51 protein-coding genes, 3 pseudogenes and 1 riboswitch (1 of these 55 cut by a window edge) are annotated in these 55,276 nt (G+C 67.6%); of the genes and pseudogenes, 20 read left to right on the forward strand and 34 right to left on the reverse strand.

The genetic code is table 11. From position 1 onward, the window contains the following. A pseudogene (locus A8M77_RS36090) lies at positions 1-704 on the reverse strand (hypothetical protein); the annotation flags it as partial. A 349-nt stretch (positions 705-1,053) separates the two neighbouring features. On the opposite strand from A8M77_RS36090, the gene A8M77_RS15760 reads away from it, so the two are divergent. After that, on the forward strand, positions 1,054-2,439 hold the full coding sequence (locus A8M77_RS15760) for an aminopeptidase P N-terminal domain-containing protein (RefSeq protein WP_086922458.1): 1,386 nt from the start codon (positions 1,054-1,056) through the stop codon (positions 2,437-2,439). Between the two features lie 54 nt (positions 2,440-2,493). Here the strand turns inward: A8M77_RS15760 and A8M77_RS15765 are convergent, their stop codons facing one another. The 7 genes from A8M77_RS15765 to A8M77_RS15795 all read right to left on the reverse strand — a co-directional run bounded on the left by A8M77_RS15765 (position 2,494) and on the right by A8M77_RS15795 (position 9,517). Then, positions 2,494-3,090, reverse strand: a complete 597-nt coding sequence (locus A8M77_RS15765) for a zeta toxin family protein (RefSeq protein ID WP_086922459.1) — start codon at positions 3,088-3,090, stop codon at positions 2,494-2,496. After that, a complete protein-coding gene (locus tag A8M77_RS15770) occupies positions 3,090-3,458 on the reverse strand; it encodes a TA system antitoxin ParD family protein (protein WP_086922460.1) in 369 nt (122 codons plus the stop codon). The genes A8M77_RS15765 and A8M77_RS15770 overlap by 1 nt, the downstream gene beginning before the upstream one ends. Positions 3,459-3,505: 47 nt before the next feature. Further along, a complete protein-coding gene (locus A8M77_RS15775) occupies positions 3,506-5,086 on the reverse strand; it encodes an FAD-dependent oxidoreductase (protein ID WP_086922461.1) in 1,581 nt (526 codons plus the stop codon). A gap of 3 nt (positions 5,087-5,089) precedes the next feature. Further along, positions 5,090-6,646, reverse strand: coding sequence for a polyamine aminopropyltransferase (locus A8M77_RS15780; protein WP_086922462.1), 1,557 nt, complete (start codon positions 6,644-6,646; stop codon positions 5,090-5,092). A 16-nt stretch (positions 6,647-6,662) separates the two neighbouring features. Then, entirely contained in the window at positions 6,663-6,884 is a 222-nt protein-coding gene (locus A8M77_RS15785; RefSeq protein ID WP_086922463.1) for a DUF350 domain-containing protein, read from the reverse strand. Between the two features lie 21 nt (positions 6,885-6,905). After that, positions 6,906-8,387 carry a DUF4178 domain-containing protein gene (locus A8M77_RS15790; RefSeq protein WP_086922571.1) on the reverse strand — a complete coding sequence of 494 codons (1,482 nt, stop codon included), beginning with the start codon at positions 8,385-8,387 and terminating at the stop codon, positions 6,906-6,908. Between the two features lie 77 nt (positions 8,388-8,464). Next, complete coding sequence (locus A8M77_RS15795) at positions 8,465-9,517, reverse strand: SPFH domain-containing protein (protein ID WP_086922464.1); 1,053 nt, start codon at positions 9,515-9,517, stop codon at positions 8,465-8,467. Positions 9,518-9,680: 163 nt separating this feature from the next. On the opposite strand from A8M77_RS15795, the gene A8M77_RS15800 reads away from it, so the two are divergent. From A8M77_RS15800 to A8M77_RS15810, 3 genes are all read left to right on the forward strand, one after another. Beyond that, positions 9,681-12,020, forward strand: coding sequence for an NADP-dependent malic enzyme (locus tag A8M77_RS15800; protein WP_086922465.1), 2,340 nt, complete (start codon positions 9,681-9,683; stop codon positions 12,018-12,020). A gap of 181 nt (positions 12,021-12,201) precedes the next feature. Continuing rightward, the gene (locus tag A8M77_RS15805) at positions 12,202-12,615 is read left to right on the forward strand and encodes a ribonuclease domain-containing protein (protein WP_086922466.1); all 414 of its coding nucleotides are present in this window, start codon (positions 12,202-12,204) and stop codon (positions 12,613-12,615) included. 47 nt (positions 12,616-12,662) lie between these two features. Then, a complete protein-coding gene (locus A8M77_RS15810; protein WP_238136844.1) occupies positions 12,663-13,097 on the forward strand; it encodes a barstar family protein in 435 nt (144 codons plus the stop codon). 239 nt (positions 13,098-13,336) lie between these two features. On the opposite strand, the gene rsmA is transcribed toward A8M77_RS15810, so the two are convergent. From rsmA to A8M77_RS15825, 3 genes are read right to left on the reverse strand one after another with little or no spacing between them, the layout of a single operon-like run. Then, positions 13,337-14,110 (reverse strand): 16S rRNA (adenine(1518)-N(6)/adenine(1519)-N(6))-dimethyltransferase RsmA, encoded by a 774-nt coding sequence (gene rsmA / locus A8M77_RS15815; RefSeq protein ID WP_086922468.1) that lies wholly within the window; start codon positions 14,108-14,110, stop codon positions 13,337-13,339. Positions 14,111-14,141: 31 nt separating this feature from the next. Next, positions 14,142-15,551, reverse strand: a complete 1,410-nt coding sequence (locus tag A8M77_RS15820; RefSeq protein ID WP_086922469.1) for a peptidylprolyl isomerase — start codon at positions 15,549-15,551, stop codon at positions 14,142-14,144. A gap of 11 nt (positions 15,552-15,562) precedes the next feature. After that, the gene (locus A8M77_RS15825; RefSeq protein WP_086922470.1) at positions 15,563-18,043 is read right to left on the reverse strand and encodes an LPS-assembly protein LptD; all 2,481 of its coding nucleotides are present in this window, start codon (positions 18,041-18,043) and stop codon (positions 15,563-15,565) included. Positions 18,044-18,135: 92 nt separating this feature from the next. On the opposite strand from A8M77_RS15825, the gene A8M77_RS15830 reads away from it, so the two are divergent. From A8M77_RS15830 to A8M77_RS15850, 5 genes are read left to right on the forward strand one after another with little or no spacing between them, the layout of a single operon-like run. Further along, positions 18,136-19,230, forward strand: a complete 1,095-nt coding sequence (locus A8M77_RS15830) for an aminoglycoside phosphotransferase family protein (RefSeq protein WP_086922471.1) — start codon at positions 18,136-18,138, stop codon at positions 19,228-19,230. Then, positions 19,227-19,961: a 16S rRNA (uracil(1498)-N(3))-methyltransferase gene (locus A8M77_RS15835; protein WP_086922472.1), complete on the forward strand. Its 735-nt coding sequence runs from the start codon at positions 19,227-19,229 to the stop codon at positions 19,959-19,961. Before A8M77_RS15830 ends, A8M77_RS15835 begins: the two co-directional genes overlap by 4 nt. A 46-nt stretch (positions 19,962-20,007) precedes the next feature. After that, positions 20,008-21,369, forward strand: a complete 1,362-nt coding sequence (locus A8M77_RS15840) for a M20/M25/M40 family metallo-hydrolase (RefSeq protein WP_086922473.1) — start codon at positions 20,008-20,010, stop codon at positions 21,367-21,369. After that, positions 21,264-21,866, forward strand: a complete 603-nt coding sequence (locus A8M77_RS15845) for a YidB family protein (RefSeq protein WP_272947439.1) — start codon at positions 21,264-21,266, stop codon at positions 21,864-21,866. Before A8M77_RS15840 ends, A8M77_RS15845 begins: the two co-directional genes overlap by 106 nt. A gap of 9 nt (positions 21,867-21,875) precedes the next feature. Further along, positions 21,876-23,048, forward strand: coding sequence for an MFS transporter (locus A8M77_RS15850; protein WP_086922475.1), 1,173 nt, complete (start codon positions 21,876-21,878; stop codon positions 23,046-23,048). Here A8M77_RS15850 and A8M77_RS15855 read toward each other — a convergent pair. Together A8M77_RS15855 and A8M77_RS15860 are read right to left on the reverse strand one after the other, a co-directional pair. After that, positions 23,045-23,887, reverse strand: a complete 843-nt coding sequence (locus tag A8M77_RS15855; protein ID WP_238136838.1) for an alpha/beta hydrolase — start codon at positions 23,885-23,887, stop codon at positions 23,045-23,047. The two genes, A8M77_RS15850 and A8M77_RS15855, sit on opposite strands and share 4 nt — an antisense overlap. Before the next feature lie 2 nt (positions 23,888-23,889). Then, entirely contained in the window at positions 23,890-25,383 is a 1,494-nt protein-coding gene (locus A8M77_RS15860) for a M20 family metallopeptidase (RefSeq protein WP_086922476.1), read from the reverse strand. A 124-nt stretch (positions 25,384-25,507) separates the two neighbouring features. Between A8M77_RS15860 and A8M77_RS15865 the strand changes: the two genes are divergently transcribed. Beyond that, the gene (locus A8M77_RS15865) at positions 25,508-26,320 is read left to right on the forward strand and encodes a DUF72 domain-containing protein (protein ID WP_086922477.1); all 813 of its coding nucleotides are present in this window, start codon (positions 25,508-25,510) and stop codon (positions 26,318-26,320) included. Positions 26,321-26,338: 18 nt separating this feature from the next. On the opposite strand, the gene A8M77_RS15870 is transcribed toward A8M77_RS15865, so the two are convergent. From A8M77_RS15870 to A8M77_RS15890, 5 genes are all read right to left on the reverse strand, one after another. Further along, positions 26,339-26,869: a bactofilin family protein gene (locus tag A8M77_RS15870; protein WP_086922478.1), complete on the reverse strand. Its 531-nt coding sequence runs from the start codon at positions 26,867-26,869 to the stop codon at positions 26,339-26,341. A 118-nt stretch (positions 26,870-26,987) separates the two neighbouring features. Next, the gene (locus A8M77_RS15875; protein WP_086922479.1) at positions 26,988-27,575 is read right to left on the reverse strand and encodes an IMPACT family protein; all 588 of its coding nucleotides are present in this window, start codon (positions 27,573-27,575) and stop codon (positions 26,988-26,990) included. A 28-nt stretch (positions 27,576-27,603) separates the two neighbouring features. After that, positions 27,604-28,191: a methionine biosynthesis protein MetW gene (metW, locus tag A8M77_RS15880; RefSeq protein ID WP_086922480.1), complete on the reverse strand. Its 588-nt coding sequence runs from the start codon at positions 28,189-28,191 to the stop codon at positions 27,604-27,606. Continuing rightward, positions 28,188-29,342 (reverse strand): homoserine O-succinyltransferase MetX, encoded by a 1,155-nt coding sequence (gene metX / locus A8M77_RS15885; RefSeq protein ID WP_086922481.1) that lies wholly within the window; start codon positions 29,340-29,342, stop codon positions 28,188-28,190. Before metX ends, metW begins: the two co-directional genes overlap by 4 nt. Positions 29,343-29,459: 117 nt before the next feature. After that, positions 29,460-30,026 carry a TMEM165/GDT1 family protein gene (locus A8M77_RS15890; protein ID WP_086922482.1) on the reverse strand — a complete coding sequence of 189 codons (567 nt, stop codon included), beginning with the start codon at positions 30,024-30,026 and terminating at the stop codon, positions 29,460-29,462. Between the two features lie 9 nt (positions 30,027-30,035). Then, positions 30,036-30,218: riboswitch (yybP-ykoY riboswitch) on the reverse strand. Between the two features lie 249 nt (positions 30,219-30,467). On the opposite strand from A8M77_RS15890, the gene A8M77_RS15895 reads away from it, so the two are divergent. Beyond that, positions 30,468-30,980 carry an RNA recognition motif domain-containing protein gene (locus tag A8M77_RS15895; protein WP_086922483.1) on the forward strand — a complete coding sequence of 171 codons (513 nt, stop codon included), beginning with the start codon at positions 30,468-30,470 and terminating at the stop codon, positions 30,978-30,980. Positions 30,981-31,051: 71 nt separating this feature from the next. Here A8M77_RS15895 and A8M77_RS15900 read toward each other — a convergent pair whose 3' ends face one another. Genes A8M77_RS15900 through A8M77_RS15915 form a run of 4 tightly spaced genes read right to left on the reverse strand, consistent with a single transcriptional unit; the run spans position 31,052 to position 34,009 of the window. Continuing rightward, a complete protein-coding gene (locus tag A8M77_RS15900) occupies positions 31,052-31,825 on the reverse strand; it encodes an SDR family oxidoreductase (RefSeq protein WP_086922484.1) in 774 nt (257 codons plus the stop codon). After that, positions 31,822-32,463 carry an LPS export ABC transporter periplasmic protein LptC gene (gene lptC / locus A8M77_RS15905; RefSeq protein ID WP_086922485.1) on the reverse strand — a complete coding sequence of 214 codons (642 nt, stop codon included), beginning with the start codon at positions 32,461-32,463 and terminating at the stop codon, positions 31,822-31,824. The genes A8M77_RS15900 and lptC overlap by 4 nt, the downstream gene beginning before the upstream one ends. Continuing rightward, positions 32,460-33,008 carry a KdsC family phosphatase gene (locus A8M77_RS15910; RefSeq protein ID WP_086922486.1) on the reverse strand — a complete coding sequence of 183 codons (549 nt, stop codon included), beginning with the start codon at positions 33,006-33,008 and terminating at the stop codon, positions 32,460-32,462. Before A8M77_RS15910 ends, lptC begins: the two co-directional genes overlap by 4 nt. Further along, positions 33,008-34,009: a KpsF/GutQ family sugar-phosphate isomerase gene (locus tag A8M77_RS15915; protein ID WP_086922487.1), complete on the reverse strand. Its 1,002-nt coding sequence runs from the start codon at positions 34,007-34,009 to the stop codon at positions 33,008-33,010. Before A8M77_RS15915 ends, A8M77_RS15910 begins: the two co-directional genes overlap by 1 nt. Before the next feature lie 66 nt (positions 34,010-34,075). On the opposite strand from A8M77_RS15915, the gene A8M77_RS15920 reads away from it, so the two are divergent. Next, entirely contained in the window at positions 34,076-36,061 is a 1,986-nt protein-coding gene (locus A8M77_RS15920) for a monovalent cation:proton antiporter family protein (protein ID WP_086922488.1), read from the forward strand. A gap of 17 nt (positions 36,062-36,078) precedes the next feature. Here the strand turns inward: A8M77_RS15920 and A8M77_RS35265 are convergent, their stop codons facing one another. From A8M77_RS35265 to rpmH, 8 genes and pseudogenes are all read right to left on the reverse strand, one after another. Continuing rightward, positions 36,079-36,783, reverse strand: coding sequence for a hypothetical protein (locus A8M77_RS35265; protein ID WP_238136839.1), 705 nt, complete (start codon positions 36,781-36,783; stop codon positions 36,079-36,081). A 225-nt stretch (positions 36,784-37,008) separates the two neighbouring features. Continuing rightward, a pseudogene (locus tag A8M77_RS37435) lies at positions 37,009-37,080 on the reverse strand (zinc-ribbon domain-containing protein); the annotation flags it as partial. Positions 37,081-37,164: 84 nt separating this feature from the next. After that, entirely contained in the window at positions 37,165-37,626 is a 462-nt protein-coding gene (locus tag A8M77_RS15930; protein WP_086922573.1) for a Crp/Fnr family transcriptional regulator, read from the reverse strand. Positions 37,627-37,725: 99 nt separating this feature from the next. Beyond that, positions 37,726-39,135 (reverse strand): tRNA uridine-5-carboxymethylaminomethyl(34) synthesis GTPase MnmE, encoded by a 1,410-nt coding sequence (gene mnmE / locus A8M77_RS15935; protein ID WP_086922490.1) that lies wholly within the window; start codon positions 39,133-39,135, stop codon positions 37,726-37,728. A gap of 74 nt (positions 39,136-39,209) precedes the next feature. Further along, on the reverse strand, positions 39,210-40,883 hold the full coding sequence (yidC, locus tag A8M77_RS15940) for a membrane protein insertase YidC (protein WP_086922491.1): 1,674 nt from the start codon (positions 40,881-40,883) through the stop codon (positions 39,210-39,212). Beyond that, a complete protein-coding gene (yidD, locus tag A8M77_RS15945) occupies positions 40,880-41,167 on the reverse strand; it encodes a membrane protein insertion efficiency factor YidD (protein ID WP_086922492.1) in 288 nt (95 codons plus the stop codon). The genes yidC and yidD overlap by 4 nt, the downstream gene beginning before the upstream one ends. Beyond that, positions 41,164-41,553, reverse strand: a complete 390-nt coding sequence (locus A8M77_RS15950; RefSeq protein WP_086922493.1) for a ribonuclease P protein component — start codon at positions 41,551-41,553, stop codon at positions 41,164-41,166. Before A8M77_RS15950 ends, yidD begins: the two co-directional genes overlap by 4 nt. Before the next feature lie 82 nt (positions 41,554-41,635). After that, entirely contained in the window at positions 41,636-41,770 is a 135-nt protein-coding gene (gene rpmH, locus A8M77_RS15955) for a 50S ribosomal protein L34 (protein ID WP_086922494.1), read from the reverse strand. Between the two features lie 279 nt (positions 41,771-42,049). Between rpmH and dnaA the strand changes: the two genes are divergently transcribed. From dnaA to A8M77_RS15995, 8 genes are all read left to right on the forward strand, one after another. Next, positions 42,050-43,429, forward strand: a complete 1,380-nt coding sequence (gene dnaA / locus A8M77_RS15960) for a chromosomal replication initiator protein DnaA (RefSeq protein WP_086922495.1) — start codon at positions 42,050-42,052, stop codon at positions 43,427-43,429. A gap of 265 nt (positions 43,430-43,694) precedes the next feature. Further along, a complete protein-coding gene (gene dnaN, locus A8M77_RS15965; protein WP_086922496.1) occupies positions 43,695-44,801 on the forward strand; it encodes a DNA polymerase III subunit beta in 1,107 nt (368 codons plus the stop codon). A gap of 104 nt (positions 44,802-44,905) precedes the next feature. Next, positions 44,906-47,527, forward strand: coding sequence for a DNA topoisomerase (ATP-hydrolyzing) subunit B (gyrB, locus tag A8M77_RS15970; protein WP_086922497.1), 2,622 nt, complete (start codon positions 44,906-44,908; stop codon positions 47,525-47,527). Between the two features lie 170 nt (positions 47,528-47,697). Continuing rightward, positions 47,698-48,189 carry a hypothetical protein gene (locus tag A8M77_RS15975; RefSeq protein ID WP_086922498.1) on the forward strand — a complete coding sequence of 164 codons (492 nt, stop codon included), beginning with the start codon at positions 47,698-47,700 and terminating at the stop codon, positions 48,187-48,189. 114 nt (positions 48,190-48,303) lie between these two features. Then, complete coding sequence (locus A8M77_RS15980) at positions 48,304-48,771, forward strand: hypothetical protein (RefSeq protein WP_086922499.1); 468 nt, start codon at positions 48,304-48,306, stop codon at positions 48,769-48,771. After that, entirely contained in the window at positions 48,752-49,084 is a 333-nt protein-coding gene (locus A8M77_RS15985; RefSeq protein ID WP_238136840.1) for a hypothetical protein, read from the forward strand. The genes A8M77_RS15980 and A8M77_RS15985 overlap by 20 nt, the downstream gene beginning before the upstream one ends. An 85-nt stretch (positions 49,085-49,169) precedes the next feature. Further along, entirely contained in the window at positions 49,170-50,357 is a 1,188-nt protein-coding gene (locus A8M77_RS15990) for a metallophosphoesterase (protein ID WP_086922501.1), read from the forward strand. A gap of 405 nt (positions 50,358-50,762) precedes the next feature. Next, on the forward strand, positions 50,763-51,338 hold the full coding sequence (locus A8M77_RS15995) for an acyloxyacyl hydrolase (RefSeq protein ID WP_086922502.1): 576 nt from the start codon (positions 50,763-50,765) through the stop codon (positions 51,336-51,338). Positions 51,339-51,492: 154 nt separating this feature from the next. On the opposite strand, the pseudogene A8M77_RS16000 reads toward A8M77_RS15995, so the two are convergent. From A8M77_RS16000 to clsB, 4 genes and pseudogenes are all read right to left on the reverse strand, one after another. Further along, positions 51,493-52,833: pseudogene (locus A8M77_RS16000) on the reverse strand (UdgX family uracil-DNA binding protein); the annotation flags it as partial. 42 nt (positions 52,834-52,875) lie between these two features. After that, a complete protein-coding gene (locus A8M77_RS16005; RefSeq protein WP_086922503.1) occupies positions 52,876-54,156 on the reverse strand; it encodes a putative DNA modification/repair radical SAM protein in 1,281 nt (426 codons plus the stop codon). 37 nt (positions 54,157-54,193) lie between these two features. Next, a complete protein-coding gene (locus A8M77_RS16010) occupies positions 54,194-55,255 on the reverse strand; it encodes a lysylphosphatidylglycerol synthase domain-containing protein (RefSeq protein ID WP_086922504.1) in 1,062 nt (353 codons plus the stop codon). Then, on the reverse strand, positions 55,252-55,276 hold the 3' end of the coding sequence (gene clsB, locus A8M77_RS16015; protein WP_086922505.1) for a cardiolipin synthase ClsB. The gene runs 1,205 nt beyond the window's last position; the window shows 25 of its 1,230 coding nt (coding positions 1,206-1,230); the start codon falls outside the window, past its right edge; the stop codon is at positions 55,252-55,254. The genes A8M77_RS16010 and clsB overlap by 4 nt, the downstream gene beginning before the upstream one ends.

A 55,276-nucleotide genomic window follows, 5' to 3' on the forward strand; every position in this document is an offset into this window, starting at 1 on the left:
CCGTTGGAATTGAAGGGGTCGCAGTTGTTGCACAGGCCCGCCAGCGAAATCACCGCCACCTGGCCCTTCAGCGCCGTCGTGTCCCACACCGTGACCAGCGCATATTCGCTGGTGTTGGTGATCGCGATGCCGGTGGGCACCTTGTTGGCCGGCAGCTTGACCGTCGCCCGGTTGTTGGCCGTGTTGGAGCCGGCGGTGCCGATCAGGCCGTTCGAGAAGGCCACCAGGGACGTCGCGCAAAAGCCGGTGCGGCCGCCGCAACGCGCCACCGCCACGGGGTCGCCGGTGGTGAGGCCGGCCGCCTTGTAGGTGGTGACGTTGTAGTTGTTGCGTCCGGCGCTGCCGTCCCACGCCGCCGCGTTCTGCCAGGGCAGCTGCGGCGCCTGCGAGAAGGTGTTGTGGTCGACGGCGGAGATCTGCAGGTCCCCCACGCCCATGCGCGCATTGGTGTCGTCGGCGACGAAGCCGATGTGGGCATGGTTGGTCGAGTACAGGCCGGCATCGGCCAGGAGCGGGCCACCCACTTGCCAGGTGCCGGCGTGGTAGCTCATGGTCTGGTCGGCGCGCTTGTACAGGCTCGGAATGCCGTTGTTGTCGACGGCAGCCGGCTTGCCATAGCGGTATTCGATGCCGGCCGCCTTGCCGAGCTGGGCCGCAATGGCACGATAGGAATCGCCCGCCGGATTCCCGGAACTGTCGATCACGTCAGGCGTCGGGGTCGTCGGCGCCTGGGTCCCGGAGCCTGTGCCAGAGCCCGTGCCAGTACCGCTTCCGGTTCCAGTTCCGGCGCCCGTGCCAGCGACACCCAGCGCGGCGAATCCGCCACCGCCACCGCCGCCGCCACCTCCTCCGCATCCCGCAATGAGGGCGCTTGCAACCACCGTCAGCAGAAGCGCGCCTTTATATGAAAAATTCAACAAAAACACCTCCAATTTGACAAGATGCGCATTTGTACGAGGTGCTCTCCTACAGGGCAACCCTTCTTGCAAATGTTTTCCTGGTGTGTTTCCACTCTCTTAGAGACCGGTTACAAAGGTATTGCATGGACACGTTATGACCGCAAATCATCAAGCCCCCCGCCGCAAACAACTTTCATCTCATTTGGGCGCCGACGCGATCGCCATCATTCCGACCGCGCCGGAACGGCCCCGCAACCGGGACAGCGACTTCCTGTACCGGCACGACAGCTACTTCTATTACCTGACCGGCTTCACCGAGCCCAACGCCTGGCTGGTGCTGACAAGCGAGGGGCATGCCACGCTGTTCTGCGCCCCCAAGGACCGGGAGCGGGAAATCTGGGACGGCTACCGGCTGGGCCCGGAGGTGGCGCCGGGGGCGCTCGGGGTGGACGAGGCCTTCTCGATCGAGGAACTCGACGCGCGCATGCCGAAGCTGCTGGAGAACCGGAAGACGGTCTGGTACCCCTTTGCCACGCACAAGGGGCTGGAATCGCGCGTCGACGGCTGGCTTTCGGCGGTGCGCGCGCGCGTGCGCTACGGTGCGCTGTGTCCCGAGGAGCAGCGCGACCTGTGCGGGCCGCTGGACGAGATGCGGCTGATCAAGGACGCGCACGAGCAAGACACCATGCGCCGGGCCGCCGGGATCAGCGCCCGCGCCCATGTCCGGGCGATGCAGTTGTCGGCCCGCATGCTGCGCGAGGGCCGGGACGTGCGCGAGTACCACCTCGACGCCGAGCTGCTGCACGAGTTCCGCCTGGGCGGCTCCCAGTACCCGGCCTACAACTCGATCGTGGCGGCGGGCGCCAATGCCTGCGTGCTGCACTACCGCGCCGACGTGGCGCCGGTGCGCAGCGGCGAGCTGGTGCTGATCGATGCCGGCTGCGAACTGGACGGCTACGCCAGCGACATCACCCGCACCTTTCCGGCCAACGGCGTCTTCACCGGCCCGCAGCGTGCCTTGTATGAGCTGGTGCTGGCAAGCCAAGATGCGGCGGTGGCTGCGACGCGAGCAGGCGCTCGCTTCAACGACCCGCACGAGGCCACGGTGAAGGTGCTGTCGCAGGGGATGCTCGACCTGGGCCTGCTGGACGCCGACAAGGTGGGGACAGTCGACGACGTGATCGAGAAGCGCGCCTACTTCGCTTTCTATATGCATCGCACCGGCCACTGGCTGGGGATGGACGTGCACGACTGCGGCAGCTATGTGGAGCCGAGCGAGGCTGGCGAGGTCAGCGAGCGCCGCGACCCGCTGTCCAATGAGCTGATCAAGAACCGCCCCAGCCGGATCCTGAGGCCCGGCATGGTCCTGACCATCGAGCCGGGCATCTACGTGCGGCCGGGCGAGGGCGTGCCGGAGCAGTTCCACGACATCGGCATTCGCATCGAGGACGACGCGATCGTCACCGAAACGGGCTGCGAGCTGATCTCGCGCGGCGTGCCGGTCAAGCCGGACGAGATCGAGGCGCTGATGCGGGCCTGAGCCGCGCAGCCTGGCTGCCGGCGAAAGTCGGGCGCTCGGGCGGCCCTGCCGTCCTCAGTCGACGCCCGCCGGCCCCAGCACCTTGCGCGCCCAGGCCGGTAGCCACGCCCCATGCGGCTGGATCCGGCCCGCGACCACCGAGGCCACCAGGTGCGGCCCGCCGACCTCGACGTCCGCGGCGTCGAACAGCATCGCGAGCGACACCGCGTGCACGGCCAGGCGCAGGTTCTCGATGGTGCGCGGGTAGCGGGCCAGGATCTTGTCTGCAGGCACGCCGTGTCCGCCCTCGTGCACGCGTTGCTGCACTCTTTCCAGCAGACGGCGCGGCTCGTCGAGGCAGACTGCGTAGAGCGCGACCTCGAAACCCAGCGCCCGCGCGTCGGCGATCAGCTGCAGCTTGGACGGGTGCGAGAAGACCGTTTCGCTGACGAAGGCATGGCCGGCCTTCAGGTGCGCTTCGCGCTGCGCGTCAGCCCAGGCCCGCGCCGCCTCGGATCGGCGCACGGCGTGACGGATATGGCCGAGCTGCTCACGCTCGTACAGATCGGCGTTGATGAAGGGCAATTGAGGGTAGCGCGGCTGGATCAGGTAGCGGTACAGCGTCGACTTGCCGGCGCCGTTGGGACCGGCGATCAGGTGGAGGACCGGCATCAGGCCGCGCGGCGGCTGCGCGGACGGGGTTGCGCCTTGTCGCGGTTCTCGGCCACCGCCATCTTCGCGCGCTCAGCCAGCGCCCCCGACTGGGCCAGCGCCAGCACATGGCCGTGCAAGGCATCGAGCTCCGGCGAGAGCGCCGGTGGCGGCGCGCCGGCGACGGTGTAGCGCCCACCTTCCTCGCGCGCGATCAGCGCCTGGCTGTCCTGCGTGGACAAGCCGGCCTGTTCCAGCGCGCGGCCCAGCGTGGCCCAGTATTCGATCTGGCTCGCCACCGAGCGGCGCATGGGCTGGGCCGCGTCGCGCGCCTTGTCGACCAGTGCAGCGGGGAGCTTGACGGAAGCGAAGGGGGTGGGCGTGGACATGGATTCACTCCTGATTGGCGCATTTTGCGCCACTGTGCAAAACCCCGTCAACGCTGCGGCGTTCCTGCCAGGTGGCCGCGCGTGAAGGCTTCCTCGAAGACCGAATAGCCCGACCAGTCGCTGTGCGCAAAGGCCAGGCGCCCGGCGCTGACGCCTGCGCGAGTACCGAGCCGAGCGAGCACGCCGGGGGCGGGAATGGCCATCGCATGGCCGTAGCGTGTGATCTCGATGCGGGTGGCGAGCCCCGGCAGGTCGGGATGGGGCACCGACAGCTCCGCCAGCACTTCGTCGCGCCAGGTGCTCCAGGGGCGATCGAGCAGCCGGCGCCGGCCGTCGGGCCCGTCGTAGGCGCTGGGGCCAAGCGGGCGGTACCAGCTCAGCACCGTGGCGCGCGGGGTGGGGTCCAGCGCCTGGTGCCGCGCATCGACGTAGCCGAGCCCGCGCGTGCCGTAGACCACGTTGTCCCAGCTCGGCGCCGCGCCGGCGCGGTCGGCGAGCGGCTCGCGCACGTGCACGTTCGCCACCAGCCAGGGCGCATGGCTCAGCGACGCGGCCGCCTCGCGCAGGAATGCAGGCGGGTTCTCCACGACGCGGGCGGCCATGAACGCCGGCAGCGCGACGATGCAGCGCTCGGCCTGCCAGCGCACGCGCGCCCGGGCGGCGACATCGAACGCATCGACCTCGACGCCGGCCCGGGTCTCGGCGATGCGCAGCACGGCATGGCCCGTCCTGAGGCGCTCGCCCAGCGGCGCGGCCAGGCGCTGCGTGAGCCAGCCGTTGCCCTCGGGCCAGGTCAGGACCGCATCGCGCTCGGCGTTGTCGTCGCCGGGCGCGTGGAAGCCGTGCCGGCTCGCGAAGTAGTGGATGCCGGCCCAGGCCGAGACCTGGGCCAGGCCGGCGCCGTAGTCGTCGCGGCAGCAGTAGTCGAGGTACCAGCGCAGCTGCGGGTCGTCCAGGCCTTCGCGGTCGAGCCAGGCGCCGAAGGGCAGGGCATCCAGCATCAGCAGCGGAGGGGCGAGCGCGGCGCGCAGCGTCGGCATGGTGAAGCGTGCCTCGCGGCGCAGGGCCTCCACCTTCTGCGAGAAGCGCTGGTACTGGGCCAGCGTACGCGGGGACACCCCCTGCACCGGCAACAGGCCGTCCTGCCAGGCCCCCTGGAAGAAGAGGCGTTCCTGCGGGCTGTGGCACAGGTGGCGCTCCTCGTACTCCCAGCGGCCCGCCACGCGGCGGCGCAGACCGAGCTCTTCCAGCAGGTCCTGCACCTCGTGCGCGTCGTCGCCCGGCACCGGCAGATAGTGGGCGCCCAATGGGCAGGCGATGCCGGCCACCTGGCCGCCGCGGCTGTTGCCGCCGGCCTGGTCCTCGAGTTCGAGCAGCACGACATCCTCGATGCCCGCCAGCCTCAGCGCGCGGGCGGCGGCCAAACCGGCCACGCCGCCGCCCGCGATGACGACGCGCGTGCGACGGACGACGGCGGGCGCGCCCGCGTCGCGCCAAGCCTGGTCGCGCAGCGCATGGCCGCGCTCGACGTCGACACCGGCGAAGCCACCCTGGATGGGGTCTTTCGATCCGCAGCCCGGCAACGCGAGGGCGCCGGCCACGGCGCCGAGGAATTCACGGCGCTCCATCGCTCAGTGCCCGGTGACCTTGCCCCATTCCTGCTCGTAGGTCGTGACCAGCACCTGGTTCGACAGCCTGTTGACCTCGGCAGGAACGCGCGCCATGTCGCGCGGGAATTCGAAAAGCTGGGGCATGGCGGACGCGGTCAGGAAACGCAGCCCCTCGGGCAGGGCCCCGGGCAGCCGATAGGGCCTGCGGCTCGCGATGACGAAGCCCCATTCGCCGAAGCTGGGGACGTGCGCGTGGTAGGGCGCCGCCCGCAGGCCCACCGATTCGACCGTCTCGACCACGGTCCAGAAGCTCCTGCGCGCGATCAGCGGCGAGGTGGTCTGGATCACCGCGTAGCCGCCGGCCGCGAGCCGCTTGTCGAGCAGCGCGTAGAAGGAGTTGGTGTAGAGCTTGCCGATCGCGAAATTCGTGGGGTCGGGGAAGTCGACCACGATCACGTCGTACATGTCGCCCGGCTGCTGCAGCCACTGAAACGCGTCGGTGTTGACGACATGCACCTTCGGCGACTTGAGCGCCCCGCCGTTGAGCGCGGCCAGCGTCTCGTGCTCGCTGAACAAGCGCGTCATGTTCGGATCGAGCTCGACCAGCGTGACGCTCTCCACCGAGGCGTACTTGAGGACTTCCCGCACTGCCATGCCGTCGCCGCCGCCGAGCACGGCCACCTTCCTCGGCGCGCCCTGCGCCGCCATCGCCGGATGGACCAGCGCCTCGTGATAGCGGTACTCGTCGCGCTCGGCGAACTGCAGGTTGCCATTGAGGAAGAGCCGGTGCCCGGCGCCGCCGCGCGTGACCACGATGCGCTGGTAGGGCGAGCTTTCGCTGAAGACGATGCGGTCCTGGTAGAACTTGTCTTCGGCCAGGGTGGTGATGTGCTCGGCGAAGACGAAGGCGCCGGCGAGCGCGCCGAGCGTCAGAAGGCAGGCCAGAGCATGCGCGCCCAGTCCGCGCAGCTCATGCCGGAACAGCCACAGGGCCCACAGCGCAACCGCGGCGTTCATGAACCCGAACAGCAGGCCGGTGCGGATCATGCCGAGCTGCGGCACCAGCAGCAGCGGGAAGGCGATCGACACGGCGAGCGCGCCGAGGTAGTCGAAGGTCAACACCTGCGAAACCAGATCCTTGAGCACCACGTCCCGCCGCAGGATCCGCATCACCAGCGGGATCTCCAGGCCGACCAGCGTGCCTACGACCAGCACCAGCCCGTAGAGCAGCAGCCGGAAAGCCCCGGGGACGTAGGCGTTGGCAATGAAGAGCAGCGCCGGCAGCGCGCCGCCCACCAGGGCCACCAGCAGCTCGATCCGCAGGAAGTGCGCAGGAAGTTGGCGCTCGAAGTAGCGCGAGAGCCAGGAGCCCACGCCCATCGCGAACAGGTAGGTTCCGATGATGGTGCTGAACTGCAGCACCGAGTCGCCCAGCAGGTAGGAGCTGAGCGCCGCCGCGCTCAGTTCGTAGACCAGCCCGCAGGCCGCGATCACGAACACGCTGGCCAGCAGCGCGATTTCGACAGGCTGCGGGCCACGCGTTGTCGCAGGCGCCGGGCTCAAGGCTGCCTCGCTCATCGAGCGCCGTTGAGGATCAATGAATCGCGGCGGCGACGATGATGCAGATGCCCAGGCTCATCGCAGCCACCACCAGGCCGAGCGCGACGTTCTGCTTCTCGACGATCTCCTGCCAGAGGTCGTAGGGCGTGAGCTTGTCGATGATCAGGAAGGTGATCCAGAACACCAGCACGCCGATGATCGCGTAGAGGATCGAGCCCAGGAAGGCCGCGGGCCTTAGCCATTCAATTCCCAACATGAGGACCTCCGGATAAAAACGTCACTTGTGGCCGCCGCCACTGGAATAGCCGCCATAGGACCCGCTGGAGCCGCGCGAGCTGCCGCCCGAGCTGCTGGTGCAGGTGCTGAGGATGATCAGCAGGATGATGATCACCACCACGATCAGGATGATGGTGCCGCAGCCGAGCTTGCCGGCCGCGCTCACCGGCATCGCGTCGCTGCGCTTGAACATGTCCTTCTTGCCGTCGAGCTTGAAGGCAGCCGCCACGGCGGCACTGTCGATCTTGCTGCCCGAGGACCACGTGAGTTCGCGGGCCGAGCGCTCCATCGAGAGCAGGGCGCTGCCGCTGGCGAAATCGCGGTTGAAGGTTTTCTGCCCGCGCTCGACCTGCCAGTAGAACTCGCCGGCCACGTAGCTGGTCTCGGCGTTGTAGGCGTACTGCTGCTGGTAAGTCTTGCCCAGGTACCTGGCCGAGCTTCCGTTCTCCGCCATGGTGGGCGCGCCGGTGGTCGGCTTGACGAGGCTCCAGCCGTCCTCGGCATCCACCAGGAAGCTGAAGCCGCGCTTCTTGTTGTAGAGCAGGTACTCGTTCCAGCCGAAATGCTCGTCGTCGCCCGGCGCCACGCCCATGCGGTGCTGGAAGCCCACCACCTGCCATTGGGCGCCTTGCAGCTGGCCGGTGGTGCCGATCGGGATCAGCGGCTGCACCGGCTCGTCCTGCTCGGCGTGGCGCAGCTCGCCGCCGATGCCCTGCGTCAGGTCGATGATGGTGTTGCAGGAACGGCAGGTGACGCTCTTGCTCTCGGCGAAGTTGACCGTGACCGGTGCGCCGCAGTTCGGGCAGTTGAAGCTGCGGCCCTTTTCTTCCTTGGCCGACTCGTCGCGCAGGCCGGTGAGCTGCAGGTCCTCCAGCTGCACGGCTCGGCCGAGGTAGGCGCCGGCCGGGTGCGTGTCGTAGTCCAGGCTGAGCACCAGCCCCGCGTCGCTGCGCAGCTCGACCACCGCGAAGGGCGCGCCGAGCTCGGGCAGGCGCGGCAGCTCGCCCTGTGCCGAGACCAGGCGGACCTGTTCGTTGGAAGCGACCGTGTAGCTCTGACCATTGAAGGCGGTGGTGGCGCCGACGCGCAGTTCCGCGGGATGCGGCACCTCGCGCTGCAGGGCGTAGGGCAGCGAGAAGACGAAGGCGCCGTTGTCCTCGCTCAGGATGCCGGTGCGCTCGCCGTCGAGCGCGGCGATCCATTCGGTCCAGCGGCCACCGTCGTAGCTGTACTGCAGGCGGCCGACCAGCGTGAAGGGCTGGTCCTGGATGCGCCCGCTGGCGAAGAGCTGCAGCGGGCTGAAGTCGTCGAACAGCTCCGCCATCTTGCCGGTGCGCGCGAGCGTCTCGCCCTGGCGCACGACGGTGCTCTGGCAGTACGCGCAGACGGCATGGGTGGACTGCGCGGAACGGAATTCGACCGGCGCGCCACAGCCGGGACAGGGGGCGCGGTAGTAGCGCTGCTGGGAAGAGTCGGTGGCCACGAACGGCGACGGCAAAGGTCCGCTCGCTGCGAGCTTGTCGACCGGGGGTCGACAAGCTCAGCCGGAGCGGATGGCGCTCAGACCAGCTTCTTCAGCAGTTCCGCCTTCTTGGCGTCGAATTCTTCCTGCGTCAGGATGCCCTTGGCCTTGAGCTCGCCGAGCTTCTCGAGCGTGGTCATCACGTCGGCCGGGTTGACCACGGCGACGGCCGGCGCCTGCTGCGCGGCAGCGGCTGCCGCGGCGGGGTTGTTCGGGTTGAGCCCTTGCTGGAGGTTCTGCGCCAGCACCTGGCCGAGCGCGACGCCGGCGCCCAGGCCCATCGCATCGCCGGCGATGCCGCTGCCCTGGCCGGCGCCCTCGGCGAACTTCGGAATCGCCTGCGCCGTCTGGTACTGCATGAACTTGCCCATGTCGTTGCCGACCATGCCCATGCCGATCTTCTGGTCGAGGATCTTTTGCAGTTCCTCCGGCAGCGAGACGTTCTGGACCGTGATGGTCTCGAGCTGGACGCCGATCTTGGCGAACTCGGGCACCAGCTGCGCCGCGAGCGCCTGCGCGAACTGGATCTGGTTGGCCGCGAGGTCCAGGAAGGGCACGCCGCTCGAAGCGATGGCGTTGCTGATGTTCTGCAGCACCAGGCCGCGCAGCTGGCCGTCGAGGTCGGCCACGGTGTAGATATCGCGCGTGCCCGAGATCTCGGTGTGGAACAGCTTGGCGTCGCCGATGCGGAAGCTGTAGTTGCCGAAGGCGCGCAGGCGCACGGCGCCGAAGTCCTTGTCGCGGATGGTGATCGGCTGGGGCGTGCCCCACTTCTGATCGACCTGCTGGCGCGTGCTGAAGAAGTAGACGTCACTCTTGAACGGAGACTCGAAGAGCTTGTCCCAGTTCTTGAGGTAAGTGAGCACCGGCAGCGTCTGCGTGGTGAGCTTGTACATGCCGGGGCCGAACACGTCGGCCACCTGGCCCTCGTTGACGAAGACCGCGACCTGCGACTCGCGGACCGTGAGCGAGGCGCCGTTCTGGATTTCCATCTCGGCCATCGGGAAGCGCCAGGCCAGGGTGCCATCCCCTGTCTCGGTCCACTGGATGATGTCGATGAACTGTTTCTTGATGAAATCCATCAGCGCCATGGTCGCTCCTCGTCCTGTTCTTGGATCCGAGCATATTGCCACATCGGCTTGACGCCCCGGGCCTTTTTGGCCGCACGGGCCGGTGCGGCAAGGCCGACACCATCGAATCCCGAGGTCTACAATCGGCGCCCCCTACAAGAAGCGTTGCACGGAGCCAAGGCACATGTCCGATCTGACTTCCCCGATCCCCACGCCCGAAGACAAGCGCGCCGAACTGCGCCGGGCTGCCCTCGAGTACCACGAGCTTCCTGTTCCGGGCAAGGTCGCGATCGCGGCCACCAAGCAGATGTTGAACCAGCGCGACCTGGCGCTGGCCTATTCGCCCGGCGTGGCGGCGCCCTGCGAAGAGATCGTCAAGGACCCGGTCAATGCCTTCAAGTACACCGCGCGCGGCAACCTGGTGGCCGTGATCAGCAACGGCACCGCGGTGCTGGGCCTGGGCGACATCGGGCCGCTGGCTTCCAAGCCGGTGATGGAAGGCAAGGGCGTGCTGTTCAAGAAGTTCGCCGGGGTCGACGTGTTCGACATCGAGATCGACGAAAAGGACCCGCAGAAGCTGGTCGAGGTGATCGCCGCGCTGGAACCCACCTTCGGCGCCATCAACCTCGAGGACATCAAGGCGCCGGACTGCTTCTACGTGGAGCGCGAGCTGCGCAAGCGCATGAAGATCCCGGTCTTCCACGACGATCAGCACGGCACGGCCATCACGGTGGCGGCCGCCATGCTCAACGGCCTGAAGGTGGTGGGCAAGGACATTTCGCAGGTCAAGCTGGTCACCTCCGGCGCCGGCGCCGCGGCGCTGGCCTGCCTCAACCTGCTGCTCAAGGTCGGCCTGAAGCGCGAGAACGTGTTCGTGACCGACCTGGCCGGCGTGGTCTACGAAGGCCGCACCGAACTGATGGACGACGACAAGCGCCAGTTCATGCAGAAGACCGAGGCGCGCTCGCTGGGCGAGGTGATCGAAGGTGCCGATGTGTTCCTGGGGCTCTCGGCCGGCGGCGTGCTCAAGCCCGCGATGGTGGCCAAGATGGCGGCCAAGCCGGTGATCTTCGCGCTGGCCAATCCGAACCCCGAGATCACGCCGGAGGACGCGAAGGCGGTGCGCGACGACGTGGTCATGGCCACGGGCCGCACGGACTATCCGAACCAGGTCAACAACGTCCTGTGCTTTCCTTATATCTTCCGCGGCGCGCTGGACTGCGGCGCGACCACCATCACCGACGAGATGGAGGTCGCTGCGGTGCATGCGATCGCCGAACTCGCGCAGGCCGAGCAGAGCGAGCGTGTGGCAGCGGCCTATGTGGGCGAGAAGCTCAGCTTCGGCCCCGACTATCTGATTCCGAAGCCCTTTGATCCGCGGCTCATGATGAAGATCGCACCGGCGGTCGCCAAGGCGGCCGCCGAAGGCGGCGTTGCGCTGCGACCGATCGCCGATTTCGATGCGTACCGCGACAAGCTGCAGAGCTTCGTCTACGCCTCGGGCACCACGATGAAGCCGATCTTCGACGCCGCCAGGCGGGCGCCGAAGAAGCGGGTGGCCTATAGCGAAGGCGAGGAAGAGCGCGTGCTGCGCGCGGCGCAGATCGTGGTCGACGAAGGCATCGCGCGGCCCACGCTGATCGGCAGGCCGGCGATCATTGCCCAGCGCATCGAGAAGTTCGGCCTGCGGCTGAAGGAAGAGCTCGATTACGACGTCGTCAACACCGAGTTCGACCATCGCTACCGCGACTTCTGGCAGACCTACCACCGGATGACCGAGCGCAAGGGCATCACGGTCCAGGTCGCCAAGATCGAGATGCGCCGGCGCCTCACGCTGATCGGCGCGATGCTGCTGCACAAGGGTGACGTCGATGGGCTGATCTGCGGCACCTGGGGCACTACGGCGCTGCACCTGCGCTACATCGACCAGGTGATCGGCAAGCACGCCGGCGGATGCGCCAGCACACCGCAGGATGTGCCGATCTATGCCTGCATGAACGGCCTGTTGCTGCCTGATCGGCAGGTGTTCCTGGTCGACACCCACGTGAACTACGACCCAACGCCCGAGGAACTGACCGAGATCACCACCATGGCGGCCGAGGAAATGATGCGCTTCGGCATCAAGCCCAAGGCGGCGCTGCTGTCGCATTCGAACTTCGGCACCAGCGACCATCCCAGCGCGATCAAGATGCGCCAGACGCTCTGCTTGCTGCGCGAGCAGGCTCCCTGGCTGGAGGTCGATGGAGAAATGCACGGCGACGTTGCTTTGGATGGCAAGCAGCGCGCCGCCGTCATGCCGCACAGCGCCCTGGCCGGTAACGCCAATCTGCTGGTATTCCCGAACATCGACGCCGCCAACATTTCCTACAACCTGCTGAAGACGGCGGCGGGCGGCAACATCGCGATCGGCCCGGTGCTGCTCGGGGCGGCCAAACCGGTGCACATCCTCACGGCCAGCGCCACGGTGCGCCGCATCGTGAATATGACGGCCCTCACGGTGGCTGACGCCAACGCCGAGCGATAGGCCCAGGGACGACAGTGGTCGCCAACTTCTATCCTGCCATCCAGGCCCTGGTGCCTGCTCAAAGATTGGGCAGGCGCTTGCTATTTGGGCGCCCCTAGGGCACACTTGCGGCCTTGAATTTGCGGGTTAACCCGGAGGTTGACCCCCGATTCGGCCCTCGCTCTTTTCCTTCTGGTGCCCCATGGCGGCTTACGCCTCGATCACATCCCCGGTCTCCAAGTTTGCGCTCACTGGCTTGTTGCTGGTGGCACTTTCTGCCGGAGCCCAGGCCCGTGAATGGTTTGGCACCCGTATCGGGCAACCGGCGGAGGAAACGGTGGCGTTGGCGGAATTGCCTGTGCAGGGCCAGCGCACTTATGGGGCCATTTTGAACGGTGGCCCTTTCCGGTATGAAAAGGACGGATCGGTGTTCGGCAATCGCGAACGTCAGTTGCCGCGAGAGCGCCGGGGCCATTATCGAGAGTACACGGTCGAGACGCCCGGCTCGCGCGACCGGGGCGCACGGCGCATCGTCTGCGGAGGCGAGCGCACGACGCCCTCGGCCTGCTGGTACACGGCAGACCACTATGCGAGTTTCAGGCGGATCGTGCCATGAGCGATGAATTGGATTGGATCGGCGCACCCAGGCGCCCTGAGTTAAAGATGACCACGACAACCATGGAAAGACCAGCGGAGATGACCCCCACGCTTCGGGGCGTACGACCCAATATCGTGCAGTCGATTCGCGCGTTTCGCGTGAACGATCTGCAGGAGGCGGCGCACGCGGCCGGGCAGCACTTCCTCTACGCCAACCTGGGCAACGCCCAGACCAAGCAGGACGTGCTGGACCTGATCGCCCAGCAGTTCACCTTCCCGCAGCACTTCGGCAAGAACTTCGACGCGCTGTACGACTGCATGACCGATCCCTTGCATAAATCGGGCCCGCAGCCTGGTTTCGTGATCGTGCTGGAGCAGATTCCGGCCAACGCCAAGTTCGACAAGGAAGCGCGCGAGCAGTTGCTCGACATCTTCCGGGATGCCGCCGACTACTGGGGCGACCGGAAGATACCGTTCCGGTGCTTCTATTCTTTTCTGTAGCCCGTTCTGCATCCACCAGCCAAGCAGAACGGGCGAACGAGGCTAACAGCAACGAATCGGTTCCGGGCATCGAACTCCAGAACAGCGACCCCGCGGCGGAAAAGATGCCAACGGACAAGCTGACGGATGTGTCGCCCCTGGCGTTGCGCATGAGCAGTCCCTTCAACGCGGGCTACTGGCTCGCCGCGGCGTAACCCGGTTTTTCACAACCAGAAAGCCCGTCTTCGACGGGCTTTTTTCTATGGGCGAAGCGCCTGCGCCAAGGCCACGTACTCGGCCACGGGCACTTCCTCCGCGCGCCGTTGCGTGTCGAAGTCGCCGGGGAAGCCTTGCTGCTCCAGCCACTTTCCCAGGCTGTGGCGCAGCAGCTTGCGACGCTGGCTGAACGCAACCTGGACGATCTCGCCAAGCCGTGCCGGGTCGACCCGCGGCGGATCGGCCAGCGGCACCATGCGCACCACGGCGCTGTCCACCCGCGGCGGCGGATCGAAGCTTTCAGGCGGAACGAACAGGACGCTTTCCATCGCGTAGCGCCACTGCAGCATGACGCTCAGGCGCCCGTACGCCGAGCTGGCCGGCATCGCGATCATCCGGTCGATGACTTCCTTCTGCAACATGAAGTGCTGGTCGGCGACCCGATGCGCGAAGTCCAGCAGGTGGAACAGGATGGGCGTTGAGATGTTGTAGGGCAGATTGCCCACCACCCGCAGCGCCGTGGCGGGCGGCGCCACCAACCGGGTCGCCAGGGCGGCGAAATCCACCTTCAGCACGTCGGATTCGATCACTTCGAGCTGACCGTGCGCACGCAGCCGCTGCGCCAGGTCGCGGTCCAGCTCGATCACCGTCAGACGGCCCAGGCGCTCGACCAGGGGCTGGGTCAGCGCCGCGAGCCCCGGGCCGATCTCGACCATCGCATCGCCTGGCCGCGGCGCGATCTCGCGCACGATCGCATCGATGATGCCGGCGTCGGACAGAAAATGCTGGCCGAAGCGCTTGCGGGCAACGTGCTTCACCGGTGGCCGCCGCAGCGCCTCGTCATCGACATCAGGATTGAGGCGCCTCGCGATACTCGACGTAAGCGCGCGTGCGCAACTCCTGCGCCCAGGTTTCGTAGGCCTCTTCGAGCTTCTTCTCTCGCAGCACCCCGCGTGCGGCTTCACGCTGCTCGGCCTGGCTGAGCTTGGCGTCGCGCCGTGCCACCACCTGGATCAGGTGGACGCCGAACCGGGACACGACCGGATCGCTGACCTGTCCAGGCGCCAGCCGGCTCATCGCTTCCTCGAACTCGGGAACGAACTGGCCGGGGCGCGACCAGCCGAGGTCGCCGCCTTCCTTCCCACTCGCATCCTGCGAGTTGTCGCGCGCCAGGCTGGCGAAGTCGGCCGTGCCTTTCTGGATGCGGTCCTTGAACTCGGCCAGCTGGGCCACTGCCTGGGCCGTGGTGCGCTTGGCATCGCTGCGCAGCAGGATATGGCGCACCTGGGTCTGCGTAACGACCGCATCAGCAGCGCCGGGCAGGCTCTTGGCCAGCACCTTCAGCACGTGGAACCCGGCGCCCGAGCGGATCGGCCCGGCGATGCCGTTGACCGCGGTCGACTGCGTCGCCTCGACGAACAGGCTGGGATAGCGGTCGGCGCTGCGCATGCCCAGGGCGCCGCCATTGGCACGGTCGGGCGAATCGGAGAATTCCTGCGCCAGCTTGGCAAAGTCTTCGCCAGCGCGCGCGCGCTGTGCGATGCCCTGGGCGCGCTGCTGGAACGTGGCGATCTGCGCCTCGGTGGCGTTCTCGGGCACCGCCACCAGCACCTGCGCAAGGTTGATGTCCGGTGCGACAGCGGTGTTCGTGCCGTTGCGCTGCTCGCGGATGAACTGGTCGACCTCGACGTCACTGATCTTGACCTTGTTCTCGACCTCGCGATCGCGCACGCGCGTGAGCAGCAACTGGTCGCGCAGGTCGTTGCGGAAGGCCTGCTGCGAGATGCCCTCGGCCGCGACGCGGCTGCGCAGTTCGGTCAGGCTGATCTGGTTCTGACGGGCCACGGTCTGCTCGGCCTGGTCGATCGCCACTTCGTCGACCTTGATGCCGACCTCCTTGGCCGCCTGCAGCTGCGTGCGCTCCGCGATGAGGCGCTCCAGGACCAGGCGCGTCAGCTCCGCTCTCGGCACGCGCTGCGCTTCGGCGTTCTCCTTGAGGAGGCGCTCGACGCGCGACTGCACTTCGGTGTTGGTGACGGGCTCCGAATTGACCAGCGCCACGATGTACTCGGCAGCGCGCTGGACCGGCGGCGCAGTCGGCGTGGCGGGGCGCGGGGCGGGGGGTGGCGCCAAGCGCGGGCCCGCACGCATGATGTCCGTGATGCCGACGCCGGGGCGCGTGCCCAGTCCCTGCGCACCGGCCGCCGCGGCCAGCGTCGCGAGGCACGCCAGGGTGAGGATGGAGCGGATGTGGTTCATGGCAAGGAAGCTCAGTCGTAGTTGGTGAACCGGCTGGGTGCCGGATAGGGCTGCCGCAGGGGCTGGTAGCGCTGGATGTTCTGCGTGAGGGTGCGCATGGGACTCGATCCGATCGCCGCGAAGCCCACGAATTCGATCTGGAACATGATGCGCGTGTTCGGCGTGGCCTGGCCTGTGGTGAGACGCTCGAGGACGATGCGGCCGATCCAGCAGCAGCCGTCGTACTCGACGCCCAGCACGCCGTCGGTGAGCTTGCGGTCCTGGAGGCTGTAGTTCAGACGGCCCACGGCATACCATCGCCCGCCGCCCTGGCCGCGGCCGAGGCCGAGGTCCCTGCCCTTGTCACCCCAGAGGTCGTTGAGCGGCCACTGCCAGCTCACGTCGATCGACTTGTTGCCGTCGTTGGCGGTTGGCGTGCTGTTGTCCTGGAAGCGATAGGCTGCGGAGACGTTGCGGTAGGGCCCCGGGTTGTAGCGCGCGCTCAGCGCCGTGCGCGTCGACTTGTGGTCGTCGGGGTTGTATTGCACCGTGCCGTCGAAGCTCCACTGCGGCGTCCAGTTGATCTGGGCGCCGAGCAGCAGGTCGCTGACGCGGTCGGTCACGGGCGTTCCGCCCGGCAGCGTGACGCGCTGGTCCTTGAAGCGCAGGCGCTGCGCAATCCCGAAGCGCGCCGCTTCCGCACCGCTTTCGGGGTCGATCAGCCGCGAGGTCACGCCCACCGTGAGCGTTTTCGTGTCGGAGATGCGATCGTGGCCGGAGAAGGCGTTCTCGGTGTAGACCGTCGCGAAGTTGAAGTCGTTGGCGGCCGAGTCGTAGTTTGGCAGCAGGCTCTGGTCGCGGTAGGGTGTGTAGACGTAGAACGCACGCGGCTCCAGCGTCTGGCGGAAGGCGCGCCCGAAGAAATTGGCGTCGCGCTCGAAGATCATGCCGCTGTCCAGGCTGAAGGTCGGCACCGTGCGGCTGGCCGAGCTCGCGCCGTTGGCCAGCGGCGCCTCGAACTGGTAGCTGCTCGCGTGCAGCTGCAGCTTCGGAATGACGTAGGTGCCAGGCGTGAGGAAAGGCCGGCTGATCGACGCCTGCGCGAACGCCCGCTCGCCGTTGGGCTGCTTCTGCTGCACCGGGTCGCCGCGGAAACGCGAGTAGTCGGTCTTGAGCGAGAAGTCGAAGCCGTTCCAGTCGTACTTGTCGTAGTTGGCGGTGATCTGGGGCAGCCGGTCGTAGGGCGGCAGGATCGGCGCCAGGTCGTACTGCAGGGTCTGATACTTGAGCGCGCGCACCATGCCGCTCCAGTCGCCCTTGCTCCAGTTGAGCGAAGCGTCGTTCGACAGCAGCCGCTGCGTCAGCGAGGGCGTGCGTATGAAGTCGCGCCAGTAGTCGTTGTCGCTGACGCGATTGATGGCGATGTTGGCCGTCAGCGAGTCGAGGCCGAGGGACTTGGCGTCGAAGTCCTGGCGATGGGTGGTCCAAAGACCCCAGCGTCTCGATTTCGGACGCCGCAGGTCGAGATCGCCGAGCCCGATCTCACCGTTGGACAACTGCTGCAGCTGGTTGCTGACTTTCTCGTCGTAGCGTTCACCCACCAGGCGATCGCTCCCCATGAGATCCAGGCGGATCGTGCCGTTGTACTGCTTCTCCAGATACCGGAACTCGCTGCCGACGTTGAGTCCGCGCTTGGTCATGAGTTCCGGATAGAAGGTCGCGTCGCGGTTCGGCGCGATGTTCCAGTAGTAAGGCACGGTCATGTCCACGCCGTTGAGGTTGCCGACGCCGATGGTCGGCGGCAGGAAGCCGCTCTTGCGGTCGTTGCCCAGCGGGAAGCTCAGCGACGGGAAGGGCGGAGTGGTGATGCCCATGAAGCTCAGCCGCGCATCGGTCGCGACGCCGACGTTCTCCTCGGTGTCGGTGGTCAGCGTCGCGGCGCTGAGTACCCAGGCAGGCATCCAACCGGGGTAGTCCTCCCGCCGGCAGGTGGTGTAGGTGCCGCGCCGTGCGATCGAGACATTGCTGTCGACGAAGTCGATCCGCTCGGCTTCCCCATGCCCGCCCGAGGCCAGCAGCCGATAGCGCGCGTTGTTGAAGAAGCCCTCGAAGGTTTCGAGCTTGAGCTGCAGTTCGGGGCCTTCGTAGACGTTGCCGGCCTGGTTGACCCGCACGTTCCCGGTGGCCTTGGCCATGTCCTCGGGTTGGTAGTACTCGAGCCGGTCGGCATGGATCACCGTGTCGCCCCGGCGCAGCGAGGCATGGCCCTCGACCACGGTTTCGAGGTCGGTGCGGCCGGATATGCGGTCGCCGTCGACGAAGCTCGGCAGCTCGCCGCGCTGCGTCTTCGGGATCGTTTCCAGAAGTTGCGGCGTGCGCTTGAGCGTGATGGGCGCGTCCAGGCCGGCGTCCTGTGCCGACGCACCCTGTGCTTGCAGCAACGCCAGCGTCAGCACGGCCAGCGGCAGGGGCGGGCGGCACCGGCGCCAGTCAGCTCGGATCAGGTCAGGCATCGGTACGCAAAAGAGTCTCTGGGGGGAAGATCGCCGGATGGCTGGGGGGTTGCGGGAGCCCGCGCCGGGCGGATTTGTAGAATCAATTATCCATGACAGCCTCCCCGCCCCCGGACAGCGGCGCCGCGACGCCTTTCCCCCCGATCAGTTGGAGCGACCCGGAGCGCGCGCAGGCCTTCGCGCAATGGCTGGCCGCCATCGGGCCGCAGCACCAGTTGCTTCCGGCGACAGTGCGGCCGGCTTCCGCCGATGCGAGCTTCCGGCGCTACTTTCGCATCGACACGGGCGATGCGGCGCGCACGCGCATCATCATGGACGCGCCCCCCGCCAAGGAAAACAGCGCCCCCTTCGTGCAGGTCGCGCGGCTGATGCATGAGGCCGGCCTGACGGTGCCGCAGGTGCTCGAATGGGACGAGACGCAGGGCTTCCTGCTGCTCGACGACCTTGGCCGCCAGACCATGCTCGAGGTGATCGACCCCGCCGATCCCGGCACCGCGCGGCCGCTCTACGACCAGGCCATCGATGCCCTGATCCGCTGGCAGCTGGCCTCCAGGCCGGCGGTGCTGCCCGCCTACGACCGCGCGCTGCTCGAGCGCGAACTCGCCCTGTTCCCCGACTGGTACGTCGCGAAGCACCGCGGCCTGCGCGTCGAGGGGCCGCTCGCCGAGCGGCTCCAGCGCAGCTTCCACCTGATCGTCGAGAACAACCTGGCGGCGCCCACCGTGTACGTGCACCGCGACTTCATGCCGCGCAACCTGATGATCACGGGCGGCCCCGCGCTGGGGGTGCTGGACTTCCAGGACGCGGTGCACGGCCCGATCACCTACGACATCGCCAGCCTGATGCGCGACGCCTTCCTGAGCTGGGAAGAGGATGTCGTGATCGACGTGACGGTGCGCTACTGGGAGAAGGCACGCAAGGCAGGTCTCCCCGTGGACGAGGACTTCGGTGCCTTCTATCGCGCGGTCGAATGGATGGGCCTGCAGCGCCACCTCAAGGTGGCCGGCATCTTCGCGCGGCTGACGTTGCGCGACGGCAAGCCCCGCTACCTGGCCGACACGCCACGCTTCATCGCCTACATCCGCGCGACCGCGGGACGCTACCGTGAGCTGACACCGCTCCTGCGCGCGATCGACGAGATCGAGGGCACCCAGCCCCTCACCGGCTTCGCTTACGGGCGGGTGTGAGGCCGCGTTTCCACTGCACCACCACTCTGGCGGCCCACAGGACGCTGGCCCTGCCTGCCGGCGCCGCGCGCCATGTGCAGGTGCTGCGGATGCAACCGGGCGACGAACTCTCCCTGTTCGACGGCAGCGGCGGCGAGTACGACGCCACCATCGAGCGCATGGGCCGCAGCGAGGTGACGGTCCAGGTCGGCGCGCATGCGGCCATCGAGCGCGAAGCGCCGCGCGCAGTGCACCTGGCGGTCGGCATGCCGGCCAACGAGCGCATGGACTGGCTGGTGGAGAAGGCGACCGAACTCGGCGTCGCCAGCATCCAGCCGCTGATGACCGCGCACGGCGTGCTGCGCCTGGCGGGCGAGCGTGCCGACAAGAAGCGTGCGCACTGGCAGGCGATCGCCGTCTCGGCCTGCGAGCAGTGCGGCCGCAACCGCGTGCCGCTGGTGCATCCCGTGCGGGCCTTCGCGGCCTGGATCGACTCCCCGCCGATCGACGATGCCGAGCGCTTCGTGCTGAGCCTGGCCGAGGGCGCGCACCAGCTGCGCGAGATCCGTGACGGTGCCCCCGCTGCGAACCTGCGCGGCGCCTGCGTGCTCAGCGGCCCCGAGGGCGGGCTGAGCGCGGTCGAAGAGCGCGAGGCGATCGTGCGCGGCTTCGCGCCGCTCACGCTCGGCCCGCGCGTGCTGCGCGCCGAAACTGCGGCGTTGGCCGCGCTTGCGCTGTTGGCGTCGGCGTGACCAGAATCGCTTCCCTGTCCTCTCCTGCCCACCGTGGGCCTTTCGCATGACCTCGTTGATCCCCGCTTCCCTGCGCCCCCTGCCCATCCTCCTGGCCGCCCTGTGTGCCGCCGGTGTCGCCCATGCCCAGGGCTCGGCCGTGGCGCCGACGCCCACCCAGGTCCGGCCGGCGGTCGACCAGGCCTACACCCAGCTGCTGGCCGCCCCCGCCGTGAAGCAACTGCTCGAGGCCGTCAAGGCTGACCATGAGCGGTCGATCGAGGACCTCAAGATGCTCACCGAGATCGAGGCCCCGCCCTTCAAGGAGCAGAAGCGCGCCGAGGCCTTCCTCGCGCGCATGAAGGCGCTGGGCCTGGCCGACGCGCGCATCGACGCCGAGGGCAACGTGGTGGGCCTGCGAAAGGGCACGGGCCAGGGGCCGAAGCTGCTGATTTCGGCCCACCTCGACACCGTCTTCCCCGCCGGCACCGACGTCAAGGTGAAGGAGCGCGACGGCAAGCTCCACGCGCCGGGCATCTCGGACGACACGCGCGGCCTCGCGGTGCTGCTGTCCTGGCTCAAGGTGCTGAACGACCAGAAGATCCAGACCGTGGGCGACCTGCTGATCGTGGGTAACGTGGGCGAGGAGGAGTTGGGCAACCTGCGCGGCATGAAAGCCCTGTTCCGTGACCACCTCGACATCGACGGCATGGTGGGCGTGGAGCCGGCGGCCGACGGCACCGTGCTCGTGCTGGGCACCGCGAGCCACCGCTACGAGTTCAGCTTCAAGGGCCCCGGCGGCCATAGCTACGCGGCCTTCGGCCAGGTGCCCAGCGCGATCCACGGCATGGGCCGCGCGATCGCCAAGATCGCCGAGATCAAGACGCCCAGCTTTCCCAAGACCACCTTCACCGTCGGCACCGTGGGCGGCGGCACCTCGGTCAACACCATCGCGCCGGATGCGCGCATGGCGGTGGACATTCGCTCCGACGAGATGGGCGCGCTGCTGGAAACCGAGAAGAAGGTGCTGGCCGCGATCGACGAGGCCGTGGCGGAAGAAAACAAGCGCTGGAACGTCAACACGCTCAGCGTCAGCAACAAGCTGATCGGCGACCGGCCGGGGGGCCGCACGGCCTCGGACTCGGTGATCGTCGAGGCCGCCGTGCGAGCCAACACCGCCTTCGGCCACAAGACCCTGCTGACCGGCGCCAGCACCGATGCCAACGTGCCCATGTCGCTCGGCATCCCGGCCGTCATCATCGGCGGCGGCGGCAAGACCGGCGGCTTCCACGCGCTGAGCGAGTGGATCGACGTGACAGACGCCTGGAAGGGCGCGCAGAATGGTCTGGTGACCGTGCTCGGGCTGGTCGGCGTCCAAGGCGTGAGCGAGCCGCTGCTGCCCAAGCGTCCGCCGCGGCCGAAGCAGTAGCAGGCGGCTCATCCCCCACCCTTTCACCTCAGGAGCCCATCATGGGATTGCTCGATTCGGTTCTCGGACAAGTGCTCGGCGGCGTGCAGGCGCAGCAGCAACCCCAGCCAGGCGGCCTGGGCGGGCTCGGTGACCTGGGCGGCCTGGCCGGCGCGCTCGGCGGACTGCTCGCCAACAACGGCGAGATGGGTGGACTCGGCGGCCTGGTCTCGAAATTCGAGCAGGCCGGCATGGGCGACGTGATCGGCTCCTGGGTCGGCTCGGGCCAGAACGCGCCGATCTCTGGCGGCCAGCTGCAGGACGTGCTGGGCAGCGACGTGATCTCCGGCCTTTCGCAAAAACTGGGCATCAACGCGAGCACGCTGCTGCCGATGCTGGCCGCGCTGCTGCCCACGCTGATCGACCAGCTCACGCCCCGTGGGCAGGCGCCGGCCGAGGGCCTGGGCAACCAGGACGATCTGTTGGCCTCGCTGTCCGGCCTGCTGCAGAAGGGCTGACGCCGCTCGATGAATCGCCACCTCTGGCTGCTGGCCGCCTGCCAGGGCCTGTTCCTGACCAACAACGTCGCCTTCATCGCGATCAACGGTCTGGTCGGCCTGGCGCTCGCGCCGCGCGGCTGGATGGCCACGCTGCCCGTGATGGGCTACGTGATCGGTGGCGCGCTGTCCACCGGTTTGGTGGCGCGCACGCAGCGGCGCTTCGGGCGTCGCCGCTCCTTCCAGATCGGCCTGGCCGTGGCGCTGGGCTCGGCGCTGATGTGCGCGCAGGCTGCGCTCTGGAAAGACTTCTGGATGCTGTGCGCCACGACGGTGGTGGCCGGCTACTACAACGCGAATGCCAGCCTCTACCGCTTCGCCGCCGCCGAGCTGGCCGCGCCCGCGTGGCGCGAGAAGGCGGTTTCACTGGTGATGGCTGGCGGGCTGATCGGCGCGGTGGCGGGCCCGAACCTCGCGGCCTTCACGCGCAACTGGTTCGCAGTGCCCTTCGCCGGCGTGTACCTGGCCCTGGCCGGCGTGGCACTCGTGGCGATGGTGCTCATGCACTTCATCGAATTTCCTGCGCCGCCGGCGCGGCATGCGGCGGCCGGAGGGCGGCCGCTGGGCGAGATCGCGCGCCAGCCGGTCTTCGTCGTCGCCGCCCTGGCCGGAGCCCTCGGCTTCGGCGTAATGAACCTGCTGATGGCCGCGACGCCGATCGCCATGCAGGTCTGCCGCCTGCCTTTCGACGACGTGGCGCTGGTGCTCGAATGGCATGTGATCGGCATGTTCGCGCCGGGCTTCTTCACCGGCCACCTGATCCGGCGCTTCGGCGCATTGCCGGTGATGGCGGTGGGGCTGGTGCTCAACCTGGGCTGCATCGTGGTGGCGCTTGCGGGCGTGGAGCTGCATCACTTCCTGGTCGCCCTGTTCCTGCTCGGCGTGGGCTGGAACTTCCTCTTCACCGGGAGCACCACCCTGTCGCTCTCGGCCTACACCGCCGATGAGAAAGACCGCGCGCAGGGCGCACTCAACTTCTGCGTTTTCGCCACGCTGGCGCTCACGTCATTCGCCTCCGGCGTGCTGGTCACGACGCAAGGTTGGCAGCTGTTGAACATCGGCTCGCTGGTGCCGGTGCTGCTGACCGGCGCGGGCCTGCTGTGGCTGGCGCGGCGCTCGCGCGCCAGCACCGCTGCCGTCTAGGCGGGCGGGAAGCGGGCGTCGAGCCAGCGCGCCAGCGTGTCGAAGACGGGCTGCGCGTCCAGCTCGTTGAAGATCTCGTGGTAAAGCGCGGGAAAGCAGGTGGCGCTCAACACCGTGGCCGGCGCCGCGTCCGCAAAGCGGCGGCTGCCTTCGGGCTTCACCAGCCGGTCATCGCCGGCATAGACCAGCAGCGTGGGCACCTGCCAGTACGGCGCTGCGGCCTGCACCACAGCGCCCTCGTCGGCCAGGAAGCGCGCCAGCCGCGCGCCGATGCGGTCATGGCACAGCGGGTCTTCGCGGTAGGCCCGCACCACAGCGGGATCGTGCGAGAGATAGCGGTCGTCCAGACCGTTGCCCACGCGCAGCGTCGGCGCCACGCGCGACAGCAGGGCGATCAGGCCTTTCTGGAACAGGCTGAGTCCGGGGTCCAGGCCCGGCGATGACAGCACCAGCGCATCGACAGGGCGGACCGCGCGTGCGACGAAGCTCGCAGCGACCAGCCCGCCGAGGCTGTGGCCCAGCAAGACCAGCGGCAGGCCGGTATGCAGCCGGCGCGTGTCGTCGACGACAAGCGCCAGATCGTCGACCAGCCGCATCACGCCGGGCAGGCCGCCGCGCGGGCCTGTGGATGCGCCATGGCCATGGTGGTCCGCGGCGCGCACTGCAAAGCCCCAGTCGTTGAGGCGTGCCGCCACGTGACGATATCGCCCGGCGTGCTCGCCGATGCCATGCACCAGCACGACGGCGGCGCGCGCGGCACGGCCCGGCGCGAGGGGCCACTCGTGGAGGGCCAGTGTTTCGCCGTCCGGCGTGCGCAGGGGCACGTCGGCCAGGCTCACCTTCAGCCGCCCGCGGCGTGGGCGGCCGGCAAGGCCGCGATCACTTCGGCCACGGCCGCGGTCAGCTTCTTTGCATAGGGCACGTGGAGGAACTCGTTGGGGCCGTGCGCATTGCTCTTGGGCCCAAGCACGCCGCAGACCATCATCTGCGCCTTCGGGAAACCCACGCTCAGCATGTTCATCAGCGGGATGGTGCCGCCCTGGCCGATGTAGCCGCAGCCTGCGCCGAAGTGGGCCTGCGAGGCCGCGTTGAGCGCGCGCTCGAACCACGGTGCGGTGGAGGGCGCGTTCCAGCCCGTGGCACCGCCGTTGCTGTCGAAGGTGACCTTGGCCTGGTAGGGCGCGTTGTCCTCGAGCAGCCTCTTGAGCCGCTGCACAGCCTGGTCGGCATCGACCAGCGGCGGCAGGCGCAGCGAGAGCTTGAAGGCGGTGTAGGGACGCAGCACGTTGCCGGCATCCTTCAGCGCGGGGAAGCCTTCGGCGCCGGTGACCGAGAGCGTGGGCCGCCAGGTGCGGTTGATCAGCGCCTCCACAGGGTCGCTGGTGGTCGGCAATGCGAAGGTGGTCGCGCCGCCGCAGTCATAGTGGGCCCAGGGGAAGCGCTTGTAGACCTCGTCGCCGAGGATCGCGGCGGTGGCCTGCGCCTGCACGAGCCGGTCGGCGGGCACCTCGCAGTGGAAGCTCTCGGGCAGCAGGCGCCCGGTCTTCGAGTCCTCGAGGCGGTCCAGCACCTGGCGCATGATGCGGAAGCTCGAAGGCACCAGGCCCGAGGCATCGCCGGAGTGCACGCCCTCGGTGAGGATCTCGACCCTCAGCGTCCCGCTCGCCATGCCGCGAAGCGAGGTGGTGAGCCACAGCTGGTCGTAGTTGCCGGCACCGGAATCGAGACAGATCACCAGCCCCACCTCGCCGAGCCGCGGACGCAATGCGTCGATGTAGGGCAGCAGGTCGTAGGAGCCGGACTCCTCGCAGGTCTCGATCAGCCCGACCACGCGCGGATGCGCCGCGCCCTGGGCCTTGAGCGCCTGCAGCGCGGCAACGCTCGCATACACGGCATAGCCGTCGTCGGCGCCGCCGCGGCCGTAGAGCAGACCGTCCTCGTACTTGGGCGACCAGGGGCCGAGGTCGCTGCGCCAGCCGGTGAACTCGGGCTGCTTGTCGAGGTGGCCGTACATCAGCACAGTCTCCTTCATGTCGGTGCCGGTGGCAGGCACTTCAAAGAAGAGCACCGGCGTGCGTCCCTCGAGCTGCACGATCTCGAGCTTCAGCCCCTCGACCTTCTGTGCCTCGACCCAGCTCGCGGCGTTGCGCAGCACGGTGTCAAGGTAGCCGTTCTTCACCCAGTCCTGGTCGAAGCCGGGCGACTTGGCGGGGATCGCGATGTAGTCGGTGAGCTGGCGGACGATGTCCTGGTCCCACTTCGCGGTGACGTCGGACAGGGCGCGCTGCGGGTCAAGCAGGCCGGCGGGCATTTCGCGGTGCAGTGGAGCGTTCATGGGGTTCTCCGCGTATTGGAACTGGCGAGGGATCCCGCGAATTATGGGCGCATGCCGCGCAGGCCGCAGCCCTTTGGGCTAATCTCTGCCGGCTTCGAAGTGGCAACCGGATCGGAGGCAGATCTTGAGCAGCAGCAATGGCAAGAAAAAGCGCGTGCGCGTCGGCATCGGCGGCTGGACCTACGAGCCCTGGCGCAACAACTTCTACCCTGCGGGGCTTCCCCACAGCCAGGAGTTGCACTACGCCAGCCGCCATACGACCGCCATCGAGGTCAACGGCACCTACTACAGCAGCTTCAAGCCGCCGACCTTCAAGAAGTGGCACGACGAGACACCAGAGGACTTCATGTTCTCGCTCAAGGCCTCTCGCTTCGCGACCAACCGCAAGCAGCTGTCGGCGGCGGGCGATTCCGTCAAGCGCTTCGTCGAGAGCGGCATCACCGAACTGGGCGACAAGCTGGGCCCGATCGTGTGGCAGTTCATGCCGACCAAGGCCTTCGATCCCGAGGACTTCGAGGCCTTCCTCGCGTTGTTGCCGAAGCAGGAAGGCAGCCGCGCGCTGCGGCACGTGATGGACGTGCGGCATCCGAGCTTCATGACGCCGGACTACCTGGCGCTGGCGCGCAAGTACAAGGCAGCGACCGTCTTCACCGACGCGGACAAGTTCCCTTCCTTCGCCGACCTGACGGCCGACTTCGTCTATGCGCGGCTGATGATGAGCGACGCGGCACAGGAGACCGGCTATGCGTCCCAGGCGCTGGACGCCTGGGCCGACGCGGGAAAGACCTGGGCCGCAGGCGGCCTGCCGGAAGCGCTGCCCTATGTCGAGAAGGGCAAGGCAACGAAGAGCGCGCGCGACGTCTTCATCTACTTCATCAACGGCGCAAAAGAAAAGGCACCGGCCGCGGCCGGTGCCCTGATCCAGCGGCTCGCCTGAGCGAGCCTGTGTGCGGCCTCAGGCCGCGGCTTGCAGCGCCGGCTTGCTCGCGCTGCTGCTGCCGGCGGAGGTGCCGAAGCTGATCTCGCCGGAAAGCTGACCGCCTTCCTCGATCACGATCTTGCCGTAGCGGATCTTGCCGGTGACCTTGCCGGTGGAATGGATGACGAGCTTCTCGCGCACCGTGAGGTTGCCGTCGAACAGGCCGCGGATCTCCGCGATGTCGATCTCGGCCGAGCCCTTGAACGCGCCCTGCTCGGCGATCTGCATCACGCGCGAGTCCATCGTCGCCTCGACCAGGCCTTCAACCACGAGGGTGTCGCAGTCCGTGATCTCGACGCCCTTGAGCTTGATGTTGGGGCCGACGGTGAGCTTGCTGCCACCTTCCTTGACTGCCGCCGCCGCGCTGGCCGACTGCGCCGACAGGCCCGACGGCGTCACCGGCGTGCCCGAGAGATTGGTGCCGGAGCCCACCAGCGGCGCGGGACGAGAGGTAAGGGAATCGGCGTCGCGATCACGCTTGCCGAAGAAGGGGGACTGTGTGGCCAATGGGAAGCTCCTCAAAAAGGTGGATCGTAAGAACGCCCTTCCGGCTCTCGGCACTTCATTGCGCAAGAAGCGTAACCAGTTACGTCTCCTCTGTGCATCCTTGGAACTTTCGTCTTGCTTATGCCGGACGCCAGACGGCGCGCCCTTGTGCAGCATCGTCGATCCGCGCGATGAAGTTCGCGGCCTCGGGCTCGGGCAGGCTCAGCGAGAACTGCACGAGACCGAGATGTTGCACCTGTTCCAGTGTAGCGCCCACTGCCGCGATCTCGCGACGAAACACACCTTCCAGCGCGTAAGGCACCGCGCAATGCAGCCGGCGCTGCGACACGAGCGGCACCAGCGTCGCGGCGCCGACTGCTTGGGCAATGCAGTCGGTGTAGGCGCGCACCAGCCCACCGGCGCCAAGCTTGACGCCGCCGAAATAGCGAACGACGGTGGCGAGCGCGCCCTGGAGATCGTGATGCCGCAGCACCTCCAGCATGGGCCGGCCGGCCGTGCCACCGGGCTCGCCGTCATCGTTGGCGGCCGATTGCCCGCCAGCCATCAACGCCCAGCAGACATGCGCCGCGCCCGGATGTGCCTGCCGCAACGCGTCGACCACCGCGTGCGCAGCGGCTCGATCGGCGACCGGCTGCACGCAGCCGATGAAGCGGCTCTTCTTGACCAGGAGCTCGCTGTGCTGCGGCGATGCAAGGGTGAAGGCCATCGCATGGCGGCGAATGCCGAAGCCTCGCTCAGCGCTCGCGCTCGAACTTGAACACCGCGGTGGCCGCACGCGCGTTCGGCAGCCATCGCACCTCGGCACCTTCCTGCAGGCCGAAGGCGTCCAGCACGCTCAGGCGGTTCTTGCGTGCGAGCACCTCGAAGTCCTTGAAGGTGCCCACGCGGATGTTGGGCGTGTCGTACCACTGGTAGGGCAGGCGCCGCGTCACGGGCATGCGGCCGCGCGCAATGCTGATGCGGTTGGGCCAGTGCGCGAAATTGGGAAAGGCGACGATGCCGATGCGGCCGACGCGCGCGGTCTCGCGCAGCATCACCTCGGCATTGCGCAGGTGCTGCAGCGTGTCGATCTGAAGCACGACGTCGAAGGAAGCGTCGTCGAACATCGCAAGGCCTTCGTCGAGGTTGAGCTGGATCACGTCCACGCCATGGCGGATGCATTGCAGCACGTTGCCGTCGGCGATCTCCACGCCATAGCCGCTGCAGCCGCGCTCGCGCTGCAGCAGGTCGAGCAGCGCGCCATCGCCGCAGCCGAGGTCGAGCACGCGTGAGCCTTCGGGTACGAGGCTGGCGATCAGGCGCTGGGTGTTGATGTCACTCATGCGGCCGCCTCCTCCTTCGCGATGCGCTCGAAGTAGGAGCGCACCAGGCTCATGTAGCGCACGTCGTCGAGCAGGAAGGCGTCGTGGCCGTGCGGGGCGTCGATCTCGGCGTAACTCACGCTGCGGCGGTTGTCGAGCAGCGCCTTCACGATCTCGCGGCTGCGCGCCGGCGCGAAGCGCCAGTCGGTGGTGAAGCTCACGAGCAGGAAGCGCGCGGTGGCCGGCGCCAGCGCGGCGCGCAGGTCGCCGCCGTGCGCGCGTGCCGGATCGAAGTAGTCGAGCGCGCGCGTGATCAGCAGGTAGGTGTTGGCGTCGAAGTACTCGCTGAACTTGTCGCCGTTGTAGCGCAGGTAGCTCTCGATCTGGAACTCGACCTCCTGCGTCGAATAGAGGAAGTCGGTGCCTGCCCGGTCGCCTTCGACGGCACTGCGCAGCGCGCGACCGAACTTCTCGTTCATCAGGTCGTCGCTCTGGTAGGTAATGTGGCCGATCATGCGGGCGATGCGCAGCCCGCGCTTGGGCACCACGCCGTGCTCGTAGAAATGGCCACCGTTGAAGTCCGGGTCGGTCACGATGGCGCGCCGCGCCACCTCGTTGAATGCAATGTTCTGCGCCGTCAGGCTGGGGGCGCTCGCGATCACGACCGCATGGCGCACACGCTCCGGATACTGCAGCGTCCACGACAGCGCCTGCATGCCGCCAAGACTGCCGCCCATGACGGCAGCCAGCGTCTCGATGCCGAGCGCGTCGAGCAGGGCTGCCTGGGCACGCACCCAATCCTCGACCGTCACGACGGGGAAATCAGCGCCGTAGATGCGCCCGGTCGCGGGGTTGACGTGCATCGGGCCGGTGGAGCCGAAGCAGGAGCCGAGGTTGTTGATGCCGATCACGAAGAAGCGGTCGGTGTCGACCGGCTTGCCCGGGCCGATCATGTTGTCCCACCAGCCTTCGGACTTGTCCTGGCCCGCATAGACGCCCGCCACGTGGTGCGAGGCGTTCAGCGCATGGCACACCAGCACTGCATTGCTGCGCTGCGCGTTGAGCGTGCCGTAGGTCTCGTAGGCCAGGCTGTAGTCGGAAATGGTCGCGCCGCTGCTCAGCGGCAACGGCCCGGCGAAGGACATGGACTGCGAAGAGACAACCAGAGACATGGAAAAGAAAAACCCGGCCTCGCCAAAAACGAGCCGGGTCGGGCATCCGTCTTTAGCAGCATTTGTTAAGCGCCCGCAAGCTGGAGCAAATCGGCGCGTGGGGTGAGTATATGCCCGTCAAGACCAGCCGATCAATGCGCCTACACCCAGCAGCAGGAACAGCGCGGCCGAGATGCCGTGCACCAGCTTGATGGGCACTCGCTTGACGATGCGCTCGCCCAACCACACCACCGGCGCGTTGGCCAGCATCATGCCCAACGTGGTGCCGAGCACAACCCAGACATAGGCATCGACATAGCGTGCTGCCAGCATGACGGTGGCAATCTGCGTCTTGTCGCCCATCTCGGCCAGGAAGAACGCGACGAGCGTGGTGCCGAACACGCCGAAGCGCGAGGCCTTGGGCAGTTCGTCTTCGTCGAGCTTGTCAGGGATCAGCATCCACAGCGCCATCGCGATGAAGGAGCCGCCCAGGATCCAGCGCAACACGTCGGGTCCCAGCGTGTGCGTGACCCAGTTGCCCACCGCACCGGCGAGCGCATGGTTGACGACGGTGGCGGCAAAGATGCCCAGCACGATCGGCCAGGGCCGACGAAAGCGCGCGGCGAGCACCAGGGAGAGCAACTGGGTCTTGTCGCCCATTTCGGCGAGAGCGACCACGCCGGTCGCAACGAGAAAAGCTTCCATGAGAAAGGGGATTCCTTGGGCCGAAGAGAACGCAATTGACCGTGCAACACCTTCGGCCACACCCGAAGTTGCACGGTCAAAGGTCTCGCCAGGTGGAACACTGTCTGCGCCATGTCCCGCACGAAGCCGGACAAGTCTGTTGACGCACACCCTTCTCGCAATGGAAGGCGGCTACTCCCCAATGACCGGTGGATTGTAGCCCGGCGGGGGCCCACATAGTGAGCGTGCGCAAACTTCCTATTTATTTGTGAGGCCCTGATCGTTCCGGGCAAATTCCTACTTGCGCTGGAAGCATTTCACCCATAATGCACGAGCCTCGCTTCAAATCTAGGGGGAGTGGCAATTCGGTGATCGGTCAGTTTCGCGCGGCCCAGCGAACTTTTCGCGGGTGGTGCTCTCGGGACTCCATCGCTTTTTCCATGTGTTTATAGGAGTCCCTTCATGGGCAACAAACTGTACGTCGGCAACCTGCCCTATTCGGCGCGCGACGGCGATCTTGAACATGCGTTCAGCCAATTCGGCACGGTGACCAGTGCCAAGGTCATGATGGAGCGCGACTCCAGCCCCCCGCGTTCCAAGGGCTTCGGCTTTGTCGAGATGGGCAGCGACGCGGAAGCGCAAGCCGCCATCAAGGGCATGAACGGCCAGGACATGGGCGGCCGCAGCGTCGTCGTGAACGAGGCGCGTCCGATGGAAGCACGCCCGCCGCGTAGCGGCGGCTACGGTGGCGGTGGTGGCTACGGCGGCGGTGGTGGCGGCGGCTACGGTGGTGGCGGCGGCGGTGGCCGCGGCGGCTACGGTGGTGGTGGTGGCGGTGGCCGCGGCGGTTACGGCGGCGGCGGTGGTGGCGGCGATGGTGGTTTCCGCAGCCCCTATGGCGCCGGCCCGCGTGGCGGCGGCGGTGGCCGCGGTGGCTATGGCGGCGGCGGTGGCGGCAACAACAGCGGCTACTGATCTCCGCATCCTTCGCTGATGCCATGAAAAAAGGCTCCTTCGGGAGCCTTTTTCGTGGGCGCTCGAGGCGTCTATTCGTGGCGCCGCTTCTTCCGGCCGCGTCCCTGGACGGCCCTGTCGTACAGCGCGTTGGGCAGCACGCGCATGAGCTTGGCCACCACGCCCATCTGCCAGGGGATCACGCGGTAGCTGGTCCCGGCCTCGATCGCGTGGAAGGCGCGATCGGCAAAATCCTCTGCGCGCATCAGGAAGGGCATGCCATAGCGATTGCCCTGGGTGAGCGGCGTGTCGATGTAGCCCGGGCACAGCGTGACCACCCTGACGCCACTGCCACGCAGCTCGCCGCGAAGGCTTTCGCAATAAGCCACCACGCCGGCTTTGCTGGCGCAGTAGGCGCCGTGGCCTGGCAGCCCCCGGATGGCCGCGACGCTGCCGATGCCGACCAGCCGCCCGCTGCCGCGTTTTCGCATCGCCGCGACGAAGGGATGGAAAGTGGCAGCCAGGCCGACGTTGTTGATAGCCAGCGTCTCGGCCAGCACGTCCAGGTCGCCGCGGTCCTCGGTGTCGATGCCGACACTGATGCCGGCATTGGCGATCACGACGTCCGGGACGCCCTGGCTTTCAGTGCAGGCCAGGCCTGCCACCACGATGCTGTCGACTTGCGCCACGTCGGCGCCATAGACCTGGACCTCCCCGGCGTCGATGCTGCGGGCGGCGGCCCAGGCCTCGATTTCAGCGGTGCGCCGCGCGGTCAGCGCTAGCCGGTAACCGCCTTCGTGGAAGCGCGCCGCCAGTGCCTGGCCGATGCCGCTGGACGCGCCGGTGATGAAGACCAGCGGCTTCAACGCTTCACCCCGGGCGTGGACGGCATCAGCAGGCCACGCACGCGGCCCTGCAGGTGGGCCACCCCCGTCAGGTTGTCGTAGTCCAGCGAATCGGCCGTGAACTGGTCCGATCCACGGATCAGCGTGACGGGCTTGTGCGACTTCACGCGCTCGGTATCGAGAAAGGCATGCAGGAACTCGCCGCGAAACTCCAGCCGCGGATTGGCTTTGCCATTGGCCGAAGTCGACGCCTCGCGCACCACGATCGCATTGCCGAAGAGCTGGATCTCGGTGCCGTCGGCATTCGACAGGCCACGGTTGGCGGTAGCGCGCGTGACCAGACCCTGGGGGGACACGGAGCGCACGCGCACTTGGTCAACCTCGATCGTGTCGGTGTCCGGGTAGTGCCGGCCCTCGTTGCCGAAGAGTTCGCTGCGCAGATCCCCGCTGGGCAGGAAGTTCTTGATCACGAAGCCGCGCATGAAGAAGTCAGGCTCGTGCTTGGGTGCCTCCTTGGGCGTGGGCTCGAGCAGCTTCGGCGCGTTGCGCACCAGCCAGTAGGTGCCCAGCGCGAGCACCAACGTAACGATGATCGGCAGGTAGATCGTCACCCGGTCGAAACCGTCGCGCAACAGGTTCCAGACCCGCTTGGCCTTCATGCCGAGGGGCCTCGCGCAATGTCCAGCAGCCGGCGGTAGTGGCCGCCGGCGGTGAGCAGCAGATCGCAGAACTCGCGCGCAGCCCCTTCGCCACCACGCGCCGCTGTCACGTGGTGCGCGATCGCCCGCACCTCGGCGTGCGCATTGGCCGGCGCAGCGGCAAAGCCGACACGGGTGAGCACGGGCAGGTCCGGCCAGTCGTCGCCGATCGCGGCTGCCTGCGTCCATGTCACGCCGAACTGCGCAAGCATGGCCTCGGCCGCCGGCAGCTTGTCCTCGGTGCCGTAGCGCACGTGCTCGATACCCAGCGCCTGCAGGCGCACACGCAGCGGCTTCGAATCCCGTCCGGTGATCACCGCAGGGGTGATGCCCGCCAAGCGCAGCAGCTTGAGGCCATAGCCGTCGAGGATGCTGAAGCGCTTGAGGGTTTCGCCGTGCTCGCTGAAATAGACACCGCCGTCGGTGAGCACGCCGTCCACGTCGAAAAAGGCGACGCGGATGTCCTGAGCGGCCAGCAGGGTTTCCGCCTCGAATGCGACGGCCATCAGATGACCTTCGCGCGCATCAGGTCGTTGATGCTGAGCGCGCCGATCAGCACGCCCGTCGCGTCGACCACCAGCACGCTGGTGATCCGGTATTGCTCCATCACTTCGGCCGCCTCGGCCGCCAACGCGTCGGCGCGCAGCGTGCGCGGGCCGGGATGCATCACGTCGGCCGCCGTGAGCGCCCGCAGGTCGGCGCCGGTCTCGATCTGGCGGCGCAGGTCGCCGTCGGTGAAGATACCGATCGCCCGACCTTCGCCGTCCACCACCGCCGCGGCACCCATGCCCTTTCCGCTCATCTCGCGCATCAGCGCGCTGAAACTGGCGTCCGGCCCAACGCTCGGCACCTCATCGCCCGAGCGCATCACGTCGCTGACATGGGTGAGCAGCTTGCGGCCCAGGGAGCCGCCCGGATGCGAGCGCGCGAAGTCCTCTGTGCCGAAGCCGCGCGCATCGAGCAGGGCGACCGCCAGCGCATCACCCATGGCCATCTGCGCGGTGGTGCTGGCGGTGGGGGCGAGGTTGAGCGGACAGGCCTCCTTCTCGACGCCGCTGTCGAGCACGACGTCGGCGTGGCGCGCCAGCGTGGAGTCGACGCCGCCGGTGATCGCGATCAGGGGCACGCCCAGCCGCTTGACGACCGGCAGGATCACGGTGAGCTCGTCGACCTCGCCGCTGTTGGAAATGGCCAGGACCAAGTCGACCGCCTTGATCATGCCGAGATCGCCGTGGCTGGCCTCGGCCGGGTGCACGAACATCGCCGGCGTACCGGTCGACGCCAGCGTGGCCGCGATCTTGCGTCCCACGTGTCCGCTCTTGCCCATGCCCATGACCACCACCCGGCCGCGCACGCCGAGAATCTTTCGCACGGCGTCCACGAAGCTGGCGCCAATGCGCAGCTTGAGGCCGAGAACGGCCGCTGCTTCGATGTCGAAGGTGGTGCGGGCCCGCGCGAGCATCGCGTCGGCGGAGGTCGCGAGGACCGGATCGGGGCTGGAGCTCATCGCGGAATTTTATCGGCGCGCATCGGGCAAGCCGGCGCCGGGGTCTACATTCAGTAGCATCGCCGCATGTCCTCCTTCGACCTCACGCTGATGTACCTGCTGGCTGCAGTGGTCGGCGTGGTCGCGTGCCGGTACCTGCGCCTGCCGCCGATGCTGGGCTACCTGGGGGCAGGCGTACTGATAGGCCCGCACGCTCTGGCCTTCGCCCAGAACGTCGAGGGCATCCGGCACCTGGGCGAATTCGGCGTGGTCTTCCTCATGTTCGTGATCGGGCTGGAGTTCAGTCTGCCCAAGCTGCGCGCGATGCGCAGACACGTGTTCGGCCTGGGGCTGCTGCAAGTGATGCTGACCATGGCCATCGCGACTGCCGGCAGCCTGCTGCTGGCCGCCTGGCTGCCGCCTGACTGGCGCCTGGGTTGGCAGACCGCGCTGACGCTGTCGGGTGCGCTCACCATGAGCAGCACCGCCATCGTGGTGAAGCTCATGGCCGAGCGGCTGGAGCTCGAGAGCGAGCACGGCAAGCGGGTGATAGGCGTGTTGCTCTTCCAGGATCTGGCCGTGGTGCCGCTGCTGGTGCTGATCCCGGCGCTGGGCGCTCCGCCGGAGACGATGCTGAAGGCGCTGGGCATCGCGTTGCTGAAAGCGAGCTTCCTGGTGGGCGTGCTGCTCTACGGCGGCCCGCGCGTCATGCGCTGGTGGCTCACCCTGGTCGCACGCCGGCGCAGCGAGGAGCTCTTCATGCTCAACCTGCTGCTGGTCACGCTGGGCCTGGCCTGGCTGACGGAGCTGGCGGGGCTGAGCCTGGCGCTAGGGGCCTTCGTAGCCGGGATGCTGGTGTCGGAGACCGAATTCAAGCACCAGGTCGAAACCGACATCCGGCCTTTCCACGATGTGCTGCTGGGGCTGTTTTTCATCACCATCGGCATGTCGCTGGACTGGCACATCGTGGTCGAGCGCTGGGCGCTCGTGGGGGTGCTACTGCTGCTGCCGCTGGCCTTCAAGCTGCTGCTGGTCACGCTGCTGGCGCGCTTGCTGGGCGCGACGGCAGGCGTGTCGCTGCGCACCGGGCTGTACCTGGCGCAGGCCGGCGAATTCGGCTTCGTGCTGCTGAGCCTCGCCCAGGGGCGGGAACTGCTGCCGGAATGGCTCGCGAACCCGGTGCTCGCCTCGATGGTGCTGTCGATGATGGCAACGCCCTTCATCGTGATGTACAGCAACCGCATCGTGCGCCGGCTGGTGGCGAGCGACTGGCTGCAGCAGTCGCTGCAGATGACCTCGATCGCGCGCAAGACCATCAACACCGCTCAGCACGTGATCATCTGCGGTTACGGTCGCTGCGGCCAGAACCTGGCACGGATGCTGGAACGCGAAGGCATTCCCTACCTCGCGCTGGACCTGGACCCGGACCGCGTGCACCAGGCGGCCGCGGCCGGTGACTCGGTGGTCTTCGGCGACGCGGCACGCCTGCAGGCCTTGATGGCAGCGGGCCTCGCGCGCGCGAGCGCAGTGGTCGTGACCTACCTGGACATCCCGGGCGCGCTCAAGGTGCTGGCCAACACGCGCGCGCACGCGCCACAGGTGCCGGTAATCGTGCGCACCAAGGACGATCGCGAGTTGGAGAAGCTGCAGGCCGCCGGCGCGACCGAGGTGGTGCCCGAGGCGATCGAGGGCTCGCTGATGCTCGCCAGCCACGCGCTGGCGCTGGTGGGCGTGCCGATGCGGCGGGTGATCCGGGTGGTGCAGGACCAGCGCGATGCGCGCTACAACCTGCTGCGCGGCTACTTTCACGGCGCCGACGACGACAACGTCGACGAGCTGGACCACGAGCGGCTCAACAGCTTCACGCTCACAGCTGATGCGCGCGCAGTGGGCCTGCCGCTCGATAGGCACGCGCTGGAGGCCGTGGGGGTGCGGGTGGCCAGCCTGCGGCGGCGCGACGGCAAGGCAGAAGAGGCGAGCGAGGGCATCGTGCTGGCCGACGGCGACACGCTGGTGCTGTCGGGCAAGCCCGCCGCGCTGGCGATAGCGGTCGAGCTGCTGCAGAAGGGTTGAGCGCCTCGGCGGTCCGCTCAGTTGAGCTGGCTCGGATTGCGCTTTTCTTCGTCGATCTGCTGCTGGCGCCGCACGGCCTCGCATTGGGCAAGCGCTCGGTTCTCGGCCTTGGCGCACTGCGCGACCATGCAGCGTGCGCGGCCGAAGAAGCCCTGGTTGGCACAGGCCGCTTCCGGACTGGGCGGGGCGACCGGCTCCGGCGTCGCCGCTGCCGCGACGACCGCTGCCGGCGCTGGCATAGGCGCAGACGGAGGTGCCGCGGACGGCGCAGGAGGTGACGTCTTGCGCGGTTTGGGCGCTGCAGCGGCCACCGCCTTGGGAGGAGCTTCTGCCCGGACCGGCGGCACGGCCGCCGGTGGCTGTGGTGTCACCTTGATCGGTGGCGGCGGCTCGGCCGTCACGGCGGGCGCGGGTTGCGCGGGAGGGAGCGCCGGCGATGCAGATACAGGCGTGGGCTCAGGTGCGGCGGGTGCGGGTGCGGGCGCAAGTGCGACAGCAGGCGCTGCAGGCGGTGGCGCAACGGCAACCGGGCCCCCCACCGCGGCCGTCTGCGCCGGCACCGGCGCGGCGGCGTCACGCCGGCTGGTGGCATACCAGGCACCGGCAGCGAGCAGGACGGCAAGCAGTCCCAGGACGCCCCATGCGGTGCCGGTTCGACGCGGTGCCGCCGAGGGCAGGGTGGAAAGCGTCGCCGGCCTCGTGGTCGCCTTGGGCTTCGGCATCGACGGTGGCGGCGACAGCGGCACAGGTCGAGACGGCCTTGGGGGCACGGCGGGCGAAGAGGGTTCCGCGATCGCCGGGCGCGCCACCGGGACCGTCGCTTCATCGCCCGCCAGGGTAGGTGCTGGTGGCGGCGACGCTTCGGGCAAGGGCAGACGCTCAGTGATCGGCCAGCCGTCGTTGGCCGGCTGGCGATCGGCCGACGCTACTGCCGCAGGCACCAGCCGATGGCCACAACCTCTGCAGAACTTGGCGCCATCACGGTTTTCCGCTTGGCAGGACGCACACAGCACAGCCATCTCCAGAGTCCCTCCGACTCGACGCTTGTCATGATCAGCGGCGCGGCAAGAGGACCCGCCGCACCCGGCGTCATGCCGAAGGCCTCAGGTCACCGCCACGCGTTTGGGCTTGTTGACCATTCTCTTCGCAATGACCGCGCCCAGCGCCATCGAGAGTTCCAGCGCGAGAACAGGCTGGCGGTTGGACATCTCGGCGAAGCGGATGGCCGTCAGTCGCCAGACCCGGGCCGCCCCGGTGGCCACCACATTGGCGGAGCGTGGCAAGCGGGAGAAGAAGGCGCCTTCACCGACCACGGAACCAGGATTGAGGATGGCGAGCCGCATCTGGCCCTGGCTACCCATCAGGTGAACGCTGAGCGCGCCGCGCTCGATGAAGAAGATCGTCCGGTCGTGGGCACCCTGGTCGATCAGCACCTGGCCGGCGGCCAGGTCGAAGGGCTGCAGATAGCTCGCGAGTGTTTCCCATTGCTGGGCGTTGAAGGCCGGCGCGAAGGCGTCGTAGCTCGTGTTCTGTGCGACGGCGCGGCAAAGATCCTGGATGCTCATGGACATGGTGACTCACCTGCTGCTGTGCGTGCCGAGGCCAAGTATGGGCCATTGCGCCAATTTGCAGTGACAGAAGTCACGATATTTAACGCTTAATGTCTACTTTCCGATACAAAATCGCGAAAATATCACACCGAGTAAGTCGTCCGCACCGAACTCTCCGGTGATTTCGTTGAGTGCGTTCTGGGCCAGACGCAGCTCCTCGGCCAGCAGATCGAGGGACTGAGCCCGGGCCGCCAAGTGTTCGCCAGCCAGCGACAGATGTTCCGCGGCGCGCGACAACGCCTCGACATGGCGCGCACGCGCCAGATAGACGCCATCCGGGACTGCTTGCCAACCGGCGATCTCGAGCAGGCGGAGCCTGAGCGCCTCGATCCCGAATCCCGTCCGCGCGGAGAGCGTGACCCCGGTGTCCGACGCCGCCGCGGCCGCGGCCGCATCCTGCTTGCTCCAGATGTCCAGTACCGGCACGCCAACGGGCAGCTTCTCGCTGAGCAGGCGCAGAATCTCGGCATCCGCCTGCGCGTAGTCGGTCCGGTCCACCCGCGTCAGATCGTGCAGGAACAGCACGGCATCGGCGCCTTCGATCTGGCTCCAGGCGCGCGCCACGCCGATCTGCTCGACCAGGTCGGCGCTCTCGCGCAGGCCCGCCGTGTCGACCACGTGCAAGGGAACGCCATGGATCTGGATCGTCTGCGACACCACGTCGCGCGTGGTGCCCGGAATCGGGCTGACGATGGCGAGCTCGGCACCGGCCAGGGCATTGAGCAGGGAGCTCTTGCCCGCGTTGGGCTGGCCGGCGATCACGACCTTGATCCCTTCGCGCAGCAGGGCGCCCTGCCTCGCACGCTGCTGGACCGCATCCAACTGCGCCTGCAGGGAAACGAGCTGCCCCTGAGCATCGGCTTTCTGCAGGAAGTCGATCTCCTCTTCCGGGAAATCGAGCGTCGCCTCGACCAGCATGCGCAGATGGATCAAGGCATCGCGCAGCGTGTGGATCTCCTGCGAGAACGCACCCGAGAGCGAGCGGCCGGCGCTACGCGCTGCCGCCTCGGTACTCGCATCGATCAAGTCGGCGATCGCCTCGGCCTGTGCCAGGTCAATCTTGCCGTTGAGGAAGGCACGCTGGCTGAATTCGCCTGGCTCGGCCACGCGCAGGCCTGGCAGCCGCGGACGGCCGGAAATCGCGTCCTTCTCCGCCGCAGCCTCCAGACAGCGCGCCAGCAGCAGCTGGAGCACGACCGAGCCGCCGTGTGCCTGCAGTTCCAGCACGTCTTCGCCCGTGTAGGAATGGGGCGCCGGAAAGTGGATGGCCAGGCCCTGGTCGATGGCGCCGCCGGCCGCATCGCGAAAGGGCAGATACGTGGCCTCGCGCGGGCGCAGGCTGCGGCCGCAGATCGCATCAATCAGGGGCACCAGCCGTGCGCCGGACACCCGCACGATACCCACCGCGCCACGGCCGGCAGCAGTGGCGATGGCAACGATGGGATCGGTGGTGCGGGCCAGCATGGCGTCGATGATGCTTCAACAAAGAGAAGGGCCGCATTCTGCGGCCCTTGCTCGGGAAGGCGTGCGCTCGCGCGCTATTTGCCGATCACGCCCAGCCGTTTGTTGATGAACCACTGCTGCGCGATCGACAGCACGTTGTTGGTGATCCAGTACAGCACCAGGCCGGCCGGGAAGAAGATGAACATCACGCTGAAGGCCAGCGGCATGATCCACATGAGCTTGGCCTGCATCGGATCGGGCGGCGTCGGGTTGAGCCAGGTCTGGAACAGCGAGGTCGCAGTCATCACGATCGGCAGGATGAACCAGGGGTCCGGCGCCGAGAGGTCCTTGATCCAGCCGATCCACGGCGCATGGCGCATCTCGACCGAGGACAGCAGCACCCAGTAGAGCGCAATGAACACCGGGATCTGGATCAGGATCGGGAAGCAGCCGCCCATCGGGTTGACCTTTTCCTCGCGGTAGATGCGCATCATCTCCTGCTGCATCTCCTGCGGCTTGTCCTTGAGCCGCTCGCGCATTTCCATGATCTTCGGGTTGATGGCCTTCATCTTGGCCATGCTGCCGTAGGCCTTGGCGTTGAGCCAATAGAAGGCGGCCTTCAGCAACACCACCAGCGCGACGATGGCCCAGCCCCAGTTGCCCAGCATGCCGTGCAGCTTGTCGAGCAGCCAGTACAGCGGCTTGGAGATGATGGTGAAGATGCCGTAGTCCTTGACCAGCTCGAGGCCGGGCGCGACCGCCTCCAGCGTCTTCTCGGCCTGCGGGCCCACGAAGAACTCGGCGTCGATGGACTTGGTGGTGCCCGGCTCGACCGCGCCGGCCGAGGTGATCATGCCGACCGCGTAGAGGTTGTTGTCGACCTTGCGGGCGAACAGGTCGCGCTGGATGCCATCCTTCAGCAGCCAAGCGCTGGCAAAGTAGTGCTGCACCATCGCGACATAGCCGTTGGGCGATTCCTTGACGAACTCGGCCTTGTTGTTTTCGATGTCCTTGAACTCGATCTTCTGGTACTTCTTGGCTTCGGTGTAGACCGCCGGGCCGGTGAAGGTGGAATAGAAGGAGGACTCGCCCGGCGGCTTGTTGCCGTCGCGCACGATCTGCAGATAGAGCTGGGGCGAGACCGGCGCCGTGCCGGTGTTGACGATCTCGTGGCGCACGGCCATGTCATAGGCGCCGCGCTTGAGCGTCCAGGTCTTGACCAACTTGACGCCGCCCAGGTCGGCCGACTCGAAGCGCAGCAACAATTCGTTGGCACCGTCTTTCAGCGCGCGCTCGCCGCTGAAGCTCATCGGCGTCTTGTGCGTGGGGAAGGCGCCGCCGATGAGGCCCGTCTGGGCCACGTAGTACCGGTTCGGGCTCTGGTCGAGCAGGATGAAGGGCTTGTCCTTCTCCGCCAGGTCGTCGTGCTGGATGAACTCGCTCTGGACCAGCGAGCCGCCTTCGGTGTCGAAGGTCAGCTTGAGTACGTCGGTCGTGACGACCACGCGCTCGCCCGCCGTCGGCGCCGCGGTCTTGCCATCCGGCACGGCGCTTGCGCCGCTGGTCCCGGCCTGCGTGGTGCTGGCCTGCGGCACCGCGCTCGATGCCGCACCGGCAGGCGTGGGTGCCGGTGCCGTCGCTGTCGCATGCGGCTTGGTCGACGGCAGGAAGGTGGGACTGCGACCGTTGTAGACCTGCCATTGGTCCCACAGCAGCACCAGCGAGAAACCAAAAATCACCCACAGGATGGTGCGGCGAATATCGTTCATGAAGAAGACTTCTTGTCGTCGGGGAAGAGGGAAGAGAACAGCCCACCCGCGCGGCCGGCCTGGTGCTCTTCCTTCGGGGGAACGGGATCGTGGCCGCCCTGGCACCAGGGCTGGCAGCGCACGAGACGGCGCAGGGTGAGATAGCTGCCGCCCGCGGCGCCATGGCGCTGCAGCGCCTCGATGGCGTAGACGGAGCAGGTGGGCTCGAAGCGGCAGGCCTGTCCGAGCCAGGGACTCAGCAGCAGACGATAAGCCTTCACCAGGCCGATCAGCAACGCCTTCATGATGCCCGCGCGGCCGCCGCCCGCTCCAGAAGCAGCTGGAGCTCGGCGCGAACAGCGGCCTTGAGCCTGTCGGAAGTCGCGCTCTGGAATTCCTTGCGATCGAAAGCCGCGCGCAGCCGCACCACGTGCGCCGCCTGCGGCAGCGAGGCCGCGGCGTCGGCGCTCATGCGGTAGATCTGGCGCTTGATGGCATTGCGGGTGACCGCGCGGCGCGCCCAGCGCTTCGGCACCATGGCACCGACCCACAGGCCCTGCGTGGCGAACAGCAACACCTCACCGGACTGCGCGTCCAGCGCGCAGCGATGCAAGGCGAAGTGGGTGGTGCGCGCCACGGTGGCACCTGCGAGAACAGCCTGGAACTGCGCGCGGGTCTGTAGCCGCTGCATGGAAGCCAACCGCGAAGCGCCGGCGAACGAGGACGGCAGCAGCGGTAGCGGTAGGGCTGGCAACGGCGCCGGCGAAATGCCCTTAGACGGAAAGGCGCTTGCGGCCCTTGGCGCGGCGCGCGTTGATGACGGCGCGGCCGCCGCGGGTCTTCATACGGACCAGGAAGCCGTGAGTACGGGCGCGGCGGATCTTGGAGGCTTGGTAGGTGCGTTTCATGATGGTTTTCCTGATGGGCCCCGGTGGCTGTGCGTTGCAGGGCTGAGTGCTCTCTCTGATACCCCGAAACACACACAAAGAGGTTTTCAGGGAAACCCGCGATTATCGCAAACATTCGGCCGCACAACAATCGGAAGACGCCTGGGGGCTGTTTCCGGGCCCCGGAAAACTATGTGGATAAGGTTTTGACAAGTTAGAATCACCGGCCCATCCCAGGGGCGCCTATCCACAAGCAGAACGAGAAAATGAACGAGGGACACTTCACCCTTCAGAGCCTCCATGCCGAGTGAAGGCATCGGCGACAGCCTTTGGCAGGCCTGCGTTGACCAGCTCGCGCAGGAGCTGTCTGAACAGCAATTCAACACCTGGATCAAGCCCCTGACCGCCAAGGTCGCGGACGATCTGTCCCGGGTCACGGTCTTCGTCGCCAACCGCTTCAAGCTGGACTGGATCCGGGCCCAGTACGCCGGCAAGATCGCTTCCATGGCGGAGAAGATCTACGGCCAGCCGGTGACAATCGAGTTAGCGCTTGCTCCTCGGGAAATCGTTACCCGGCCTGTCTCCATGGCCATTGTCACAGAGACGGATGTGCCGCGTGATGTCACCGGCCCCGGCGAGGATCCGCCCGGTGCGGCGTTCAAGAACCGGTTGAACGCCGGCCTGACCTTCGAGACGCTGGTCGAGGGCACGGCCAACCGGATGGCGCGCGCCGCCGCCATGCATGTGGCCGGCACGCCTGGCCATCTGTACAACCCGTTGTTCATCTACGGCGGCGTCGGCCTGGGCAAGACCCATCTGATGCACGCCGTGGGCAACCGCCTGCTGTCGGATCGGCACGACGCCAAAGTTCTCTACATCCACGCCGAGCAGTTCGTCTCGGATGTGGTCAAGGCCTATCAGCGCAAGACCTTCGATGAGTTCAAGGAGCGCTATCACTCGCTCGACCTGCTCCTGATCGACGACGTCCAGTTCTTCGCCAACAAGGACCGGACGCAGGAGGAATTCTTCAACGCCTTCGAGGCCCTGCTGGCCAAGAAGTCGCACATCGTCATGACCAGCGACACCTATCCCAAGGGGCTGGCGGACATCCACGAGCGGCTGGTTTCCCGCTTCGACTCCGGTCTGACGGTGGCGATCGAGCCGCCCGAGCTCGAGATGCGTGTGGCGATCCTGATCAACAAGGCGCGCGTCGAAGGCGCCGAAATGCCCGAGGAAGTGGCCTTCTTCGTGGCCAAGAACGTGCGCTCCAACGTGCGAGAGCTCGAGGGCGCACTGCGCAAGATCCTGGCGTACTCGCGCTTCAACCAGAAGGAGATCTCCATCGCCCTGGCGCGCGAGGCGCTGCGCGACCTCCTGTCGATCCAGAACCGGCAGATCTCGGTCGAGAACATCCAGAAGACGGTGGCCGACTATTACAAGATCAAGGTCGCCGACATGTACTCGAAGAAGCGGCCGGCCTCGATCGCCCGGCCCCGCCAGATCGCGATGTACCTGGCCAAGGAACTGACCCAGAAGAGCCTGCCCGAGATCGGCGAACTCTTCGGCGGCCGCGACCACACGACCGTGCTGCACGCGGTGCGCAAGATCTCCGGCGAACGCCAGCAGCTCACCGAGCTCAACCAGCAGTTGCATGTGCTGGAACAAACCCTCAAGGGCTGAAGAGACCTGTCATTGCAGATTCATGAAGCCCTGTCAAAGGACAACTCTGGGGAAAGTTTCGGCACAAGCACCGGCTTGTCCACAGGCGCGGTGCGTGCAGCGAAGTTGTCCGCCTTGGCGCGACAGCGCCGAAGCGCCCCTGCACACAGCCAGCGGGCAACGGCAAGTGCTTGTCACAAAAGCGGAAAATGGCCCTGTCCACAGCAGGGTGCGTCCCTTATCTACTACTACTAATTTGAATTAAAGAAATAAAGAAGAGGTAAGCATGATCGTTTTGAAGGCCACACAAGACAAAGTCCTCGCCGCGCTGCAGTCGGTGGCGGGCATCGTGGAGCGACGCCACACCCTGCCGATCCTGGCCAACGTGCTGATCCGCAAGACCGGTTCTCGCCTGCAACTGACCACCAGCGACCTGGAGATCCAGATCCGCACCCATGCCGAGCTCGGTGGGGACGAGGGCAACTTCACCACCACCGTGGGTGCGCGCAAGTTGATCGACATCCTGCGCACCATGCCCTCCGACCAGACGGTGAGCCTGGAATCCAGTGCCAGCAAGCTGGTGCTCAAGGGCGGCAAGAGCCGCTTCACCCTGCAGTCGCTGCCGGCCGAGGATTTCCCGCTGGTGCAGGAGTCGGCCAACTTCGGACCGGTGTTCAGCGTGCCGCAGAAGACGCTGAAGGACCTGCTTAGCCAGGTCTCCTTCGCCATGGCGGTGCACGACATCCGCTACTACCTGAACGGCATCCTGTTCGTGGCCGAGGGCAAGCAACTGAGCCTGGTCGCCACCGACGGCCACCGCCTCGCCTTCGCCTCGGCCACGCTCGACGTGGAGGTGCCGCGCCAGGAGGTCATCCTGCCGCGCAAGACGGTGCTGGAGATGCAGCGCCTGCTGTCGGACGCCGAGGGCGCGATCGAGATGCAGTTCGCCAACAACCAGGCCAAGTTCGCCTTCGAGGGCATGGAGTTCGTCACCAAGCTGGTCGAGGGCAAGTTCCCGGACTACAACCGCGTGATCCCCAAGAACCACAAGAACTCGGTGACGCTCGGCCGTGCGCCGCTCCTGGCCAGCCTGCAGCGCACCGCGATCCTCACCAGCGAGAAGTTCAAGGGCGTGCGTCTGAACATCGAGCCCGGAACCCTGCGCATCGCCTCCAACAATGCCGAGCAGGAGGAAGCGCAGGACGAGCTCGACATCGACTACGGCGGCGATACCATCGAGATCGGCTTCAACGTCGGCTACCTGATCGACGCGCTGGCCAACATGAGCCAGGACATGGTCAAGCTGGACCTGGCCGACTCCAACAGCTCGGTGCTGATGACCATCCCCGAGAACGCCTCCTTCAAGTACGTGGTCATGCCGATGCGCATCTGACGCCACCGCCAGCGCCTGCAGGGAGATGCAAGACCGCCCGCGGCATTCCGCGGGCTTGGTCTTTCCAGAGACGAAGAAGACACGGTCCCGAGAGAGAGAACATCCTGATGAGTGAAGCCAACAAGCCGGAAACGCCGCACACCGAGCCGGTCTACACGCCTGAGATCGACAACGCGATTCCCATCGAAGTCACACCGCCCGCCGACAGCTACGGCGAGGGCTCGATCACGATCCTCGAGGGTCTGGAGGCGGTGCGCAAGCGTCCCGGCATGTACATCGGCGACACCTCCGACGGCACCGGCCTGCACCATCTGGTGTTCGAGGTGGTCGACAACTCCATCGACGAGGCGCTGGCCGGCCACTGCGACGACATCGTCGTCACCATCCACACCGACAACTCGATCTCGGTGGTCGACAACGGCCGTGGCATCCCCACCGGCGTCAAGATGGACGACAAGCACGAGCCCAAGCGCTCGGCCGCCGAGATCGCCTTGACCGAACTGCATGCGGGCGGCAAGTTCAACCAGAACAGCTACAAGGTCTCGGGCGGCCTGCACGGCGTGGGCGTGAGCTGCGTGAATGCACTGTCCAAGATGCTGCGCCTCACGGTGCGGCGCGAGGGCAAGGTGCACGTGCTGGAGTTCAGCAAGGGCTTCGTGCAGAACCGCATCGTTGAGACGGTCAACGGCGTCGAGGTCTCGCCGATGAAGGTGACGGGCGACACCGAGAAGCGCGGCACCGAGGTGCACTTCCTGCCCGACACCGAGATCTTCAAGGAGAACGCGGACTTCCACTACGAGATCCTGAGCAAGCGCCTGCGCGAACTCAGCTTCCTCAACAACGGCGTGCGCATCCGCCTGCTGGACGAGCGTACCGGCAAGGAGGACGACTTCTCGGGTGCCGGCGGCGTCAAGGGCTTCGTCGAGTTCATCAACAAGGGCAAGACGGTCCTGCACCCCAACGTGTTCTATGCCGTCGGCGAGCGGCCGGCCGACACCTATGGCGGCATCCCCGGCACGCACATCGGCGTCGAGGTCGCAATGCAGTGGAACAGCGGCTACAACGAGCAGGTGCTGTGCTTCACCAACAACATCCCGCAGCGTGACGGTGGTACCCATCTCACCGGCCTGCGCGCTGCGATGACGCGGGTGATCAACAAGTACATCGAGGAGAACGAACTGGCCAAGAAGGCCAAGGTCGAGGTCACCGGTGACGACATGCGCGAAGGCCTGTGCTGCGTGCTCAGCGTGAAGGTGCCCGAGCCCAAGTTCTCCAGCCAGACCAAGGACAAACTGGTCTCCAGCGAGGTGCGTGCCCCGGTCGAGGACATCGTGGGCCGCCTGCTGAGCGACTACCTGCAGGAGCGTCCGAACGACGCCAAGATCATCTGCGGCAAGATCGTCGAGGCCGCCCGCGCCCGCGAGGCGGCCCGCAAGGCGCGCGAGATGACGCGCCGCAAGGGCGTGCTCGACGGCATGGGCCTGCCCGGCAAGCTGGCCGATTGCCAGGAGAAGGACCCGGCATTGTGCGAGGTCTACCTGGTGGAGGGCGATTCCGCCGGCGGCTCCGCCAAGCAGGGCCGCGACCGGAAGTTCCAGGCCATCCTGCCACTGCGCGGCAAGATCCTGAACGTGGAGAAGGCGCGCTACGAGAAGCTGCTGACCAGCAACGAGATCCTGACCATGATCACCGCCCTGGGCACCGGCATCGGCCGTGCGGGCGCGACCACCGCCGGCGGGGGTGCCGACGACTTCAACGTTGCCAAGCTGCGCTACCACCGCATCATCATCATGACCGACGCGGACGTCGACGGCGCCCACATCCGCACGCTGCTCTTGACCTTCTTCTATCGCCAGATGCCGGAGCTGGTCGAACGCGGCCACATCTACATCGCGCAGCCGCCGCTGTACAAGGTGAAGGTCGGCAAGGAGGAGCAGTACCTCAAGGACGGACCGGCGCTCGACGCCTTCCTGCTCAAGGTGGCGCTCAAGGATGCCAGCATCCAGACCGGTGGCGACAAGCCCGGCACCCTCAGCGGCGACACCCTGGCCGAGCTGGCGCGCAAGCACCAGCTGGCCGAGGCCGTGATCGCGCGCCTGGGCAGCTTCCTCGATGCCGAAGCGCTGCGCGCCATCGCCGACGGCGTGGCGTTGGACCTGGACACCATCGCCGGCGCCGAGGCCTCGGCCGTGGCGCTGCAGGCGAGCTTGCGCGAACTCAGCACCACCGGCGTGCCGGCCGAGGTGGCCAGCGAGTTCGACACGCGCACCGACAAGCCGCTCCTGCGCATCAGTCGCCGCCATCACGGCAACATCAAGAGCAGCGTGATCACGCAGGACTTCGTGCACGGCGCTGACTACGCCGCGCTGGCCGAGGCGGCCAAGACCTTCCGCGACCTGCTGGGCGAAGGCGCCGTGGTGCGTCGCGGGGAGGGCGAGAAGGCCAAGGAGGAGAAGGTCGGCGACTTCCGCGAAGCCATGCGCTGGTTGATCGGCCAGGCCGAGAACGCGACTTCGCGCCAGCGCTACAAGGGCCTGGGCGAGATGAACCCCGAGCAGCTGTGGGAAACCACCATGGACCCCGCCGTGCGGCGCCTGCTCAAGGTGCAGATCGACGACGCGATCGAGGCCGACCGGGTGTTCACCATGCTGATGGGCGACGAGGTCGAGCCGCGGCGGGAGTTCATCGAGCAGAACGCGCTGCGGGCGGCCAACATCGACGTCTGAGCCGGCCGGGCTGGGGGACGTGTCACGTCCCCTGAAGAATCGCACGCCAGACTCGCCCCCGGGTGCTTCCATTCGTCTGCGCATTGGGTGAAACGCTATAGCTAGCCCGACTCTTGCTAAGCAAAATTCCGGCGGATTGACGCCGATTTTTTGGAGCGAGGACAGCAGCGATGAAACCGATCCGTTTCGGATGGCCCACGGCGGCAATGGTCTGGATGGCGTGCGCGTCTGCGCAGGCGCTGACCAACCCACCGATCCAGGTAGCGCAGGGCATCGAGTACATGTGCGGCGGCAGCGACAGCGCCGAGGCCGACTTCATGCGCATGGTGTCCCCCCGCTGGGCGGCTACGCTGGAGTTCTCGGTCAACCGGGCCAAGTCCGGCCAGATGCCTTCCGACATCCAGGTCGTGGTGCGCGAGCGCTACACCGGCCGGCCGGTCATGGAAGCCGTTTCCGGGGCGCCCTACATGGTGGCACGGCTCGACCCCGGTTCCTACGAGATCGAGGCGACCCTGGCTGGCGTCACGCTGCGTCAGCCGCTGGTCGTGTTCAACGGCGTCGGCTCGCGGGCGGCGTTCGTCTGGCCCTCCAACGTCGATTTCGCCAATGCCGGCGGGCTGCGCCGGGCCGAGCAGCAGGCGGCAGTGCGCACCCGCGACTGAGCCCGCGGGCGCATGACGCCCGGAGTTCAGTTTCCTCTAAGCCTGTCTGCCCATAGTTCGGGCGTGGGACGAACGCGTCGCCCCCGCTTCCCCAACCCGAGCAAGGACACGGCTATGAACACCCTTCGTTTTTCGCGGCCCGTGGCGGCACTGGCACTGGCACTTGGCGCTGCTTCGCTGCTGGGCGCGCTTTCCGCGCAGGCGGCCTACAACCCACCGATCCACATGGCCAACGGCATCGAGTACATGAGCGGCGGCATCAGCAGCGACGAGGCCGCGCTGATGCAGACCGTGGCGCCACGCTGGCCGGCCACCTTCGAGTTCGCGATCAAGGACGGCAGCCGTTCGAACTTCGCGGCCGATATCGCCGTGACGGTGCGCGACGCTTCCGGCCACGCCGTGCTGTCGCAGGTGATGTCCGAAGGGCCTTTCATGGTGGCACGGCTCGATCCAGGCCGCTACGAGGTGGAAGCCACGCTGGCCGGCCAGACACTGAAGCAATCGGTCGAGATCCGCGCCGGCAGCCCGACCCGGACGCTGTTCCTCTGGCCGGCGGGCACCGATGTCAGTGCGCATTCGTGAGCGTGAGCCCCAGGTCGAGGAGATGCGGGGCCTGTCGGCCCACATCCTGCCGACCTCGGCCACCATGATCGGGGTGTGCATGACGGTGCTGTCGATCGGCCACCTGCGCCCGGACGGGCACTCGCGCATGCTGATCGACAAGCTGCTGGCCTTCGACGCCCTGATCTTCCTGGCCAGCGCGGTGCTCTCCTTCGCCTCGATGCGCTCGCGCCGCCAGGGGCCGCGCCACGAGCGTCACGCGGAACTGCTGTTCCTCGCCGGGCTGGCGCTGCTGGCGCTCGGCGCGGTGGCGATTGCTTTCGCGGTCGACTGACGGCTTTGTGCTGGCACGCGCCTTGAATGTGGCGCCGGGCGCATCCAGATGCGCTGCTAGCGTCCTGCTACCGTGCAAGGCTTCGATGCCGCTTCGCCCCCTGACCCTCCTCACCACGCTGCTGCATGCCTACATCGGCCTGCGGCTGCTGCCTGCGCTGGCGGATCTGAGCGCGGCCTGGCCATTGCTGCTCGCCGCGCTGCTGCTGTCGGCGGCGACCATGCCGCTGCCCTTCGCCGGTGCGCGTGGCGGCCACCGCCGGCCGCTTGCCGACGGGTGGAAATGGCTGGGGCTGCTGAGCATGGGCTGGTTCTCCTCGATGTTCGTCCTCACGCTGGTGCGCGACGCCGGCCTGCTGCTGGGCTGGCTGCTCGCCCTGGCCGGCGGTTGGGCCGTCGACTGGCCGCGTGCACAGTCCTGGAGCGCCGCGGCGGTGCCGCTGATGGCGACGCTGGCCACGCTGATCGGCTTCTTCAACGCCCGCCGCGTCGCCGGCGTGGTGCGCGTGGAGGTGCCGATCCGCGACCTGCCGGCCGGCCTGGAGGGCTTCACCATCGCCCAGCTCAGCGACATCCATGTCGGCCCGACCATCCGGCGCGGCTACATCCAGCGCATCGTCCATGCGGTCAACGGGCTGGGCGCCGACATGGTCGCGATCACCGGCGACCTGGTCGACGGCACGGTGGCCGAGCTGCGCGAGCACGTGGCGCCGCTGGCCGGGCTGCGGGCGCGGCATGGCACGTTCGTGGTGACAGGCAATCACGAGTACTACGCGGGCGCCCATGCCTGGATCGACGAACTGCGGCGCCTCGGCCTGCAAGTGCTGCTCAATGAGCATGTGGTGCTGCAGACACGCAGCGTGAAGGGCGCGCAGACCGACGAGGAGGTGCTCGAGAGCGCCCTGGTCGTGGCCGGCGTGACCGACTACACCGCGGCGCATTTCGATGCTGCCCATGCCAGCGATCCGAAGGGAGCGCTGCACGATGCGCCGCCGTTGGTGCGCACCCGGCTGCTGCTGGCGCACCAGCCGCGCAGTGCGCCGGCGGCGGCGGAGGCCGGCTACCAGCTGCAGCTCTCGGGCCACACGCACGGCGGCCAGTTCTTCCCGTGGAATCTGTTCGTGCCGCTGCAGCAGCCCTTCACTGCGGGGCTGCACCGGCTGCAGCAGATGTGGGTCTACACCAGTCGCGGCACCGGTTACTGGGGCCCGCCGAAGCGCTTCGGCGCGCCCTCGGAGATCACGCTGCTTCGGCTGGTGCCGGAGCGGGCCTGATGTTGCGCGCCATCGGCATGGCGAGCACGGACCGTTCGACCTGGTCCAGTTGGGACGGGTTGCTCATCGTTTCTTCTCCTGGGTGGTGGTGCCGGGCCAGGGCGCCTGGCCATCCGGTTTCGTCTTCGAGACCTTGGCGGCCCGTGCCTTACCGGAGGCTAGCAAGCCTCGCGCTGCGCGAAGCTTGGCGTGCACGGATTTTTTGGGCCGTCAGAGGCAATGATTGCGGCACCGGCGTGGGTGTTTCATGGGAGGAACTACGGCGGTGTAGGCCCATCAACGATATCGGGCTGCGGCATCGCGATTTTTGAGCGAAGATTCGCGACTTTCTGTCATGGCGAATGCCTGCTGTCACGCGAGTGGCGCGATGGTGCTTGCCGCTTCTTTGTCGCAGACCCCTCAAGAATGCCTAACAACAAGATCGCACCAGGCGCCCTTCTGCTCGCCACGGCGCTCCTGTCATCCGCTCTACCGGCCCAGGCCTTCGAAGACCTCAGCACCAAGGCTGTCTACGTCGATGCCGGGCACGCTCCCCACAACAACACCAGCACCGACTCGCTCACGCTCGGCGTGATCCTGCCCTGGGGCTCGGAGCACAAGTTTTGGGGCACCTCGGTCACCTCGCACGCGGACCTGTTCGTGAGCCAGTGGCGTGCGCCGACGGTCGACCACACCGGGCACAACAACTTCACGCAGCTCGGCGCCATCGCGCTCTGGCGCATCCGCTTCGACGAAGGCGCCTCGCCCTGGTTCGCCGAGGCGGGCATCGGTATCACGCAAATGAACGACCGCTACGAATCGCCGGACCGGCGCTTCAGCACCCGCTTCCAGTTCACTGAGCAGTTCGCCGTCGGCCGCAGCTTCGGTGCCCAGGGACGCCACGAGTTGTCGCTGCGCATCCAACACTTCTCCAATGCCAGCATCCGCAAGCCGAATCCGGGCGAGAATTTCTACAAGCTGCGCTACGCCTATCGCTTCTGAGGTGCCCGCCGGGCCCGCCCCAGGTGTTCGCCGGCAAGGGCCAGGTCGTCGAGCCATTGTGCATAGGCCGACTCCCGCTCCGCAGGATCGCCGCGCACAGCGCCGAGGGATGCAGCGTGACCAGCACCGGCAGGCCACGCGCATCGGTGTGCCATTGGCCCCGCTCGCGCATCACGGCCACGGGCCGGCCGAGCAGGGCGCGCGCCGCGGTGGCGCCCAGGGCGACGAGGGCGCGCGGGCGCACCTGTGCGATCTCGCTCTCCAGCCAGTGCAAACAGGCCGCGACCTCGCGCTGGGCCGGTGTCTTGTGCATGCGCCGCTTGCCGCGCAGCTCGAACTTGAAGTGCTTGACGGCATTGGTCACGTAGAGCCGCTCGCGCGACCAGCCCAGGTCGGCCACGGCGTGGTCGAACAGGCGCCCTGCGGGGCCGACGAAGGGCCGTCCCTGCAGATCCTCCTGGTCGCCCGGCTGCTCGCCCACCACCATCACGGTCGCGCCGGCCGGTCCTTCGCCGAACACCGACTGCGTGGCATGGGCGCCGATCGGGCACTCCCGGCAGCGATCGGTGGCCTCGTGCAGGACGCGAAGCGCGCGTTCGGGATCGTCGGGCAGGGCGGGAAGGTCGGGCGGAGTGGCCATGGGGAGCTCCTTCGCATGCGCGCCGTGCACGGCGATGGGAATGCGGCGTGAGGGCAAGGTGGGCAGCGCCCCGAGCATCGCGGCGCTGCGCGCTGGTGCCTCGCGCGCCAGCGCGTCGATGAGCGACGACTCGGGCAGGTTGTGCCAGCAGCGGCGAGGCATCTCGCTGCGCATGTGCGCCAGGTTCAGCCGGGCCGGGTTGAAGGTGTGGCGGTAGTAGGTGAGCCAGAGGGCCTCGCCCGCATCGGGCGGCGGCGCGTCCCCGCGTACCGCGCCGGGGCCGCATTCGAGCACTTCGCCGTTCCAGCGGATGCTGCGCAGGGGCGTGAGGATGGCCCAGCGCATCTGCGCAAAGCGGCCCATGAAGAAGGGCGCGACCGCCTCCACGACGTGGTGCTCGGGCTCGAACCAGGCCACGTGCAGGGGCGTGTTGCCGTCCTGTGCATCGATTGCACGGAAGCGGACGTAGGCCGTCATCTTGTGCATGTCGTTCTTGACGGCCCGCGCCATGCGCTGGGCCCGCAAGCGGTCGGGATCGAGCGGGTCGCTGCGCAGGCCGGGCTCGTGCACCAGCCGCCACAGCAGGCGATAGAGCAGGGCGAAACGCTCTGCGTTCGCGTGGAGGATCGCCGCCTTGCACAGCGCGACGAAGGAGGCGGGCACCACGAGCTGGCTGCCGGGGCCGGCCTGCGCGTGGGCCTGTGCCGGCGCCATCGCCGCGAACAGCCCGGCGCCTGCGCCGGTGCACCAGTCGACCTGCTCCGGCGGCACCAGGCCCGCGATCAGTGCGCGCGCCTCGCGCCGGAAGCCGGGCCAATCGGTTTCCCCGTCCAGCGTGACAAGGTACTGCGCCATGCCGCAGGGTAGGAAGTGCAACGGATGCGACCGTGTAGGTCGTCAGCCGGAAAAGAGCGAGGCCTGCACCGGCGCGGGCCTGAAGCGCTCGGCGAAGTCGGCCGCCTCGAGCGCGCGGCCGGGCCGGTGGTCCGCGGTGATCACGAAGGGCATCAGCTTCGACAAGGGGACGCGGAGCCGCCGCAGGTCCTCGCTGCGCAGGCGTCGCACGCGGCGCGTGGCCAGCAGGCGGTCGACCGCCGTCACGCCGAGGCCCGGCACGCGCAGGAGCAGCTCGCGCGGCGCCCTGTTCAAGTCCACCGGAAAGCGCTCCCGATGGGCAAGTGCCCATGCGAGCTTGGGATCGAGATCGAGGCGCAGCATGCCGCCCGCGCTGGCCGCGGGAACGATCTCCTCGTGGGAGAAGCCGTAGTGGCGCATCAGCCAGTCGGCCTGGTAGAGCCGATGCTCGCGCTGCAGCGGGGGTGCCTTGAGCGGCAGTGAAGCCGCCGCATCGGGGATGGGGCTGAAGGCCGAGTAGTACACGCGGCGCAGGCCGTAGGCGCCGTAGAGCGTGGCGCTGGTCGCGAGGATGGCGCGATCGTCCGCGGCATCGGCGCCGACGATCATCTGCGTGCTCTGCCCGGCCGGCGCGAAAGGGGGCGGCACCGCGCGCCGGGGCGCCGCGCCGGGCATCGAGACGGCACGGGCTTCAGACGCCTCCTTGCCGGCGCTTCGGGCATCGTCGATGTGCACGCGCATGCGGGCCATCGAGCGCCGGATCGCCGTCGCGTTCTTCTCCGGCGCGAGTGTGGCAAGGCCCTGCTCGGTCGGCAGCTCGACGTTGATGCTGAGCCGGTCGGCGTAGCGGCCCGCGCGTTCGAGCAGGCCGGGCGCGGCGTCGGGAATGGTCTTGAGATGGATGTAGCCGCGGAAGTCGTGCACCTCGCGCAGCACGCGCGCCACCTCGGCCACCTGCTCCATGGTGTAGTCCGGGCTGCGGATGATCCCGGAGCTCAGGAACAGGCCTTCGATGCAATTGCGGCGGTAGAAGTCCAGCGTCAGCGCCACGACTTCGTCGACCGTGAAGCGGGCGCGTCGCACGTTGCTGCTCACGCGGTTCACGCAGTAGAGGCAGTCGTAGCCGCAGTAGTTGGTCAGCAGGATCTTGAGCAGCGAGACGCATCGCCCGTCCGGCGTGAAGCTGTGGCAGATGCCGTGGCCGTCGACGGAGCCGATGCCGCGCCCGTTCAACGAATCGCGTGGCGCTCCCCCGCTGGAGGCGCAGGAGGCGTCGTACTTGGCCGCGTCGGCGAGGATGGCGAGTTTCTGCTGGACGTCCACTGGATGAATATACAGTTCCAGCACGACCCTGCCGGCGTCAAGGTCGGGTGACTGCCGCCTGCCTGCGTCGCCGGCGCGCGCGCATCTCCGTGCCCAGGTAGGCCGCCGTGGCGATGCCCAGCGGCAGCAGGTAGTAGATCGCGCGATAGGCCAGCAGCGCACCGAGGAGGCGGTCCGTCGGCATGAGGTGGGATAGCAGCGCCACGAACACGGCCTCCAGCACGCCGAGCCCGGCCGGCACGTGGGTGATCACGCCGGCCACCGCCGCCACCAGCAGCACCGCCAGCACCTGGGGGTAGGGCAGTTGCCCCTGGAGCAGGAACCAGATCACGCCGCCGATCAGGGACCAGTTGACGCAGGACAGCAGGAGCTGCAGCAGCGCCATGCCGAGTGCGGGCGTCTGCAGCTCGTGCCCCCGGACGTTCCAGGTGTGCTCGCGTGCCACGGCGCAGAGCACCAGGTAGGCGGCCGCCAGCACCAGCAGCGCCGCGCCGAGCACGCGCAGGCCTTCCCCTTCGATCTTCCATTCCGGCGGCAGGCCCAGTGGCCAGAAGAAGAAGGCGACACCGGCCACCACGAGGTAGCCGAGCCAGTTGGTCAGCATGCTGAAGCCGAGGATCCGGGTGATCGTGAGGTTGTCCAGCCCGAGCCGCGAGTAGAGGCGGTAGCGGAACGCCACGCCGCCCACCAGCGCGCCCATGTTGAGGTTGAAGGCGTAGCTGATGAAGGTGACGGCCATGACCGTGCGGGCGCCGAGCGAATGGCCGGTCATGTGCCGGCCCAGCACGTCGTAGGTGCTGTAGAGCGTGAAGCTGCAGGCGGCGAGCAGCAGGGCGACCAGCAGCGCCGGCACGGGGATCTCGCTTACCGCCGTCAGCACCTCGGCCCAATCGATCGTGCGTGCCTGCCGCACCAGCAGCCAGGCGACCAGGGCGAAGAAGGTCCAGGCCGCGATGCGCTTGAGCCAGGGCCACCATGCGCGGCCCTCCCGGCCGTGCGCGGGGGCGCCGGCGCGCAGGGTGGATCTGGATGCGCCGCGCACTGGAGCACCGTCGCCTTCGGCTGCGGTATTCGCCTTCGGAGCGGCCGAGTGGCTCATGCATTGTCCGTTCGCGCCGCG

Origin of the sequence: Variovorax sp. JS1663 (genome assembly GCF_002157355.1) — a bacterium.
Lineage (GTDB): Bacteria > Pseudomonadota > Gammaproteobacteria > Burkholderiales > Burkholderiaceae_C > Variovorax.

What these genes read in the sequence shown, in the direction of transcription:
- A8M77_RS15760 (WP_086922458.1), top strand. Translation starts at nt 1,054, where the DNA reads ATGACCGCAAATCATCAAGCCCCCCGCCGCAAACAACTTTCATCTCAT.
- A8M77_RS15765 (WP_086922459.1), bottom strand. Translation starts at nt 3,090, where the DNA reads ATGCCGGTCCTCCACCTGATCGCCGGTCCCAACGGCGCCGGCAAGTCG.
- A8M77_RS15770 (WP_086922460.1), bottom strand. Translation starts at nt 3,458, where the DNA reads ATGTCCACGCCCACCCCCTTCGCTTCCGTCAAGCTCCCCGCTGCACTG.
- A8M77_RS15775 (WP_086922461.1), bottom strand. Translation starts at nt 5,086, where the DNA reads ATGGAGCGCCGTGAATTCCTCGGCGCCGTGGCCGGCGCCCTCGCGTTG.
- A8M77_RS15780 (WP_086922462.1), bottom strand. Translation starts at nt 6,646, where the DNA reads ATGAGCGAGGCAGCCTTGAGCCCGGCGCCTGCGACAACGCGTGGCCCG.
- A8M77_RS15785 (WP_086922463.1), bottom strand. Translation starts at nt 6,884, where the DNA reads ATGTTGGGAATTGAATGGCTAAGGCCCGCGGCCTTCCTGGGCTCGATC.
- A8M77_RS15795 (WP_086922464.1), bottom strand. Translation starts at nt 9,517, where the DNA reads ATGGCGCTGATGGATTTCATCAAGAAACAGTTCATCGACATCATCCAG.
- A8M77_RS15800 (WP_086922465.1), top strand. Translation starts at nt 9,681, where the DNA reads ATGTCCGATCTGACTTCCCCGATCCCCACGCCCGAAGACAAGCGCGCC.
- A8M77_RS15805 (WP_086922466.1), top strand. Translation starts at nt 12,202, where the DNA reads ATGGCGGCTTACGCCTCGATCACATCCCCGGTCTCCAAGTTTGCGCTC.
- A8M77_RS15810 (WP_238136844.1), top strand. Translation starts at nt 12,663, where the DNA reads ATGACCACGACAACCATGGAAAGACCAGCGGAGATGACCCCCACGCTT.
- A8M77_RS15820 (WP_086922469.1), bottom strand. Translation starts at nt 15,551, where the DNA reads ATGAACCACATCCGCTCCATCCTCACCCTGGCGTGCCTCGCGACGCTG.
- A8M77_RS15825 (WP_086922470.1), bottom strand. Translation starts at nt 18,043, where the DNA reads ATGCCTGACCTGATCCGAGCTGACTGGCGCCGGTGCCGCCCGCCCCTG.
- A8M77_RS15830 (WP_086922471.1), top strand. Translation starts at nt 18,136, where the DNA reads ATGACAGCCTCCCCGCCCCCGGACAGCGGCGCCGCGACGCCTTTCCCC.
- A8M77_RS15840 (WP_086922473.1), top strand. Translation starts at nt 20,008, where the DNA reads ATGACCTCGTTGATCCCCGCTTCCCTGCGCCCCCTGCCCATCCTCCTG.
- A8M77_RS15850 (WP_086922475.1), top strand. Translation starts at nt 21,876, where the DNA reads ATGAATCGCCACCTCTGGCTGCTGGCCGCCTGCCAGGGCCTGTTCCTG.
- A8M77_RS15860 (WP_086922476.1), bottom strand. Translation starts at nt 25,383, where the DNA reads ATGAACGCTCCACTGCACCGCGAAATGCCCGCCGGCCTGCTTGACCCG.
- A8M77_RS15875 (WP_086922479.1), bottom strand. Translation starts at nt 27,575, where the DNA reads ATGGCCTTCACCCTTGCATCGCCGCAGCACAGCGAGCTCCTGGTCAAG.
- metW (WP_086922480.1), bottom strand. Translation starts at nt 28,191, where the DNA reads ATGAGTGACATCAACACCCAGCGCCTGATCGCCAGCCTCGTACCCGAA.
- metX (WP_086922481.1), bottom strand. Translation starts at nt 29,342, where the DNA reads ATGTCTCTGGTTGTCTCTTCGCAGTCCATGTCCTTCGCCGGGCCGTTG.
- A8M77_RS15890 (WP_086922482.1), bottom strand. Translation starts at nt 30,026, where the DNA reads ATGGAAGCTTTTCTCGTTGCGACCGGCGTGGTCGCTCTCGCCGAAATG.
- A8M77_RS15895 (WP_086922483.1), top strand. Translation starts at nt 30,468, where the DNA reads ATGGGCAACAAACTGTACGTCGGCAACCTGCCCTATTCGGCGCGCGAC.
- lptC (WP_086922485.1), bottom strand. Translation starts at nt 32,463, where the DNA reads ATGAAGGCCAAGCGGGTCTGGAACCTGTTGCGCGACGGTTTCGACCGG.
- A8M77_RS15910 (WP_086922486.1), bottom strand. Translation starts at nt 33,008, where the DNA reads ATGGCCGTCGCATTCGAGGCGGAAACCCTGCTGGCCGCTCAGGACATC.
- A8M77_RS15915 (WP_086922487.1), bottom strand. Translation starts at nt 34,009, where the DNA reads ATGAGCTCCAGCCCCGATCCGGTCCTCGCGACCTCCGCCGACGCGATG.
- A8M77_RS15920 (WP_086922488.1), top strand. Translation starts at nt 34,076, where the DNA reads ATGTCCTCCTTCGACCTCACGCTGATGTACCTGCTGGCTGCAGTGGTC.
- A8M77_RS35265 (WP_238136839.1), bottom strand. Translation starts at nt 36,783, where the DNA reads ATGCCGAAGCCCAAGGCGACCACGAGGCCGGCGACGCTTTCCACCCTG.
- A8M77_RS15930 (WP_086922573.1), bottom strand. Translation starts at nt 37,626, where the DNA reads ATGAGCATCCAGGATCTTTGCCGCGCCGTCGCACAGAACACGAGCTAC.
- mnmE (WP_086922490.1), bottom strand. Translation starts at nt 39,135, where the DNA reads ATGCTGGCCCGCACCACCGATCCCATCGTTGCCATCGCCACTGCTGCC.
- yidC (WP_086922491.1), bottom strand. Translation starts at nt 40,883, where the DNA reads ATGAACGATATTCGCCGCACCATCCTGTGGGTGATTTTTGGTTTCTCG.
- yidD (WP_086922492.1), bottom strand. Translation starts at nt 41,167, where the DNA reads ATGAAGGCGTTGCTGATCGGCCTGGTGAAGGCTTATCGTCTGCTGCTG.
- A8M77_RS15950 (WP_086922493.1), bottom strand. Translation starts at nt 41,553, where the DNA reads ATGCAGCGGCTACAGACCCGCGCGCAGTTCCAGGCTGTTCTCGCAGGT.
- rpmH (WP_086922494.1), bottom strand. Translation starts at nt 41,770, where the DNA reads ATGAAACGCACCTACCAAGCCTCCAAGATCCGCCGCGCCCGTACTCAC.
- dnaA (WP_086922495.1), top strand. Translation starts at nt 42,050, where the DNA reads ATGCCGAGTGAAGGCATCGGCGACAGCCTTTGGCAGGCCTGCGTTGAC.
- dnaN (WP_086922496.1), top strand. Translation starts at nt 43,695, where the DNA reads ATGATCGTTTTGAAGGCCACACAAGACAAAGTCCTCGCCGCGCTGCAG.
- A8M77_RS15975 (WP_086922498.1), top strand. Translation starts at nt 47,698, where the DNA reads ATGAAACCGATCCGTTTCGGATGGCCCACGGCGGCAATGGTCTGGATG.
- A8M77_RS15980 (WP_086922499.1), top strand. Translation starts at nt 48,304, where the DNA reads ATGAACACCCTTCGTTTTTCGCGGCCCGTGGCGGCACTGGCACTGGCA.
- A8M77_RS15985 (WP_238136840.1), top strand. Translation starts at nt 48,752, where the DNA reads ATGTCAGTGCGCATTCGTGAGCGTGAGCCCCAGGTCGAGGAGATGCGG.
- A8M77_RS15990 (WP_086922501.1), top strand. Translation starts at nt 49,170, where the DNA reads ATGCCGCTTCGCCCCCTGACCCTCCTCACCACGCTGCTGCATGCCTAC.
- A8M77_RS15995 (WP_086922502.1), top strand. Translation starts at nt 50,763, where the DNA reads ATGCCTAACAACAAGATCGCACCAGGCGCCCTTCTGCTCGCCACGGCG.
- A8M77_RS16010 (WP_086922504.1), bottom strand. Translation starts at nt 55,255, where the DNA reads ATGAGCCACTCGGCCGCTCCGAAGGCGAATACCGCAGCCGAAGGCGAC.